This is a genomic window from Legionella steelei, assembly GCF_001468005.1.
GTDB lineage: Bacteria > Pseudomonadota > Gammaproteobacteria > Legionellales > Legionellaceae > Legionella > Legionella steelei.
Genome location: NZ_LNYY01000021.1, coordinates 173,651 through 231,321 on the forward strand (window position 1 = coordinate 173,651; position 57,671 = coordinate 231,321).

Here is a 57,671-nt window from a genome sequence, read left to right on the forward strand (position 1 = left end):
CAAGCAGGTATCTTAGATGCAGAGCATTATAAAAAAGTGTGCCAGCATAATCCGATACTGAATAAACCTGAAGTCATCGAATCTTTAAGTAATCTTCCTCTATTCGTTGCATTTGAGAAAGGCGAGTTAGAACAAATGTTGATTTTAATAACTAAAGAACCTGGTTCTGATACCGATTGCAATGAATTGATCGAAATGATCCAAAAGCATGTTTTAACAATTACACCCCATTTGTAACCCATGCAAAATTGCTTTAATACACTCATTTGTGTTATATTTATGCCCTTAGAGATCAATTAAGGGACAGTTATGACTGTGACAGACAGTAGTACAAATAGAATGATTACCAGCTTAAAACCTGGTACCGCCACAGCAATAACTAATTCACCTGGTGCTTCCTTTGTGGAACGTTTGAGAAAATTAAATCTAGGAAATGATCCACAAATGATAGCTCTTCTTGAAGCAAACCCTGATTATGGTAACCGTTTGATTTCTTTATTTAAGGTCCTTAAAGAGCTCAAAATTGACTTGACTGATGGACTTGCTCGACTCATTGCAAATAATATTTCTCAAATTGGTAGAGTGGTCAATTTGCTGGAATTGATAAAAAAAGAAGTAAATATTGATCCCAGAACTCTTTCAATGCCGCTTTTATTTAATGCGGCTCCATTTGATGAAGCTGTTGCTCAAAGCGTACGTGATTTAACACAGGGAGATTTGCTTGATCCTGATATTTTTAAATTATTGCTTGCTTATCCTGCACAAGCACACAAGATTTCGCAATTGTTGATTAATCTTCAAGAACGCGCCTATGAGAGCTCCGCTTTAGTAGAGAAACTTAATGCTGTCTCAATTACGGCAGAGCGTATGGATACGGTTATTAATTTGCTTGATTTAGTATTGGAAAACAACCTCTTTTACCCTGAGATGGTAGATATTCTTCTAAGACAAGAAGCATATATCGATAGAATTTATGAAGGAGCTACAAAGCTTATTGCAGAACACTCGCTATTCCCTGACTATTTTGCGATGCTCGAAGCAAATCCGAAAAATGCTAATATCTTCGCTAAAAATATTTTGTTATTACGTGATGCACAATTTATTAATTTCTCTAATCCTGAATGTTTAGCCATAGTAAGTCAATTAGGTATTGGTGCATTTCACTTTATGAAAATTTTGCATCGTGCGGATCAGTTAAATGAAGAAAATTTTGAAATAGTTTGTCAAAAAGATAATATATTAAATCGTGAAGAAGTCATTGACGAATTAAGCCGACTTCCTTTGCTTACTGAGTTCGATGAGGATGAATTGGAAATGATGTTGTGCTTAGTGGCTCAAACAGAATTGTCTGATGCAGATGTTGAAGGGTTCAATAGCATAATACGTTACCATCATATTTTTGAAAATCAATGCGCTGCATCTGTAAGTCTCTCTTAATCCGCAAGCAGTGTTTCTGTTTGCATCCTAATTTATCTTAATGATTGCAGCTGCCTCTATTTATCGAGGTAGTGCCATTATATTCATTTGTTGTTGAATTGCTTGCTGTTGTGCGGCCGCGTTTTGCTGTTGTGTAATGGCAATAGAGTCATTCATGGCGTTAATCGCATTTTCCTGTTGGACAATCGCATTGCTATCTATTGAGGTGTTGGCATCTAAGGGGACATCGGGATAAGCTGCTTGTGGGGGATTATATCCACGAGTAAATGTGTAGTTGGCTGGTGGATTTGAGGTTCCAACAACATAAGCGGTTGGAGCGCATCCGTTTAAAATAAGCATTGTTCCTAAGAGACACATAGAGCAGGTAGTCTTTATCATAAAAATCGCCCTTAAGGCATACAATAATTGTATTACCAATTCCATCTTAATTGTATAATTATAGATCAAATTATTCATTATTTGATCGATTATTGGGCGGTAAAGAGAAGATATTGTAATCAGGACCCAGTAGAATGGGACTTGATAGGTAGACACTAACTTACTAATTTCTTGTGATACAATAAATTTTTACAGCGCTCTCTATGTATCGCGCTTTCTAGCCTGGGTAGAGGCGAAGCCGTAACCCGAGGATTCGAATAAGAATCATGCTTTCATAACCCGGGTTTTCGCTATGCTTCACCCAGGCTACAAAACATCATCATTATAATGGCGCTAAGAAATTACCCATATTAGGTTTTTGACCCAGACGATATTGGTACACTACATAAAAAGCCATAATATTTTTTAGGTAATTCCGTGTTTCTTGCCAAGGTAGGGTTTCTATCCATACATCAATTTCTTTAGGTGGGTGCGTCCTTAACCAATAAACGACTTGTTTGGGCCCTGCATTGTATGCTGCAGCAATGAGGATCGGGTGATTGTCGAATCGTTTTTTAAGTTGTTTTAAATACGCCACGCCAATATTGATGTTCTTTTGGGACAGAAATAACTGCTTTTGATCATTATATGGAATTTTATCTGCTTTGGAGACCACCCTGGCAGTATAAGGCATGACTTGCATTAAACCGCGAGCGCCTACTGAAGATGTTGCGTCATCTCTAAAGCCACTTTCCTGACGAATAATGGCGTAAATAAACTCTGGAGCAACAGCATATTTTTTAGAGTAGAGGGAAATGCTGTCTTTATAAGCCAAAGGAAATCTTAACGACAGTTGATTATTTAGGGTCTCGTTATTACTTAAGTAAACAGATTTCCCATGCCATTGCAGCTTCTGATCAATCCAATAAACCAGAGCGCTTGCCTCATCTTTAGGCAGCTCACTAATAAAATCATTAAGTAAGCGCGATGCTTGTAGCGTTTGTTTGTTCAAGTAGAGTGTCTGAATTTGATCAATAAATGCTTGGTAGGGCTTCAATACATCCAGATTTGTTGTTGGATTTTCATTGGTAAAACTGGGCGTTTTATTGAGGCGAAGACTGGCAAGAAAGCCATAATATTGTCTGTTTTTCGCTAAAGGCTCATAAATTGCTTTTGCTTCTGCTTTTTTTCCTTGTTCTTCTAAAGAACGTGCTAGCCAATATTGCCAACACGGTTCATCTTTATGTTTTGAATCATTAATTAATGCGGTAACTTGTGCCCAGTTTTTGCGTTTTAATGCAAAACGTATTTGCCAGTCCAGTAAAACATCATTGTAATATTGAGGTTTTACTTTGGCGAACCATTGCAAAGCGTCTTCGTGATTGCGCATGGCTCTATAAAGTGCTACATGGGCTAAAAAAGCTTGTTGTTGTGCTTGATTAAGCATTTTTTGCGTTTTACTTTGTTGCCATAGCGTCAGTGCTTTATCCATATTAATAGAGACCATTCGTTTAAGGCCATAAAGGTAGATCTCACTATTTAATCCGCCTGGATTTAGCTTGCTGATGTTTGCTGGGTTTTGATACACAACGTTTAAAGCATTTAACTCAGATGCATGGGGTGTTTTGTATTGCTTTAACAAATATCGGGCGAGTTGGATATTGCGCCTATCTAAAGCCAAGTTAATTCGGTGTGTAATTAAATTTTGATTAAAATTATTATCTTTCAAAAGCAAGTCAAATAAACTATTGCATGAAGGAGGCATTGAATCACCGCTTAACCACAGTGGAATGGACGCTTTTAATGCCTCTTGCTGCTTGCCCGTGTTGTAGTTTGCTATTTGTTCATAACAAGCAAGATTCAAATCATTAGAAGGTTGGTAGTATTGGCTAAAGCTCGTCCAATCCTTGTTTCTGGCTAATTCATACAACCATTTTTCGCGTAGTTTCGTGGATAAAGGAGTGGTTCCTTTAATAAAATCCAAAAATGCGGTACTGGGCGTAGTTGTAGGAAGATTTTGGCTAAAAGACAAATAAGTGTTAAAACGTTCCATGTACGCTTCACCTGAGAGCGCAATGCACGTCTGGGAACTAATAATGCTGCAAAAGAGTAAAATAACTTTTTTCATAACTTATCTTCATTAAGGTCCATTGATATTTGCTACCATGTCATCCCTTGCTGTGCTCATGATGACGTGGGTTTAGATTCGTTTAAAATCACTCCATATTGGCTCAATCTAACCTTTGGTAACAGAGTCCAATTGTTGGCGCATGGAGTCAATTGTTTCTTTATAATTTTTGCTTTTGAATACCGCAGCACCGGCTACAAATTGGTTTGCTCCTGCACGGGCTAAAGTAGCAATATTTTCTATGGTTACTCCACCATCGACACACAGATCAATGTGGGGATAGAGTTTACGAATTTGGGGGATTTTATCGATAATTTCCGTGATAATTTTTTGCCCGCCAAAACCAGGATTTACGGTCATTACCAATACAAAATCGAGTTTATGGGCGCACCATGTCAGCACCTCAATAGGTGTTGCTGGATTTAATACAAGTCCTGCCTCACATCCTAAATCTTTTATCAATTTTAAGCTGCGATCCAAATGTATTGTTGCATCGGGGTGAATACTAATTCGTTTTGCTCCTGCTTTCCCAAATGCCTCAATTAATGTATCTACAGGTTCAGCCATGAGATGGACATCGATGGGAAGTTTAGGGAAACGTTTGAGCAAGGCCTCACAGAAAGCAGGGCCAAATGTTAGATTGGGAACATAATGATTATCCATTACATCAAAATGTATGAAATCAGCTCCTGCATTCATAACGGCTTCTACTTCGTTGCCTAGGCACGTGAGATCAGCAGACAAAATCGAGGGTAAAATATGATAAGTCATAGAGTATTTTTCTAATTTGGGCGAATAGGTATATCATATGCTGTCTTGGAAAAACATTCCATGATGTTAAACTAAAGAGTTTGCATTCAAATCGATTTTTTTAAGATTGTGGTTCTTAATAAGCTCACGTTCAGGTTTTCCAGAATGCTTTGTATCTTGAAAATTTGGTCAAAATATGAGACAATGTGTCTTTATTTCAGCACTTGTAATTTGGAGGTTATCTCAATTATGATAGCCAAATTACAGAAAGCTAATCATGCTTTTTAGGAAGAATAATATGAGTCAAAACTGGCCTACCAGAGACAAAGATTTACAAGCTGCCCGCGTGATTATGGAAGAGTACGCTAGTGAACGTGAAAGTGATTCGTTAGGTCTTTTTGAAATTGTTGTGGATCAAGCGGAGAAAAAAATGGATTTTCGTTTGTCTGGTTGGGTTATCGTTTTAGCAAAGCATTTTAATTCAATGTATGGCGTGAGCCAGGGTGACTTTGTAACTCGGCAAATTATCACGCGTTGTTTGACTCAGGGACAAACATTGCATTAAATTTTCTCGGTCCCTTAGGGGATAATCTACTAAATGCTCTATTCATAAATCTACTTCTAGCCTGGGTGCGGCGCAGCGAAACCCGGGTTTCGGCCTCGTTGGCTTTGCACCCAGGTTATTTTTTAGAATTCAAACAAATACTTATTGTAATTTTGTTTGTATTCATCGGAATTTTGAAATTGGACTAGTGCTTGGTTTAGCTGCGTTAATAAGTCTGCATTAGCAGGATTAATGACTATTCCATAACCATATCCATACATATAGGGCGGTCCCATTAATTGAAACATATCTCCAGAGTTAGATGCCCAATAAATAGCGGTCGCATTGTCCATTAGAATGATGTCTACAGCGCCATTGCTCAAGGCTGCGAGTTGGTCCTCAATACCGGAATATTCCTTAACATTAGGATTATTAACGCCCATTTGCTTTAGTTGTTCTAAAAATACAGTACCGGTTTCTAATCCTATTCTTTTCTTGTTTAAAAGATCCAGGCTAAACGGTTCTTTTGAATTGGATCGTTTTCCTAAAAATCGAGAGTAACTGAGTAGATAGGGTAAGCTGAAATTGACTATTTTTGCACGTTCATTAGTAATCGTGATTGAGCTGACTGCAACATCTAATTTATTGTTAGCCACTGCATCAATTAATTTATCAAAACGCATGACATGAAAGACGCACGTTCTATTCATAATTTTGCATAGATTGTTCATCATATCCACATCAAAGCCATAGGCTTCTTTGTGGGTTCCTTGCATGACGAATGGCGGGTCAAAACTTTCAATCCCTACATTGAGTGGTTCGCCTAGGGCAAACAGTGATGATGTGAAACAAATAAATGCAATGAGAATTAATCGAGTCATTTTTAATATGAAATTATTATTGATTTTTATAGATTATAACGAGAGTATTAATTTTGGGAATGAAAAATATAAAATTTATGCAAATGGAAATCCCTAAGCTATTGGAATCAAAAGCATGGTTCATTGAAAAACATCTGGCGGATTTACAACACCCCCTGCATGACAAGGTCATCGAGCTACTCCTTGTTAGTGATTATGCATGTCGACAGATTCAATTATTAAAAACATTACTCCAAGATGATGAATGTCGTTCTTTGTTGTCTCGAGAGGATTATTTTCACTGTTTGCAGGCCGTGTCATTTAGTTTGCCTCAGGCGGCTTATTTTCGTACATTGCGGCAATTTCGTAACACCCATTTTTTGCGGTTACTTCTTCTTGAACTAGCAGATATTGCCAGTACGGCACAGGTTATGCGTGCATGGTCTGATTGCGCTGATGCGCTTATTTTGCATGCAATCAATTATTGCAAACTGGAATTATCCCGGCGTTATGGTGTTCCACGTGATGAAAAAGGAAATGAGGTCGAATTATTTACTCTAGCCATGGGGAAATTAGGAGGTAGAGAGTTAAATTACTCCTCAGATATTGATCTCATTTTTGCCTATACAGTGGTGGGAGAAACTGATGGTGAGGAGCGCATCGATAATCAGCACTATTTTAGTCGCTTAGTACAACAGTTCGTGCAGACGTTACAAAATGTAACTCCTGATGGCTTTGTTTTTCGAGTCGATATACGCTTACGCCCCAATGGAGACAGTGGCCCACTGGTTTCTAGCTTGGCTGCAATGGAAACTTATTACCAAGAGCAGGGTCGTGATTGGGAACGCTATGCTATGGTGAAGGCACGGGTTATTACTGAAACAGCGGATGAGGTGCTCCCCTGGTTTGAGCGTTTGATTGTACCATTTGTTTACAGACGCTATGTGGATTTTAGTGTGATTGAATCATTACGTAGTATGAAGGCTATGATTGAGCGGGAAGTGCAATTAAATCCACGATTAGATGATATAAAGCGTGGCAAAGGCGGGATCAGGGAAGTCGAGTTTGTTATTCAAAATTTTCAGTTAATTCGTGGTGGCCGTTTACCGCAATTACAAGTACAAAATGCTCTGCTCGCACTTACTGTTTTAAAGCGAGAACAACTATTACCGCACACCGATGCTTTAAAACAAGCTTATTTGTTTTTACGTAAACTCGAAAATACACTTCAGAGTTTAAATGATCAGCAAACCCACTCTTTACCCGAAGATCTGGTGAAACAAGAACAAATTATTTTGGCTATGGGCTATTTGTCTTGGGAGGATTTGCTTAATAAATTGCATAAATATCAACGCATTATTAGTTATGCGTTTCATTCAGTGCTTGGTAAGGTCAAAGATTATGAAGATGAGAAAAGATTATTAGCAAATCAATTAGCTAGCCTTTGGCAAGGGCATGTCGAAACCAGTATGGCAATTAATTTGCTTACTAGTTTAGGTTTCGCAAATGCGTCACATTGCTATCAAATGATTCATTCTTTCCGTCACAGCCCTCGCTGCCGACGTCTTACGCAAGGCGCGCGTATGCGTTTGGACCGATTTATGGTGATGTTGCTTGCGGAACTGACGCATGTTGAAAAAACGGATGAAGTGTTATTGCAGGTGATGCATTTGCTCGAAAATATAGTAGGTCGCAGCGCTTATCTTGCTTTGTTAACGGAGAATCCTCAGGTTTTAACTGAATTATTATTTTGGTTTGCGCAAAGTCCATTTATTACCTCTTTATTAGTGAACCAACCTTTTTTGTTGGAAGTCCTGTTGGATCAGGACGAAGAATGGCGCCCGCAATCATTGCATCAGTTACAAGGACTATTAGTTGAAAGATTAACCCATCATCATGATGTTGAAGTACAAGAAGAAATACTGCGTCAATTTAAGTTAACTAATTGGTTAATGGCAGCACGAGCAGAACTTTATGGCTTTTGCAATGCCGTACGCATTGGTCAATTTTTGTCTGATGTGGCTCAAGTCATTGTCAACCAGGTATTAATCATTGCCAGTGAGCAATTGTGTATGCGATATCCGGAAATGCAGCAGGTAAAAACCCACTTTGCAATTATTGCTTATGGAAAATTAGGTAGTCGTGAAATGAATTATGCTTCTGATTTGGATTTGGTGTTTTTGCATTCGGCACCACTGTCTGAGGAGGCATTGATTACTCGTTTAACGCAAAAAATTTTACATATGCTAACTACTCGCTCTCAGTCTGGGGTTTTGTATACGGTAGATACGCGTCTTAGGCCTTCTGGAGCAGCCGGGTTATTGGTAAGTCATGTTGATGCCTTTGTCGAATACCAAAAAAATCAAGCATGGACATGGGAACATCAGGCCTTATTAAAAGCACGCATTCTCAGCGGACATAGTCGGATTAGACATACCTTTATACAGTTAAAAAAATCAGTTTTGTTGTTGGCGCGTGACAAACCGACACTACTGCAAGATGTATTGGCGATGCGATCCAAAATGGAGCAATACCAAGATAGGAATCCTATTTCTGAAGGGTTACTGGATTTGGAATTTTTAGTACAGTTTTTAATCCTACATTTGGGTGATCCTTCTTTAGCTCGTTATACACATACATTAAGCCAACTCCAGCATTTGTTATTAGCAGGCGTTCTAAGCAAAGAACACTATAGCCTTTTAAAGAAAGCATATAAGAAACACCATAAATTATTGCATCAGAATTTACTGCGTCCAGGAGTGATGAGCCAAAAAAATATGCAGGATGAGATATTGAGCGTGTGTAAAGAACTTTTTAATCAATTGCAGTAAATCGATATAAAGAACCCGGGTTACGGCTTCGCTTGCACCCAGGCTACAATAATAAATGTAGCCTGGATATATCGCAGCGAAACCCAGGTATCAAGTTAACTGGCTATATTTGTGAATTCTGCATAGAGATCATAATCATCACTATCGGTAATAACGACCTCAGCAAAAGAGCCCACTTTAATGCCAGGAGTTGGTGGCAGAATAACGAGACCATCGATTTCTGGTGCGTCGCTTTTACTGCGTGCAATAATTTGCTCTGAATTGACCTCATCAATTAATACGGTTTGCACACCGCCAATTTTATTCTCTAATTTATCACGGCTAATTTCTGCTTGTAATTGCATGAAGCGATGGTAGCGCTCTTCTTTAACTTCCTCTGGCACTGGGTCGCTTAACTCATTCGCTTTCGCGCCTTCAACAGGAGAGTATTTGAAACATCCCACGCGATCTAATTGAGCTTCCTCAAGAAAGTCGAGTAATTCCTCAAACTCTGCTTCTGTTTCTCCAGGAAAGCCGACAATAAAGGTCGAACGTAATGTAATATCCGGGCAAATTTCTCGCCAGGAAGCGATACGCAGCAAAGTATTTTCACTACTTGCAGGTCGCTTCATTGCTTTAAGCACTCGTGAATTAGCGTGTTGTAATGGGATATCTAAATATGGAAGAATCAGCCCATCTCGCATTAAAGGGATAATCTCATCTACATGTGGGTAAGGGTATACATAATGCAGACGGATCCAAATACCTAATTCCCCTAATTGTTCGCATAAATCGTAAAAACGTGTGTCAACGTCTTTTCCTTTCCAGTTTATAGGTTGATAACGGGTATCCACACCATAAGCGCTTGTATCTTGGGAAATCACTAAAATTTCATTAACACCTGCATCTTTTAATTTTTGAGCTTCAGTTAATACTTGTGCCATTGGGTAACTTTGCAATTTTCCACGCATGGTAGGAATAATGCAAAACGTACATTTTTGATTGCAGCCTTCAGATATTTTTAAGTAGGCATAATGGCGTGGCGTTAATTTAATGCCCTGTGGTGGAATCAGTTGCGTAAAAGGATCTGCAGGGGGAGGCAGGTGCTGATGAACTGCATTAACGACTTCTTCATAGGCATGTGTGCCGCTAATATGCAGCACATCAGGGCACGCCTCTTTGATGATCTCGGCTTTGGCACCTAGACAACCCGTAACAATAACACGTCCGTTTTCGGCCATTGCTTCTTTAATAGTATCCAGAGACTCTTTAACGGCGCTATCAATAAACCCACAGGTATTAATTACTACAACACCTGCATCTTGATAACTGGACACTAATTCATATCCCTGTGCACGCAACTGGGTAATAATGCGTTCGGAATCTACCAGCGCTTTGGGACAACCCAGGCTAACAAAACCTACTTTATGATTCATAAAACTCTAACTGTAAAAAAAGTGAACGAATTATACCTCTTATTGAGTATTTTTGTCGACAGGATTAGGGATAAAATTATTGGAGTATCATTTTTTTACGTGAACATATGCCTGACTGTAAGCATGCTCGAAGAATAACGGTAGAAGAGGCCCTGGTTGCAAGCAATCAGGCTAGGGGGGATTGATAAATAATATGGACGTGTACACAATGGCAAACAGCCAATATTTTGGAGGCAGCCCGAAAATGGAGGCTCTGTTTCATCAAGATAAAGAACCTAAATTGCATAGCAATTAGAGGGTACAAAGTAATAGTGCTAGACCATGGATGGATTCCCTGCCTGCGTGGGGCATGACAGCGGAGCCAGGGCGTTTTAGCTGTTTCATTTCAGTCTATTTGTTTTAGCGTTTTTAAAAATTTATTTGCAGATACTTCTCCAACCAACTTGAGATTATTCAGTTCTTTGCCTTGCGCATCAAAAAATATAAACGTTGGCGGTGCCACAACATCAAAGTACTTGAGTAGGGCTTTATTTTCCGTTGTGTTTGTTGTGACATCTACTTTAATGACTGTAAAACGAGCTAAAGCTTTTTGTACACGAGGGTCTTTAAACGTTGTTGCTTCCATAACTTTGCAGGATGTACACCAGTCAGCATAAAAATCAAGCATCACCGGTGTGCCTTCAGCATCAGCTAAAGCTTCTTTTATGATGCTTAGATTCTGTTTTTGTTGTGTTTTAACAGGAGCGTTAACTGGTACTGCATTTGCTGATTGTGCCGTGGTTAAAGGTTGTAACGGATTGCTTGCCCCCATACTGGCGCCAACCAAAATCAAGAAACCATAGACTAGTAGAATGAGCCCCATTCCTTGATTGAACTTTTCGCGATGTGTTGCTGAATAAGTGAGCGCACCGCAGTAAATTCCTGAAAAAATAAGCAAACTGGCCCATAAGATCATTCGGACTAAGGGGGGCGCAATTCGCGAAATGAGCTCAATGGCAACAGCAATAAAAATAATACCAAACAGCGCTTTGATGGTATTCATCCAACTGCCTGTTTCAGGCAACCAACGACCAGCAGAAGTACCAATGAGAAGTAAGGGGGTTCCCATTCCCAGGCCTAAAACAAATAAGGTCAGACAGCCTAAAAGAATATTTCCGGTTTGGGCAATGTAAGTTAATACCCCAATTAATGGTGCTGTAACACAAGGTGAAAGGATTAGGGTAGATAAACAGCCCATGATTGCGGCCCCAACATAGTGGCCACCTCTTTGGTTGCTGGAACCATGTATTTTTGCTTGCCAGGAATGCGGTAACTTGAATTCATAAAATCCAAACATGGATAACGCCAATAGCAAAAAAATCAGGCTAAATACACCTATAGCCCATGGTGATTGCATGCTAATTTGCAGATTGGCGCCCAGTAAAGCAACTACAGCACCAATGATTGCATAGGTAATTGACATGCTGAGCACATAGCTTAATGAAAGGAAAAAAGCTTTTCTCGTCGTAATGGTCTTACCATGACCAACAATAATTCCAGATAAAACTGGAACCATAGGTAAGATACATGGCGTAAACGATAACAGCAAACCAAAACCATAAAAAGTAATCAAAATGAGGAGCCAGTTGTTGCTTGAGAAGACTTTTGTGATTCCATCGTTTTGAGGTTCTTCGGTGACAGCTGGCTGAGTATTGCTTGGTTGCTCCAGGCTCGCTTGTGTTAAAGCCAAACTGTCATCAATAGTTAGCTGAATCGTTTTGATTTCCGGTGCATAACAAAAGCCATCATCTGAGCATCCTTGATAGTGTAAATCAACTAAAGCTTTTCCAGGTTTATTTCCTAAAATACCTACAGGAATGGTGATTTGATTGCGATAGACGGTATACACATGTCCTTGCTTATCTACTTTTTTCTCTGTATGAGGAAGCCGAAGAGTACCTAATTGAATTGCACTGTTGGGTTTGGTACTTAATTTAATACGTTCACTATAAAGAAAATAATTGGGTTTTATCTGAAAATTGATGGCGAACGTATTAGGATCCACCGTAGTGACATTGACATGAAATACTTCTGCAGCAGGAAGCGGGTTTGCATGCAGAGCAAATGTGGTTATAAAACAAAGCAACAATAAAAACCATTTTCTCATTATGAAACCTTTATAATAAATGTAGTCTGGGTGCAGGAGGCTTAATATATATTGTAACTATATCAGAACATTGTATGGTGTGAAAAAAATTAAAGCTAAAATTTTTTTTATTTTTACCCTTGAAACTCCTTTCCTAGCCCCCATATGTCAGTCAGTAACATTGCAAATTGACTTTAAAGATTAATTAATCAGGAGATAGAAGCATGAAAATTCGTCCTTTACACGATCGAGTTGTTGTTCGTCGTATGGAAGAAGAACGTACTACAGCAGGTGGTATTGTTATTCCAGATAGCGCTACTGAAAAACCAATGCGTGGTGAAATCGTTGCTGTTGGTGCTGGTAAGATATTAGACAACGGTGATGTTCGCGCTTTAGCAGTAAAAGTGGGTGATGTTGTTCTGTTTGGCAAATACTCAGGTACTGAAGTGAAAATCGACGGGAAAGAACTGGTTGTGATGCGTGAAGACGACATCATGGGTGTAATTGAGAAGTAAATTGTTTCATTAGGAGAGAAAGAGAATGGCTAAAGAATTACGTTTTGGGGATGATGCCCGTTTACAAATGTTAGCTGGTGTTAATGCATTGGCTGATGCGGTACAAGTGACTATGGGCCCACGTGGTCGTAATGTGGTATTAGAGAAAGCTTACGGCGCGCCTACTGTAACTAAAGACGGTGTATCTGTTGCAAAAGAAATCGAATTTGACCAACGCTTCATGAATATGGGTGCGCAAATGGTTAAAGAAGTTGCATCTAAAACTTCTGACACTGCTGGAGATGGTACTACTACTGCAACTGTATTGGCACGTGCGATTGTTGTTGAAGGGTACAAAGCAATTGCTGCTGGTATGAATCCTATGGATCTGAAGCGCGGTATCGACAAAGCAGTTACTGCAATCACCAAAAAATTACAATCTATGTCTAAGCCTTGCAAAGACAATAAAGCAATTGCTCAAGTAGGTACTATTTCTGCTAACTCTGATGAAGCAATTGGTTCTATTATTGCTAGTGCAATGGATAAAGTAGGTAAAGAAGGTGTTATTACTGTTGAAGACGGTAATGGACTTGAGAATGAATTATCTGTTGTTGAAGGGATGCAGTTTGATCGTGGTTATATTTCTCCATACTTCATCAACAATCAACAAAACATGACTTGCGAGCTTGAGCATCCATTCATCCTGTTGGTTGACAAGAAAATCTCTAGTATTCGTGACATGTTGTCTGTATTGGAAGGCGTTGCAAAATCAGGCCGTCCATTATTGATTATCGCTGAAGATGTTGAAGGCGAAGCTTTAGCAACTCTAGTTGTTAACAACATGCGTGGTATTGTTAAAGTGTGCGCGGTTAAAGCTCCTGGATTTGGTGATCGCCGTAAAGCAATGTTACAAGACATCGCAATTCTGACTCGTGGCGAAGTGATTTCTGAAGAAATTGGTAAGAGCTTAGAAGCTGCTACTTTAGAAGATTTGGGTACTGCAAAACGTATCGTAGTAACCAAAGAAAACACTACAATTATTGATGGTGAAGGTAAAGCTGCTGAAATCAACGCGCGCATTACTCAAATTCGTGCTCAAATTGAAGAAACTACTTCTGATTATGATCGTGAGAAATTACAAGAGCGTGTTGCTAAGCTTTCAGGCGGTGTTGCGGTTATCAAAGTCGGTGCTGCTACTGAAGTCGAAATGAAAGAGAAGAAAGCTCGTGTTGAAGATGCATTACATGCTACTCGTGCTGCTGTAGAAGAAGGTATTGTAGCTGGTGGTGGTGTTGCTTTAATTCGTGCACAAAAAGCTCTGGATTCTTTGAAAGGCGACAATGACGATCAAAACATGGGTATCAACATTCTTCGTCGTGCGATTGAAGCGCCAATGCGTCAGATCGTATCAAACGCTGGTTATGAAGCTTCAGTTATTGTAAACAAAGTATCTGAAAACAAAGATAACTATGGTTTCAATGCTGCGACTGGTGAATTTGGTGACATGGTTGATATGGGTATTTTGGATCCAACTAAAGTAACTCGTATGGCATTACAAAATGCTGCTTCTGTAGCTAGTTTAATGCTGACTACTGAGTGCATGATTGCTGATTTACCAAAGAAAGATGAAGCTGCTGGTGACATGGGCGGCATGGGTGGAATGGGCGGTATGGGAGGCATGGGCGGCATGATGTAAGCCTCTCTCATTCCTATTCCTTTAAAAACCCGCCTTAATTGGCGGGTTTTTTATTTGTAAGGGCTGTATCGACTCATGTCATCCCTACACCTGCCATTTTTGCTAACGAATACCTAACATGTACAGGGATGGCGAGAATTGTAAACAGCGCCTGGAATTTTTGAAACGTATCATCCACAATAAATGAGAACTATAAAGTCAGGAGTTATAATGGGAACAATAATTAAAAAAATGGAAGTAGTTTTGGCCGATACTTATGCTCTATATCTTAAAACGCAAAATTATCACTGGCATGTTAAGGGGGTACACTTTAAAAGCCTGCATGAATTGTTTGAAATGCAATATAAGGAATTGGCAGAAGCTGTGGACGCTGTTGCAGAGCGCATTTTAATCATGGGGCATAAGGCTCCCGCTACATTTACTGCACTGAATCAATTAAAAACGATTAAGGATGGCGATTCCAGTGCTGATGCGAATCGAATGGTAAGTGATTTAGCCCAAGATCATGAGACTTTGGCGAAAGATTTGAATGCAGCAATTAAACTGGCTCAGGAACACGGTGATGAAGGGACAGTTGCTTTGCTTAGTGAACGCATTGCTGCTCATGAAAAAGCACGTTGGATGTTGAACGCCTCTACGATTTAGTGTTCTGTTTGATATGTGTAGCCAGGGTGAAAGTCCGAAGGGCCGAAACCCGGGTTTCACTTCGCTGCACCCAGGCTACTTCTTAATTATTTTATTTTCGATTGCATTATTTTTCATTACCTTATTTTCCGCCCCTGGTTTTAAGACGATAATGCTAATGCGTCGGTTTTCAGGACTAAAGGGATCTTTTGCATTAAGAAGCTGGGTTGATGAAAAACCAGATACCCGTAAGACTCTATCAGGATCCAAGCCTGCTTTAACCAGAGCGCGACGAGCGGCATTGGCTCTTTGAGTGGATAATTCCCAGTTGGTATACTCAAGCTCCTCCGGATTATGGTAGGGATGGGCATCAGTATGTCCTTCAATAGTAATTTTATTGGGCACATTTTTAAGCAGTTTGGCAATCTGGGCAAAAATTAATTCCATTCCTGGATTGAGCTTGTCTGAGCCCACATCAAACATAGGTTTGTTCTGATTGTCGATTAATTGGATGCGAAGTCCATTGTCCACTATTTCCATCAATAATTGACTCTTTAGGCCAGCAAGTGAAGGATCTTGTTGGATGCTTAAATTAATTTGTGATTTTAAATTTTCGAGTTTTTGAGTTTGCTCTTTATTTGATTGAATGACTTGAATGTCTTGAGCTACTTTACTCTGGGCAGATGCTTTATCGGTTGTGGAAACCTGCCCATTGGTGTCTTTGATATTGGGTCCGCCACCTTTAAGGTTTATTTGTTGATTGCCGACGTTTTTACCACCAAAGAAAGTGATTTTCATCGGTTGTTTAAAATATTCAGCAATACCGTCTTTTTGTGCTTTGTTTAGTGACGCAATCAACCACATCAATAAAAAGAATGCCATCATCGCAGTCACAAAATCGGCAAAAGCAATTTTCCATGAGCCGCCATGATGTTTGTGTTGGTTTTTTTTGACTTTTCGAATTATTGGGGCCGAACTCGATTTTACTTTACTGGCGTTTTCACTCATGCGGTAACCTCATTAACTCGGAGTAGGTTCAGCAGCAGAGTTCTCCGAACTTGATGAGGATGCCGCTGGTTTGAAATTTTTAATTTCGTCATTGAGCTGAGAAAAGGTGGGGCGTTGTGCCGAAAACAATACCTTACGTCCAAATTCAACTGAAATAATAGGCGGATTATTGTGCAGACTCGCCAGTATGGTTGCTTTGATACAGTGCAGCATCAACTGAGTTTGATTGGCATGATGTTCCATTGCTGATGCTACGGGACCAATAAATCCATAACCGATTAAAATACCTAAAAAAGTACCCACAAGTGCATGCGCAATCAGTACTCCCAGTTCAGGAGGAGGTAAATTAATCGATTCCATCGTATGAACTACACCAAGAACTGCAGCAACAATACCAAAAGCAGGCATTGCATCAGCAAGTTTCGCTAAGGCATTGGCTGGGATCATTTCTTCTTCATGATGTGATTCAATTTCCATGTCGATTAAGGCTTCAAGTTGGAATGGTTGCAGGTTCGATGAAACGATCAATCTGAGGTAATCACAAATGAACTCAATAACATGATGGTTTTTCATGAGAGAAGGATAGGAGTTGAAAATAGGGCTTTCTTCAGGTGAATCAATATCGGCTTCCAAAGACATTAATCCTTGTTGTCGTGATTTATTCAGCAGGTTGTATAACAGGCCTAATAAATTACTGTTGTTCTCTTTAATTGACTTTTCACCACGAAATACTTTCGGTAAGGCCTTTAACAGGGCTTTTAGTACTGAGGCACTATTCGCGACAATCAGCGAGCCTATGGCTGCTCCTGCGATAATGAGCAGTTCAATGGGTTGAAAAACTGCTGCAAGATGGCCGCCACCAAGAGCAAATCCGCCAAAAACACAGAGTAGTATGACTATATAGCCTATTATAATTAACATGTTTATTCGTTCTCCAAACCTTTATTTAAGATAATCGTGAACAACTCGACCATAAGGTAAAGTGAGATCTGTTAATAAATGCACACCATTTACTATACGTCGTATGGGAAGATTGGCTACTGGGGCTAATGCATGGTGTGATAATTGCAGTTGAGCTGGTCCTTGCCAAGCCCCTTTAATAACAACATCTTCAAGAAAATACTCAACCAACTCACAAATACGCACACTGCCGTCAACATGTGGAATTATCTTAAGTAAATAATTTGGTGCCTTCATGGATTCAGCTACCTTTTTGACATCGAGTGCTTCATATTTATAGCCCATAGTGGCGGTAGCAATGCGACAAGGTCCATATTCCAGGGTGCCTAATAGCGTTTCATGCACAACTTCCAGTTTGGGTTGGGCCAGTTTTTTAGGGAATCCCCAAATTTCACGACCACCTGCTATGGGGGGGAGATCATCCAAAAACATTGCATGGGTATAACTTCCCATTTTGCCTTTATATCGTACCGGTATGACTTGTCCTGATTCTGTATAGTCGCCAAATCCTGTTGAATCAGGCATACGAATGAATTCGAATTTAACTAAAGGCTCTACTACTTCTAATGGCGCTGGAACTACTTCGCGCAGCAAATCCATATCGGTTTCATAGGTAATTGTTAAAAATTCTCTATTAATAAAGCGATACGGGCCACGAGGATAAGATGGGCTGACGAGTGGCATGGCAAATGCTTGTTTTTTTACCTCTGCTTCATTCATTTTCAGACTCCTCTTTTAAATGTTTATTAGGGGACATATCGTAAACAGCAATACCTGTTGTTTGAGATACTTTCTTGTTCCAGGGAGATTTTTTAATTGCTCTTGTTCCATCAAAGTAGCCCCGGTTTATACGCTCTAAAATACTTTTTTGTGAAAACTCGTAATCTTTTGAAGAAAGTTCAGTTTCATCGTGCTCGCATAAAAAACGTACTACGGAGATCGTAGACTGATGCCCTCGTGCAATACAAAGCTGCAGTTCTGGGTTTCCACGCTCTTCTTTGGGAACATAACGAGAAAGTATATGAATGGTGTTTTTTAATGCATGAATCTGTTGATACATTTCAATCGCTTTCGAAAAGCGGCTGGAATACTCTATATCTTTTTTACGCTTCATTACTTCGTCTATTGATGTAGGATACAAGCCATAAGAGTCAAATAAATGAATTGCAAAGCAGAGCAGATTTTTGGGGCATCGATGTACTGATAATACATAAGTTGCTGGCGAGTTGCTGGAAATCCCACCATCCCAATAATATTTTCCCTCAATTTCAACGGCCGGAAAACCAGGAGGTAATGCACCACTGGCCATAATGTGCTCAGGCTCGATTTTTGTATCTTGTGAATCAAAGTACACCATCTCTCCTGAGCATATTTCAACGGCACCGACGCTTATGCGTGTTGCTTTGGAGTTGAGACGATCAAAATCGACAAATCGCTCCAGGGAGGATTTTAAGTGTTGGGTATCGTAAAAACTGATGGTATTGGGTTTGTTATAATATCCCATGAGTAAGGGAGGAAAGCGGGGGGAAAAAAAGCCTGGTTGGCCCCATAATAAGGTGGATTGAGCTGATAGGAAATGCTCTGCCTTTCGACTTCCTTCATCATCGGGAAGTAGCCTGTTATCGATTAGCGATGTGCTGGCAATGGTTTCCCAAAATTGTAACATTTTTTCAACGCGTACCCCTGGTGGATTGCCGGCTGCGATTGCTGCATTGATCGCCCCTATTGAGGTGCCAGCAAACCAATCGGGCTCATAACCGGCTTCATCCAAAGCATGCATAACGCCTACTTGATAGGCGCCTAAAGCCCCACCACCTTGAAAACAGCACGCAACGTGTTGGTGTTGTTTTATTTTACTTTTTTTTGTCCGGGCCATAGGACTTACTCCATGAACCATCCGTGACTTACGATCAGTGATTGACCGGTCAAAGCATTTGATTCAAAAGACGCAAAAAACAGCGCAGTTTGTGCCACGTCATCGGTGGTAGTAAATTCTCCGTCAACGGTATCCTTGAGCATGACATTCTTAATGACTTGCTCTTCAGTGATCCCTAATTCTTTAGCTTGTTCGGGAATTTGTTTGTCAACTAATGGTGTACGTACAAAGCCTGGGCAAATGACGTTCGCTCTAACATTATGAGCTGCGCCTTCTTTGGCAACGACTTTACATAAGCCAATTAAGCCATGCTTTGCAGTCACATAAGGTGCTTTCAGTTTAGACGCTTCTTTGGAATGGACTGAGCCCATATAAATGATACTTCCTCCATTACCAGAGGCATACATATGTTTTAATGCGGCACGAGTTGTTAGAAAAGCGCCATCTAATTGAATGGATATTAATTTTTTCCAATCAGAAAAAGCCAATTGATCTACAGGGCTGATAATTTGAATTCCAGCGTTACTGACCATCACATCAACGCCGCCAAAGTATTTTGCGACATCATCAACGCCTTTGATGACTTCATCTTCATTGGTGACATTCATGGCAACGGCCATGGCTTCTCCACCTTTAGATTTTATTTCTTCAGCAGCACTATTGGCTTGATCGAGATTCATATCAGCAATGGCAACCTTAGCTCCTTCTTTGGCGTATACTAGGGCGATTTCTTTACCTATTCCACTGGCCGCACCAGTAATTATGGCTACTTTATTTTTTAAGCGCATGATTACAATCCTTGTATTATTTTGAGTTAATGATCAATCGGTTAGGATTAATCTGAAAATTCTTCTAAAAAGTATAGCAATGGAAATTTGATATTGCTTTATATTCATTAAGATTTTTTCTTTGTTAAAGAAATTTCATAAAATGTGTTCTCGTTTTTTACATGAAGCCATGCAATTTACTAAATCCAGGCTAACCATGAGAGTAAAGACACCCTTAACTCAAAAAAGTTAAGGGTGTTTAATTTTGTGTATTTTGTATTAGTAGTAATAATAATTGTAGCCAGGACGATAGTAACGATGATGATAGTAATAGCGTCGGTCTTGTTGTTGGCCGATTGAGTTTCCTATTAATGCACCAGCTCCTGCACCAATCACGGTTCCAACGGCACTGCCTCCAGTTACTGCATACCCTAGGCCAGCTCCTGCAGCACCGCCTGCAGCAGTACCCACTTCCGTATTAGTACAACCCCCCAGCATAAAAGCTGATAAACCGACAAGAACTAAGGGAGTAATAATTTTTTTCATAGCGAACTCCTTTTTATAATTTTAGGATTCTTGCAGTGATAGAGCAGATATTCATGACAAGAAGATCCTGTTTCTTCATCTTCACTATGATTTTAGTACAAAAAAAATATTTAATGTCAAATAAATGATCATAATTTGTTTTTTGCAGATTCTTTTTAGAGATCAGATTTTGCTCCAACTCTCATTTTCCAGTAGTATTAGGAATATGAATAATAAGAACAGAGGATCGTATGTTTAAAGGAAGCATTGTCGCTTTATTAACACCTATGAAGAATGGTGAGGTTGATGTACCGCGCTTACGAGAACTGGTTGAATTTCATATTGAAATGGGTAGCCATGGCCTTGTTGCCGCCGGTACTACTGGGGAATCAGGTACTTTATCTCACGAAGAAAAATTATTGGTTATTAAAACCGTAATAGATCAAGCAAAAGAGCGGATTCCTGTTATTGCAGGTACGAGTATGAATGCAACACGAGATTGTATTCAACTGACTCAAGAGGCAATGGAATACGGCGCTCATGCCGCATTAATTATGACTCCTGCCTATATCAGACCTACTCAAGAGGGTTTATATTTGCATTACAGTCAAATAGCTCAGGCAGTTGCTATCCCTATTATTCTTTATAATGTGCCCACAAGAACTGCATGTGATATGTTGCCAGAAACAGTAGCTCGACTTGCTAAGATTTCTAATATTGTGGGAATAAAGGATGCTACAGGGCAGATGACGCGGTTGCAGCAAATTTTACGTCTTTCAGAAGGCAGTATTGATGTATTTAGCGGCGACGATTTTACCGCAGCATCTTGGATGTTGGCTGGAGCTAAGGGAAATATTTCAGCAGCAGCAAATGTGGTTGCTAGATTAATGGCTAAATTGTGTGACTCAGCTTTAGACGGTGACCATGCTGCGAGTTTACGTTTAAATGAACAGCTTGCACCCTTATATGATTTATTGTTTATTGAAACGAATCCAATTGCTATCAAATGGGCAGCAAGCAGATTGGGTTTAATGGATAATGAATTAAGAATGCCATTGACTCGTTTGTCTGAAGAGCATCATGAGCCATTGGAAAAGGTTTTGAAGACGTTGGAGTTAATTTAAGTGAAAAAGTTTTGTTTTATTATTTGTGTTGCGCTCGTATTATCAGGATGTAGTCGTTATGCCAGTAATGGTGAGAATCTTTACTTGAGCAGTCGTAATGGTCCTTCATTAGAAGTTCCATCTCCATTAACGAGAGCAAATATTAGTAGTTTTTATGACTTGCCTCAACAGAACCAAGATGCACGTGTGAGTATTTCACCGCCTGTATCATAGGGGATTTATTATGACGCCATCAGAATCAGCTGAGTTGCTCATTGTACAGGAATTATCGCAGCGTATTGTGGAAGCGCAACGCAAGATCAGGATTCTTGATAGTATCAAATGGGATGAATCCATAAAAAGGGAGTTTTTTAAACATAGAGGTAAAAAACTTCCAACGGTTGATAAAGAATATTACGAAAAGAAACCTTTGCCTTTTGATGTTCATGAAAAACAAGAAGAATTTCGTATTATTTTGCGCGATACCCAGAATCAACTAGGGCAATATTCTACCTTAACTCGTTTAATACGTCGCCAGTGTGAAGAATACAGCCGAGCTACACAAATGCTTGCTGTGCGGGGTACTCCTGCATTTTCTGAGTTGGCGATGGAGTTATATGGCAGCCCCAATGATGTGTTTTATGCTGGTGGGCCGCGTATGTCAGAGATGGGCACATTGCTTTTTGATGTGTTAACTGGTCTTAGTGTTCAATTGCAGTCTGAAGCAGATGTAAAACGTCATACCCCGCAACAGGCTCAGGAAATTTTGCAAACACGTTTAGGACATTTTTTTGATAAGCATCCTGGCAAAGTAACGGTGATGGTCAGTGATGAAATGATTGCAGATGCTTCGGCGGGTGCGGACAGCATTAAATTGAGTCAGCAAGCCATGTTTAGTGACCGCGACCTTCGCTATTTGGAAGTACATGAAGGTTGGGTTCATGTCGGTACAACCTTGAACGGTTCGATGCAGCCCAATTGCTTTTTTCTTTCTAAGGGTTCTCCTTCGAGTAGTGTGATTCAAGAAGGTTTGGCCGTGATTACGGAAGTAGTTACTTTTTCTTCATATCCCAGTCGGATGTTAAAGATTACCAATCGTGTCATTGCGTTGGATATGGTGACACAAGGAGCTGACTTTCTGGATATTTATAATTATTTTATGGATTGTGGTTTAAGCGAAGAGGACAGTTATAATCAAACTGTGCGCGTTTTTCGGGGAAGTACGCCAACGGGTGGTCCGTTTACCAAAGATTTATCTTATGCGAAAGGTTTCGTATTGATTTATAATTACATCCGTTTTGCGATCAGTAAAAAGCATGTTGATTCTATCCCTTTATTATTTACTGGGAAATTGGTTTTGGATGATTTGCCTTTACTCACTGAATTAAAAGAACGCGGAGTTTTAAGCAACCCAGTCTATCTTCCACCTCCATTCCAAGATTTGGCAGCTTTAAGTGCGTGGATGAGTTTTTCTTTATACTTGAATCAGTTTGATTTGAACGAAATTCAAAAGAATTTTCGTTTTTTGATTGTTTAAAAGATGGCGTGGTTTCCAGGGCTATGACATGTACCTTTAGCCGGGCTGCGTCACAAAACACCGTTCATAAAATCCATTGCACATATCATTTTTGTAGCCTGGGTGTAGCGAAGCGTAACCCGGGTTTTCTATTGCAGGTTACGGCATTCACCTTTACCCAGGCTATGTCCTAGGCTTTACATTCTACAGTGTGCATAGGAACCATTGAGTCTTCTTTTGCCCGTGGTGGTGCAAAGAAACGATGAGCAAGTCCATGACTTGAATGAGATTTTGCTTGTTCTTGTACCACTTTAGCTAATTGAGGGTATTCATCCAATAATGATTTAGCTTGTTCTTTAATGTACGAATCATTGGATTTATTTATCATCGTTAAATAATGGGCTGCTTTTTTTAGCTCGCTCACCTCATTAGAGTTCCCCAATACTTGCATCATAACCAGCATTGCATTAGTACATCCTGAATTAGCAGCTTGGCGCATGGTTTGTTTGTACTGAGAAGAAGTCGGTGGATAAATATGAGCTAAATGGTATAACGCCATAGGGTTATCCTGAGCTAAGGCCATCACTTTAGGTAAGTGTTGGATCACGGCTTGTTTTAAACCAGGATGATTTGGTGATCTATGTAATTTATTTACCAGCTCAGCAAATTCATTACTTGAAGTGGCCATATCCTACCCCCTAACTTTGAATACATTCACCTGTAGGATAAAAGATCTAGGTTAAGACAAGATTAAGGGGGGAGTGCTTTACGCTTTTTTTACATTTTCAAATGCTGCCCATCCAATATGGAATAGCATATGTGACAATATCGCAGCCATAAGTCCATACTGCCAAAATAAGTAACCAAATAGTAATGATTGGTACAAACTAAGCATGATAACGGAGTAAATGAAACGACGACTTGAGGTACATCCGGCAGCAAGATAAGCTGGGATTTGGCTTATTGCAAATATTAGGCCACTGATAAAAATTGAAATCCAGATAATCAAGTTGGGATACTGTTTGGTAAAGAGAAATGCAAAAAAAGTAGCAAGATTTAGTAAGCCCCAGCGCGCAATGATCTCCTCAACTACACCTCCATAAAGAACACAGCCATCAACTCCAAGAACAATGCGAATATTAGCTAAGATGTCCATATTTTTTTGATCGATGATGCGTGCAATAAAGCCATAATAGAGCACTAAAAACACCACTAATCCAACAAAAGCATACAGAACTGTAGGTAATAAAATTGGTATCAATGCCTTTATCCCAGTGGTGCCTTGTAACAGTCCCTCAAGTATTGCGTCATCTAAACCAGTCATTGGTGACAATATCGCACCTGCCAGACTTAGGACAAAGACCATGAGTAACGTTTGCAAAATGGCAAAGCGACTTATGCGTTTTTTTAATGCGTCAGAATTATCAGGTAATAAAAAAAAGATTAAACGTTTTATTGCGATTACTACCCCAGGGATGGATAAGCAGAACAAAAGGGTAATTAAAGGCCAGTTGATTGTCATTTTTCATCCTTAAATAATACTGCGTAGAAAAATCCGTCCATACCTTGTTCACCCGGCAAAATTTGTTGGCCATGACCTGTTGCATGTCCCCAAGTCCAAGGTTCTTTTATTATGGTACAGTCTGGATGAGTCGCAACAAAGTTTGCAATTTGTTGTTCATTTTCCACTGACATTACTGAACATGTGGCATAAATCAGTAAGCCACCTTTTGCCAACAAAGGCCATAAGCAATTCAGCATATCATGTTGTATGTTAGTTATAGTAACAATTTCTTCATTGTTCCGTAATAACTTAATGTCTGAATGACGGCGGATAACTCCTGTTGCTGAACAAGGAGCATCTAACAAAATACGATCAAAGAGTTGGCCATCCCACCATGTGGAAGGAGTTAAAGCATCTCCTTGCACTAAAGTTGCCTGTAAGTTAAGGCGATTCAAGTTTTCTTGAACGCGTTTCAACCGTCTAGCATCAACATCTAAGGCAACGCATGCAGCAAGATTGGGCTCTTGTTCTAAAATATGGCAGGTTTTACCTCCAGGAGCACAACAGGCGTCAAGAAGGCGTAAACCGGGTTTTAAAGACAATAATGAAGCGGCCAATTGTGCGGCACCATCTTGAACAGAGACACTTCCTTCTGCAAAACCAGGTAGCTGGCGTACGTCACAGGGTGTGTTTAAAGTAATTCCTGCAGGTGCCACGGGATGGGTTTCGGCAGCAATTCCTTCACGATTTAAAATCTGTACATATTCCGCAAGCGAATTTTTTTGGATATTTACTCTTAGCGTCATAGGCGGATGCGCATCGTTTGCTTGCGCGATTGACTGCCAATCATTCGGCCAGTCAGCTTGCAGGCGCTCCACCAGCCATTGTGGTTGACCATGAAGAAATAAAGGATTTTTGTGCAAACGTGCCAGAATTTCTTTTTGTTGGCGACAGAAATTGCGTAAAACAGCATTAACTAAGCCTTTGGCCCAAGGTTTTTTGATTTTTTCAAGCAATGCAACCGTTTCTTTGACTACTGCATAATCAGGTTGTTGCATGTAATGTAATTGATAAAGGCCTATAAGTAATGCAACCCAAACCTCGAGTTCTTTCGGTTTTTTTTGCAGCAAACACTCGGCAATGGCTTGCAGGCGAAAATAATGTCGGCAAAAGCCAAAGCATATTTCTTTGGTCATTGGCGATACTTCCGCTGCGGCCGATATCTGTTGGGATAAGGATGATTTTTCGGTCAGTAAATTCGTTAAAATTTTTAAGGCATGCAGTCGTTCGTTTTTGTTCATTAAAACACATACCCTACATGCGCTCGTGATTTGGAAGAATTTAACCAATCGGCGATAGAAATCACTTTGCCACCAGGGAACTGGATTTTTTCTATAAGCAAGCCCTGCTTGCCAGTAGCAATGAGCATGCCATTCTTATCAATGTGTACCAGTGTGCCTGGAGCATGTTGCGCGGGCAATGCAACAATTTGCGCTTGGTGAATACGTACAATTTCTTCTTCAAAGGTCGTATAAGCGATTGGCCAAGGATTGAAGGCGCGAATTTTACAGTCAATTTCTATTGCTGGTTGGTGCCAATTGATGCAGGCATCTTCTTTGTTGATTTTGCGAGCATAGGTTGCTAATTCATCATTTTGAATTTCAGGATGAATGGTATGATTGGCTAATTCCTCTAGCGTTTGCAGTAAGGGCTGCGCGGAGATCTGTGCTAACTTGTCATGTAAACTTTGGGCGGTATCTGATGCAGTAATGGAGCAATTAGCTTTACGCAGCATCGCTCCGGTATCCATGCCTACATCCATTTGCATTATAGTTACCCCAGACTCTGTATCACCATGAAGAATTGCCGATTGAATTGGCGAGGCACCGCGCCATCGAGGTAAGAGAGAAGCATGTACATTAATACAGCCTAAGCGTGGAATGTCGAGAACTGCTTTAGGGAGAATTAGACCATAAGCAATAACAATCATGACATCGGGTTTTAATGCAGCAAGTTCAGAAATTGCTTCAGGATTTTTAAAATTTAAGGGTTGATAGACTGGAATTTGATGTGTTAACGCCCATTCCTTTACTGCCGAAGCCTGTAATTTTCGACCACGTCCGGCGGGTCGATCGGGTTGAGTGTAAATAGCTTGAATACGATGTGTTGAATGCAGTAATGCATCAAGACAAGGCAAACCAAATTCTGGGGTTCCAGCAAAAACGATGTTTAATTGATTCATGGTAAGTACTCGAATTCAACCGTTCACTAAGATTTTTTATATCCTATGTGACATTATGACCAAAGAACGTCTGCAAAAGGCATATCTTGAATGAAAACCTATGAAAAATGCAGCAAATTATTTTCGTGCCTGTTGGCGCTTTTTGAATTTTTCTAGTTTTTTACGGGCCATGGCTTTCTTCAACGGAGAAAGTAGATCAACAAACAACTTACCATTCATATGATCAATTTCATGTTGCAAACATTCAGCGAGTAAGCCATCGGCTTGAATTTCAAAGGGGTTTCCATTTCTATCTAAAGCCTTTACGGTTACTTTTTCTGCGCGGATCACAGTATCATAAGCTCCAGGAACAGAAAGGCAGCCTTCTTCAAACTTTTTTTGACCCTCTGAAGCAATAATTTCAGGATTGATAATCACGATTTGATTCTGTTTATCACCCATAATATCAATCACAGACAAACGTAAGCCCACACCTATTTGTGGTGCAGCAAGCCCAACACCATGCGCGTCGTACATGGTCTCAAACATGTCTTCAATTAGAGTTTGCAATTTATCATCAAAATGAACAACAGGTTTTGCAACATCTCTTAGTCGGGCGTCGGGTAAATATAGAATCGTATGAATAGCCATCGTTTATCTGGTTCTCTGCGTAAAAATCATGTTATATTATCCTTTATATATTGTATGGCTGCAAGATAGTATAGGTCACGTGGGATGTAAAAATCTTGGTAAACGGTCGAATTTGCGCTGAATACGGCTGTTTTTTGATACGAGGTGACCCTTTAGGCAAGATATTCCAACAAAGGATTGGCTCTAATGAGATTTATTCTCTTTTTAATCTTTTTTTTCTTTTCTACATTGAATTATGCTCTCAGTTTACGATCAGACGCTCCTGCGCGCTATGTTGTGCAACCAGGGGATTCTTTATGGAGCATAGCCAGCCGTTACCTGCATAATCCCTGGGAGTGGAAAGAGCTTTGGCATGTTAATCCCAATATAAAAGATCCCAACCGTTTGTACCCTGGAGCGGTTCTTGTTTTAGCCTATTATGAGAAGAAACCCTACATTAAAGTACTTTCGAATGGTACTATCAAATTATCACCTAATATCCGTCCTATGCCCTTAGAGGAAGCGGTTCCTCCAATTCCTTTAAGTGAAATCAAACCTTTTTTGAATGAGTCGCTTATTTTGGATCAGGATGTTCTTGGTCGAGCACCTTATATAGTGGCGTTAGTAGGAGAGCACATGATGGGCGGCCAAGGAGATGAGGCGTACGTTCAAGGATTGCACCCATCAAGAGAGTTACCTACTGGAGGTGTCCCTGCTTATTCGATTTTTAGAGGGGGAAAAAATTATGAGCATCCCAAAACTAAAGAACTTCTAGGGTATCGAGCCGATTTGGTCGGATATGCTGAGTTGGTTGCGGGAGGAGAGCCTGCCACCATTTTATTAACCAGTATTAATGAAGGCATTAAAGTTCAAGATAGTGTTTTAATTAATAATAGTCCTGAATTTAATTTGTATTTTGAGCCTAAAGCCCCAAGATTTATTGTAAGGGGATTTATTATTGATATGCCTGATGGTATGCCCAATGGAAATGTCCAGGAGGCTGTGGGCGGGGTAGTCGTCATTAGTTTGGGGGCTCGTGATGGATTGGAAGCAGGGGATGTACTGGGCATTTATAGAGCGTCACATACAGTCAGCGACCCTAGAAATAAATTGCACCCTATTAAATTACCTCCCGAGCGTATTGGCGAAATCATGGTGTTCCGTGTATTTAGTAAAACCAGTTTTGCTTTAATCGTTCGCTCAACTCGCGCTGTTTATTTATCAAATCGTGTGGCTAACCCATGAATAATTTATCCTATTATCTCGCACTAAATCGAATGGAACGGGTTGGTCCACGTACCGTTGCAAAATTGCAAAAACGCTGGCCCGATTTACAACAAATGTTCCAACTCTCAGCAATTGAGCTTGAACAAGCAGGTTTATCAAGCGCGTTGGCACAAACCATAGCTGGTTTTGATTTGAATTTGATTCAAGAAGATCTCAATTGGTTGGCGGCAGCTGATGAGCATCATATCCTGACATGGGATTCGCCTGAGTATCCTGCCTTATTGAAGGAAATTACCGATCCTCCTGTTGTGTTGTATGCAAAAGGACAGCTCGCCTGTTTAAAGCAACCGACATTAGCTGTAGTAGGTAGTCGTAATCCGACGATAAATGGCAGTGAAAATGCGCGACAATTTGCCAAGGCCATCGCATCTCATGGAATTACCATAGTGAGTGGTTTGGCTTTAGGTATTGATGCGGAGGCTCATCAAGGATGTTTGGACGCTAGAGGGCAAACAATCGCGGTTTTAGGTACAGGAATTGATCAAATTTATCCGTATCGACATCGTGGGATTTCGCTACAAATTGCACAAAATGGTCTGTTAATTAGCGAATTCCCACTAAAAAGTCCACCAAGCGCTGGACATTTCCCACGAAGAAATCGTATAATAAGTGGTTTATCATTGTGCACTTTGGTTGTTGAGTCGGCAATAAAGAGTGGTTCTTTAATCACAGCACGAATGGCCCTGGAACAAAACCGAGATGTTTTGGCAATCCCAGGCTCCATTCATAATCCCCTGGCTCGAGGTTGTCATTACTTGTTGCAGCAAGGAGCCAAATTAGTCACTTCAGTTGCTGATGTTCTTGAAGAGTTACGGATTGATTCAGAACAGCAAACAGCTGATAAAGCTATTTTACCTCTTGCCAGCGAGAATAAAAACCTAGTAAAGTTCATTGGCTTTGAAATGACAACTGTTGATCAGATCATTTTACGTAGTGGATGCACCGTTGAGCAAGTCACTAGTGAGCTTGCGAAATTAGAATTAAATGGGGCTGTTGTATCTGTGCCCGGTGGCTATATGAGGTGTTAGTATATGAAAGATAACTTATTTGAAATGTTATTGAGTTTATTTGAAAAAAGTCTTACCCAGCTGCAAAAAAGCCATAAAACCGCTGATCAGGATGCAACGGAACTAAACGAAGAAGAGCAGTCGGCTTCAGAAGAACAAGTTTTGTATTTGAAGTTACAACAACAAACATCAACACGAGTATTTACTTATGATGAACAAATGAAACTGACTAAGGCCAGTTATCAATTTATCATACGCATGAAGTTATGGAAAATTCTTAATGAAGAATCGTTTGAAATGGTGATGAATCAATTACAATTTTCTGAATCTCGTATCGTCACTCTTCAAGAGACTAAATGGACAATCAGAAATACTTTAGCCAGTACTTTAAATGAAGAACAATTGGCTTTTCTTGATTTAGTTCTTTATCAATCAGAAGATCAATTGACATTACATTAAAAGATCATCTATTCCTATACTACTAGAAGTTGTCGATATTTCATTTTCAGCACCAAGCCCCCGTATTTTTCTCAATACGGGTATTTTGGTGACTTAAGGATGAAGTGAAAAGGATAAGGTTAACGTTACTATGAGTAAACATTTGGTGATTGTTGAGTCACCCGCCAAAGCGAAGACAATTCAAAAATATTTGGGCAATGATTACGAGGTTGTTGCATCATATGGGCATGTTCGTGATTTGCCAGCACGCAAAGGTTCGGTCAATCCCGATAAACATTTTGCGATGACTTATGCGCCGATTGAAAAAAACTCAAGGCATATCGAAACGATTGCAAAAATGCTCAAAAAGGCAGACTCGTTATTACTGGCTACCGACCCTGATCGCGAAGGTGAGGCTATTTCTTGGCATATTTATGAATTAATGAAAGAAAAAAATCTAACCAAGGATAAAACCATTCATCGGATTTTTTTCAATGAAATTACCAAATCAGCAATTCAGGATGCAATCAATCATCCACGCACGATTTCTATGGATTTGGTGAATGCCCAACAAGCACGACGTGCATTGGATTATTTGGTGGGTTTTAATTTATCGCCTTTATTATGGAAAAAAGTAAGAAGGGGGCTTTCTGCTGGACGAGTACAAAGCCCTGCATTGCGTCTTATTGTGGAGCGCGAAGAAGAAATCGAACGTTTTGTCGCCCAGGAATATTGGAAGATTTTGGCTCAATGTCTGCATACTAACGTGTCCTTTGAAGCACGTTTAACTTATTTCAAAAATGAGAAATTACAACAATTTACAGTAACTAAGGATGAGCAGGCGCAGCAAATCAAAGAACATTTGATTCGTGAGGCGCAAGGTCATTTAGTCGTTACCCAAATTGAGAAAAAACAACGCAAACGTAAGCCTTCCCCCCCGTTTATTACGTCAACTTTGCAACAAGAAGCGGCACGAAAATTAGGTTTTACCGCGCGAAAATCAATGATGGTTGCCCAACAATTGTATGAAGGGATAGATATTGGGACGGGAACAGTTGGTCTTATTTCCTATATGCGTACCGATTCGGTTAATTTATCGACAGAAGCAATAGAAGAAACCCGACAATTTATTACCGAGCGTTATGGTGCAGACAATTGTCCTGCAAGCCCAAGACTTTATAAAACCAAATCCAAAAATGCTCAAGAAGCACATGAGGCGATTCGCCCCACATCGATTAAACGCACGCCAGAAATGGTGCAATCGGCATTAACTGCAGATCAATATAAACTTTACAGCCTCATCTGGAAACGTACGGTAGCCTGTCAAATGGCTGATGCCATACTCGATACGGTTGCTGTTGACTTAAGTTGTGGTGAAGGGAATATATTCCGTGCGAATGGTTCTACAGTGACTTTCCCCGGGTTCCTTTCTGTGTATGAAGAAGGCCGTGATGATACCAAAGATGATGACAGCGAAGGTTCATTACTGCCGATATTGGCTGTAGGTGAAAAGATTAAAGTGCAAGACATCTTAGCCAATCAACACTTTACTGAGCCACCGCCACGATATTCTGAAGCAACTTTGGTGAAGGCGTTGGAAGAATATGATATCGGCCGTCCTTCAACCTATGCATCTATTATTCATACGCTGCAACAACGTGAATACGTGATCGTGGACAAGAAAAGATTCTTTCCCACTGATGTCGGCCGGATCGTGAATCGCTTTTTGACGGGTTATTTTACACGTTATGTAGACTATAAATTCACTGCTGAGCTTGAAGATACACTGGATGCGGTTGCACGCGGCGAAAAAGAATGGATTCCTGTGTTAGAAGAATTTTGGCAGCCTTTTGTGCAGCAAATTCAAACGACAGATCAACAAGTCCAGCGTAAAGATGTGACCACCGAAATTTTGGATGAACAATGTCCAAAATGCGGAAAACCGCTGTCAATAAGACTAGGTAAGCGTGGACGCTTTATTGGATGTACTGGGTATCCTGAATGTGACTATACGCAAGATATGGCTGGTCAGGATAATGAAAAAAATGAGCCTGAAGTGGTTGAGGGAAGAGTTTGTCCGGCATGTTCTAGTGCATTGCATATAAAAACGGGACGTTATGGTCGTTTTATTGGCTGCAGCAATTATCCTCAATGCAAACACATGGAACCCATAGAAAAACCAGCGGATACGGGAGTAGAGTGTCCTAAGTGTCATGAAGCAAAAATTTTGCAGCGTAAGTCAAGAAAAGGAAAAATTTTCTATTCTTGCGGGAATTATCCTAAATGCGATTATGCATTATGGAATGAACCCATTGACCAACCATGCCCAAAATGTAGCTGGCCTATTTTAACGGTGAAAGAAAGCAAAAAATTTGGCCGACAAATTCTTTGTCCTCAAGATGGATGTGGTTATTCTTCCAAGGAAGAAACTGATTAATTCAGTGGCGCAAGATAATCGTCTGTGCACGTTTACGTAAACTCTGGGTGAGGGCTTTGCCTTCACCCAGGCTATAGTTTTTCAGATTAATAAAAATCAATAGTAGTTGTTGTTACGTCTAGAGGTCCTACAGGATAAGAAAAAACAGTGACAGGTTGCACAACAGGGGTCACCACACGTCGAACTACTGGTTGCATGGTAACAACTGGTCTGTAGGTCACTGTGCGTGCGTAGGTAACTGGTGTGAATGCTGGTGATGTGTAGTATACCGTGTTACAACAGCATCCAGCTGTCAATGCAATACTTCCTAACAGAATAATCCATTTCATTATGAAGACCCCTTAGTGGATTCTTTTACAGAAAGTGTAGATTATTTGAGCAATAATATCCAGAATTGAACAAAATGACAAAAGGCAATTTGGTAATTATCCTATTCTTCCAAACTATTTATTCAACAAAGCCTATTCAGGGGATGAAGTGAAATATTAAGTGATACAAAAATCCCCTCTCCTGTTTCGGGATAGGGGGCAGGAGAGAGGGTAAACTCATTCTTCCTGTTCATTTTGAATCAGTATATACTCATCATCTTATTAGAAAATAACTCAAACAGGATGTAGTGATGTTAGACAGGACCATTGTAGTTGATGAGCAGTTTATAAATCGAATACAACAAGCAGACTTTCCTAAACCCAACAGTACTATGAGTCCGGAAACGGCGGAATTGGATAAGAAAACTGCCATTGAGCTTTTTGACTCGCAAATCAAATCACGTCTTCTTGATTTGATCGCCAGACAGCTTAAGGAAAAAGGGTTGTCTTTTTATACCATAGGCAGTAGTGGACACGAAGGAAATGCTGTTTGGGGACAGGTTTTTCGCCCGGATGATATGGCCTTTTTGCATTATCGTAGTGGCGCCTTTTATTTACAACGGGCTAAGAAAATACAGGGATCCGATGGAGTGAGGGATATTTTGCTGTCTTTGGTTGCCGCAGCAACCGATCCTATTTCAGGAGGACGCCACAAAGTTTTTGGCAGCGTTCCTTTAAATATTCCCCCGCAAACCTCAACCATTGCATCCCATTTACCTAAAGCTCTAGGCGCTGCTTTATCGATTACACGCGCAAAAGAACTCAATACTCATAGCAATTTAAATCCCGATTCGGTGATCATTTGCTCGTTTGGTGATGCATCAACTAACCATGCATCAGCACAAGCCACTTTGAATTCTTGCTCATGGATTTCGCAACAAAATTATCCCTTACCACTAGTGTTTATTTGTGAAGACAATGGCATAGGAATTTCTGTGCCTACACCAGCAGGCTGGATAGAGCGTTCAGTCAGTGCGCGTCCGGGTTTGCATTATATTGCGTGTGATGGTTTGAATATCGCTGATACCTATGCCGCAGCACAGGAAGCAGAATATTTGGCGCGTGTAAAAAAACAACCCGTTTTCTTGCATATGCGCTGCGTGCGTTTATTAGGGCATGCAGGTTCTGATATTGAAGCACAATATAATACACAAGCTGAAATAGAAGCGAGAGAGGCTCAAGATCCTTTACTGCATACGGCAGGTATTCTTTATCGTGAAGGCTGGATGACTGTCCAAGACATGCTAAGTCTTTATCGAAATAATAAAGATTTAATCGAAGCCAAAGCAGTGGAAGCGATAAGACAACCCAAACTTACAAGTGCTGAAGCAGTGATGTCGTCGTTAATCCCTTCTGTACCGAAAAAACAAGCACTTCCACTGCCTAGTGAGGAGCAACGGGCAAAAGTTTTTGCCAATGCGTTCTCGCAACTAGCGCAAAAACGTAATTTATGCCAGCAAATTAATTTTGCTTTGACTGATTTAATGATGCAATACCCTAATATGTTGGTATTTGGTGAAGATGTGGGTAAAAAAGGAGGCGTTTACCGAGTTACCGCTGACTTACAGGTGCGCTTTGGACAACGCCGAGTATTTGATACCCTCTTGGATGAGACGACCATTTTAGGCACTGCAATTGGCATGGCACATAATGGCTTTATTCCGGTTCCAGAAATTCAGTTTTTGGCTTATTTGCATAATGCAGAAGACCAACTGCGTGGAGAGGCATCGACCTTATCCTTTTTTTCCAGTGGCCAATATCAAAATCCTATGGTGCTACGTATCGCGTCATTGGCTTATCAGAAAGGATTTGGCGGGCATTTCCATAATGACAACTCCATTGCCGTACTACGTGATTTACCTGGAGTAATTGTCGCATGCCCTTCAAATGGTCCCGATGCTGCAAAAATGTTACGTACGTGCATGCGCATGGCTTATGAGGAAGGACGGGTCGTTGTCTTTTTAGAGCCGATTGCGTTGTATATGACTAAAGACTTGCACGAACCTGGGGATAATGGCTGGCTTTTTAATTATCCTGCACCAGATGCCGTAATTGCACCAGGAGAGGTAGGTGTTTTTGGTGAGGGCGCAACGGTCATCTTAACCTATGCTAATGGTTATTATTTATCACGACAAGCTGCGAAGGTATTGCAGGATGAACATAATATTCCTGTAAAAATAGTAGATATCCGCTGGCTTAGTCCCTTACCTGTGGACGGGATCTTAAAAGAAATCGCCAAAGCGAAAAACGTATTAATTGTGGATGAAGGCAGACAAAGTGGTTCGGTCAGTGAGGGTTTGATGACTTTGTTGCTAGAAGCCGCATCATCGAGTTTAAAAATCAAACGAATTACCGGTAAAGATTGCTTTATTCCCTTGGGTAATGCTTGGCAGTATTTGTTACCCAGTAAAGAAAGTATTATTGAAGCCGTGATTGCGTTACAGTCAGATAAAAGGGAGAAGGAAAGTGGACGACTTGTTGTTTCTTGATGAGCAATTGAATGGTGATGAACGCATGATACGCGATAGTGTCGCGCGTTTCGTCAGTAATGATGTAATGCCTTTGATGGCTGAATCTTTTGAACATGCTCAATTTCCACGAGAGCTTATTAAAAAATCCGCAGAAATGGGTTTATTGGGTTTGACCTTACCAGCAGAATACGGTGGTTCTGAAGCATCTTATGTCGCTTACGGTTTGGTGTGTCAGGAGTTAGAACGCGGGGATAGTGGTTTACGTAGTTTTGTTTCCGTACAAAGTTCTTTATGTATGTATCCTATCTTTCGTTATGGTTCTGAAGAGCAGCGCGTGCGCTTTTTACCGGGAATGGCTACAGGTGAGATTATTGGTTGTTTTGGTTTGACTGAGCCTGATTTTGGATCAGATCCCGCAGGGATGAGAACTACGGCGAAGAAAGTGAAGGGTGGTTGGAGTTTGAATGGGGCGAAAATGTGGATCACCAACTCGCCAATCGCAGATATCGCCATTGTTTGGGCAAAAACAGAAGAAGGGGTTCGCGGCTTCATTGTCGATACTAAGTCGGAGGGATTACGTCGCCCTGAAATTAAATTAAAGATGTCATTACGTGCTTCGAACACTGGAGAATTGGTGTTTGACGATGTTTTTGTGCCCGATGAAAATTATCTTCCAGGAAGTGATAAAGGTTTGGGGGCTCCTTTAAGCTGCCTAAGCCAGGCGAGATATGGTATTGCCTGGGGCGCTATGGGTGCGGCGATGGCGTGTTTTGATATCACTCGCGATTATTTGCTAGAGCGTAAGCAATTTGATAAACCTTTGGCAGCATTTCAGCTTATTCAAAAAGACTTGGCAGATATGTATACTGAAATTATTAAAGCACAATGCCTTAATTTACAGATAGGACGCATAAAAGATAATCATCGCGAGAATCCCGTGATGATTTCTCTTGCTAAGGGTAATGCCTGTCGTGAGGCATTGAATATTGCGCGAAAATGCAGGAATCTATTAGGAGCAAATGGAATCAGTCTTGAGTATCATGTGATTCGCCACATGCTTAATTTAGAATCAGTCTTTACATACGAGGGTACGGACAATGTCCATACGCTGGTACTAGGAAAACATATTACAGGAATTAATGCTTTTGCTTAAACCAAGCACTTAACGGTTAAGCACCCAAATCAATGACTTATTGTAACCTGGAAATGGGATCCAGGTTACTTTGTCCCACAATGTCATTGACATCGGTAGAGTTTAACAGGAGTTCTTTTCTCAGATTGGAACTCATTCTTCATGCATCAGGATTGTGTGAAGAGAAGCCGGTTTATTCAGCAACTTACAGGAGTATCCTATGTTTAAAATGACTTTAAAACGAGCGTTAATATTAAGTTTACCTGTATTCAGTATGAATGTGCACTCAGGGCCAAGCAAAGAATTTTTAGCAAATCAGTGCTACGAACTGTCGCGAGTGCTTATTTCGTTATCTGACTATCAAGAAAAAAAGGTCTGTATTAATAAGCTACATATGGCTTCCGTGCAAATGAGCACCGCATCCTTTTTAATTATGGAAGACTCTTCTGATTTAGCAAAAGAGATCTTGAATAATGCAGTAGCCGCTTTGCAATACGCAGAGTTATTGAGCTGCAAGCAATACATTCAAATTTCACACTCTAAATTTGAAGCGCAAAAGATTAAAACATTATTATAAAAACAGGCCCTCTCCTTGGGTATTGTTGGGGACTTGAGGAGTTCGTGCCAGGAGTTTGCATTGTGCACAAATATTTAAAAAATAGTTTACTCATCCTAATCATTTTTATAATCGGTATTGCCTTAGGCAGCCATTACAACCTTTTTATTCAGAATTTAATGGAGCACATAGAGGGAGAAATAGATCATGGAGCGGGCAAAGAAAAACTCTACTTTTGTCCTACATCCGCAGAAGTTGTAGCGCATCAATACAGCTCAGAAGCTTTCCAAGTCGGTACCTTATATTGGCAAATGGATTATCAAAAATGGAAGGCGCCGGACAATATAGGTTTTATGCAAGCGCTGATTAACCAAAACAATAATCTGGTTTGCTATTATCACTGGTCCAATCCAGAAGACAAAGGCAATTATCTATGGATGACCATACACCTATCACCCTCAGTGAATCAAATAGCAAAACCGTATGGAACGTACTGGGCAAAAGAAGAAAAGCAAGTTTTATGCACTGCAGGAATTAACGCCTGCGCTTTCATTCTCTCAGAAAGTTCCAAGAGAATCATTCCGCAAAATTAAATGAGGTATAGAGAATTGTAGCCTGGGTGCAGAGAAACCCGGGATTTTGATTTTACCCATGTTCCTATCCCCGGGTTCCGCTACGCTGCACCCAGGCTACAAACGATAAAGACAAGTTCATAACCCCTTGTTATTTCTCCCAGACTTCGCTATCATTCCCCACCTAATCGGGGCGTAGCGCAGCCTGGTAGCGTACTAGCATGGGGTGCTAGTGGTCGAAGGTTCAAATCCTTCCGTCCCGACCAAGCCCAGTAAGGGTTATAAAGAAATTTTTCTTAAAAATAAAATTCTTGGCTACGCTTTATGGCTCTTTCCCATTTAAGGGGGCAGTTATAATCACCCGCAGAGCACCTTAACACGCACCCTGTAATTTTCAAAATTTCTAAAACCATAAGCTCTACACTGAATGAGTTTCATTTTGTGATGGAAGCCTTCTGTTATCCCATTAGATTTACTAAATCGCCACATTCTAGCGACTTCGTCTTTCCCAGACGGTTAGTGTTTGGCCTAATGAGGCCAAAGACTTAAAGCCGCTTTGTTTTAATTCAGCAAGCATATCCAAGAATGTTGGGATTTCTTTACGACATGCACGTTGTGTTAAAGCTCTTTTCATTAAAAGGGAATGAAGCTTTATTATCCAAGTGGTGGAGAGTCGGTCAATGTACACTTAGAGCCGAATCATTTAGGTACGTGTATAATTATTAATGAACTTTCAGTTTGTTGCAGCAACGCATATGGGATATGATTTTTATTGGTATCAAATCGTTTTTGGAGATTCATGGATGGAATAATAATTAAATCATTCTCTTTAGCCATCTCCGAAACAGCTTCAATAATATCACCATTAATTTTAATAAACTGGAAGTCCAAGTCTTTTATTTTTTCAAACTTTGAATTGAGTTTATTATGATAATAGTTTGTAGTCATGATAGTTAATGGTAATCCTAAGGCTTTGCTGATATCTACGACAACATCCAAATATTGCTCATTAAATTTAACGCCAATTGCATGAGCACCAATAACAGTGATAACTCGATTGATTCCTTTGATAGGCATTTTTAATAAAGCTGCGGCAACCGGCACAGTGGAAGTCCACATGACATGATCTATATTTGAACTGAAGATACGTCCTCGTTTGTGCTCCTCTAGAGACCAATTCATAATAATAAAAGATGTTTCACTTTCTATCACTTCATTCAAAATAATTTTAGAGATATTCTTTTCTATTTGATTAATTAACTCAATATCTGTATCTGGATCTTTCATTGGACCTGCTCGTAATCTCTCGCGTTTCTCCTGTATTTCACGTTCATTTTCAGCAATATTCAAAATGAATAATTTTCCATTTCCGTAACGTGCAAGTCTTGCAGAAAAGCTAATTACGTTATCTGGAAAATCATTGCGCTCTACTGGGGTGATAATTCTTTTGAAAAGTGGAATGTCAATTTTGGCCGTTGGCTTTATTTTCGAACCATAAAATTTAACAAGCAGTGGCGAAGTAAATAAAGTAAAAAGAACCATAATAATAATTCCATTAAGGAAGTATTCAGGAAATATGTGTGCATTAATACCAATTAAAATAATCACTAGTGTTGCTGCAGCTTGAGCTTGAGATAATCCCCAAATCACCATCATTTGCGGGCGCGAATACCTAAATAGATAAGAGGTTATCCAGGCAGCAACAAATTTTGTAACATAGACCGCTATGGTTAGAGATAACCCCAAAACTAATGATTTCCAGCTTAAAAAAATAGCCATTGGATTAAGTCTTACGCCAATGGAAACTAAGAAGAGAGGAACAAAAATACTTTCACCCAGAAAAAGAGCTTGTTTTACGGCTCCACTTTCTTTCGAAACAACCCGGTTAATTGCCAGGCCTGCCAGAAATGCACCTATAATCATATTGATACCAATCGCTTTACCAAGAATAACAGCAATTGCCAAGCTTGCTAACATAAATGCAAAATCAGATTGTTTACTATTGGAATAGCGAAAGAATAATTTGGCTATATAGGGAAATGTTAACAAAATAAAAGCAGCATAAAGAATGAGACCCAGCGCTAATAAAGATAAACTTACAAAGGATGTATTGCCTGAGTGTATATGTAATGAAACAATTAACGTTATGAGTGCTGTAATGTCTGTTAACACTACAGCACTTACAGAAATCGCAACTGCCTCATTTTTTAAAACTCCTAGTTCAGTGATAATGGGATAAGCAACCAAAGTATAGGATGCATAAATAGCTCCGAGTAAAATAGAGCCATTGATACCTAATTCAAAAATCCAGCCAATGAGAAGAGCAGACGTTAATGGCAAGAGATAGGTTAATAAATAAAAGATAAAAGTACGTACTCGATTTGATATTAATTGATCCAGATTAATTTCTAGTCCAACGGTAAACATCAAGTAAATAACACCAATGGATGCAAATAATTCAATAGTGGGAGTTAGGGGAAGGAGATTTAATACATGTGGCCCAAAAATGATTCCCCCTATGATTAATCCTATAATGCTGGGAATATAGATTAGGCGTGAAAGCAGCGGCATACAAAAAACAATAAAGAGCATCATTAAAAAAAGAATCGCTGGCTCATGTAAGAAAGTTAATTTCATAACAATTCCTTATAATTGAGCATCTCGGTAGAGGTGGTATCATTTGAGTATTTTTTTGTATCCTCTCTACATCATTCTCAGTTGCTCGACTTTTACTTTCCTCAAGGATTTAATCTGTCGCCTCTTTTCAAGAAATAAATAAACTCAAAAGTAATAACTATGAGATAAGTTAACTATAGCATTCATTTTTCAGAAGGTAATTTTATGGAGATTTAAAAATTCAAACTGAATCTGCTATTGAATCATCCAATGCTATTATCAGTAAAAATCTAATGTCTGAGCTATCTTTTTAGAAAACAGAAAATAATACCTATACTATAGTAACAAATGGTCTAAAATTTAAAGGGAATTTTATGTGCCGTTTTATAGCGTATACAGGGTGTGAGTTATTATTAGCTAATGTCCTTATAAAGCCAGAAGACTCTTTGCTAAGACAAAGTAGACTTGCTAAAGAGTCCACTACATTAACCAATGGTGATGGGTTTGGTGTAGGATGGTATGTTCCCAAAATTAGTCCAAATCCTGCTGTGTTTTTATCCATTTTCCCAGCATGGAATGATGAAAATTTATTACATTTGACTAACAAAATTGAGTCGCATCTCTTTTTTGCTCATGTACGAGCGGCAAGCACAGGTGGTGTTAGTCATCTTAATTGTCATCCTTTCATCCATAAAAATTGGATGTTTATGCACAATGGACAAATACATGATTTTTCATCCATTAAAAGGCACCTAAGAAATTTATTGGGTGATGAAATTTATAACTGGATTAGAGGTGAAACAGATTCAGAGCATATTTTTGCTTTATTTTTAGAGTTGTCAAAAGCGAAAGACCTTAATAAATTGTCTGACGTTGCTCAGATATTATTAGATACTTTTAAGACCATTCAGAACTTAATCAATCAATTTGGCACTCAAGGACCGTCTTATTATAATATTTGCCTTACTGATGGAAAGCGAATCGTGGCAAGTCGTTATTGTACTGAAAAAGTCACAGAGCCAGAATCACTACATTATTTGGAAGGAAAGTATTTTTGGTCTGAACAAGAGTATTTGGAGAAGTTTAAATCAAAACAGAGGCCGAGTGTACTTATTGCTTCTGAGCGGTTAACTCATTTTTCGCATCAATGGCAAACTGTACCCGCGAATCATATGATTTTAGTAGACTCCGATTATTCAGTTCAAATTCAGCCCATTAAATCAATTTAAATAAGGAAATTTACCATATGTGGCAAAAACACTTTTATTTTATTTCAATAGCTCTGCTTCTTATAGTATTTGTTTCCTCTATTTTTTGGGCTTCCAGCCTTTATTTTCTTATACTTGTTATTCCCCTCATTATAATAGGAGTTGCAGATTCATTTTCTAAAAATAATGTTCTTTATAATTATCCATTAATTGGCCATATTCGGTATGTGATGGAATTTATTAGTCCTGAAATCCGCCAATATTTTCTTGAAGATGATAAGAGTGGACGTCCTTATAATCGTCAACAGCGAGAGTTGATAAAAATGAGAGCACATGGAATGCCCGGAACTCACCCTTTTGGTACTGAACAAGATATCAAAAAAGAGGGCTTTGATTTCATACTACATTCGATGGCCGAGAAAAAGGTACCACCCGAGGCCAGTCGAATTATGATTGGTGGGCCTCAGTGCAAACAACCTTATAGCAGTTCTCGCTTAAATATATCGGCGATGAGTTTTGGTGCATTAAGCTCTCAGGCTGTCCTTGCCATGAATAAAGGAGCGAAATTAGGCGGGTTTTTACAAGATACTGGAGAGGGAGGACTCACAGACTATCATCTCCGCTATGAAGCAGACATAGTATGGGAAATTGCCTCAGGCTATTTTGGTTGTCGTACGAAAGAAGGGCGTTTTGATGATGAGGAATTTCGTAAAAAAGCCAATCAAAAGTCCATTAAAATGATTGCTATAAAGTTATCCCAAGGTGCAAAACCAGGAGATGGAGGTCTTCTCCCTGGAAAAAAGGTAACTAAAGAAATTGCCAAGTATCGAGATATTCCTGAAGGAAAAGACTGCCAGTCCCCGGCAATTCATCCTGAGTTTAGTACACCTCGTGGGCTGTTGGAATTTATTGTTCGGTTAAGAACATTATGCGAAGGCAAGCCGGTAGGTTTTAAATTATGCATAGGTCGACGGAGTGATTTTTTAGGCATCTGTAAAGCCATGCTGGAAACAGGCATTCTTCCAGATTTTATTACTATTGATGGAGCTGAAGGTGGTACAGGAGCTGCCCCTAGTGAGTTTTCAGACTATGTAGGACTTGCATTAGATGAGGCAATACCATTTGTTCATTCAAGTTTGGTAGGATGTAATCTCCGTCAACATATTAAAATTCTGGTAAGTGGGAAAATAGTGGATGGATTTGATATGGTAAAAAAAATAGCACTGGGTGCTGATTTTTGTAATGTAGCTCGTCCGATGATGTTTGCTGTAGGTTGTATTCAAGCGCTACGTTGTGATACTGGACATTGCCCTACTGGGGTGACAACCCAAGATCCAAAACGTGCCAAAGCAATTGATATTGACACTAAAGCCGTTCATGTTAAAAACTATCATCATGAAACCATTAAAAGTTTTCTCCAAATAGTTGGAACTTTAGGGGTTGACCACCCTGATAAACTTCATCCCAGCATGATTTGGCATCGATTAGGAAATCAGAGGGCAAAAAACTATACTCAACTCTATGATTACTTACAGCCAGGAGCACTATTAAGTGATTCAATCCCAGATGATTTTGCAAGAGATTGGCACCAGGCCAATGCTAATCATTATTTCAATCCTATACCCGAAAATTCTAAGGCTTAATTGAATATAAAATTATTTTAAAGAAATGAATCCTCCAGAACTCTGGATGAAGCACGCTGAAAAATGAGAGGCATGAATAGTGATTCCTCCCCATTTCCTGGGGGGCTAATCAAGAAATTAAGTAGATTGATCTAACATGGTCTAAAATTCAAAAAGGGATACTTCCTATGGAATACATTAAAACTGAAAGATTTGTTATTTGATTATATTACAATCAAATTATCGGGTCTTCTTCATTTTGGGTTTGAACGTAATTGCCGTAGGATAATGATATATTCCTGTTTGTATTTTAACCAAATAATCAATATGGGATCAGTATGGATAATACAGATATATCAGATGATATGAGGCGGTTCATATTGAATAGTGTTCCCTCCATTCCATATCTTGAAGTGATACTATTAATGCGTCATGAACCTCACCGTGAGTGGAGTTTACATGATGTGGCTCAACGTATTTTTATCAGTGATTCCTCTGCTGAAGAGATCCTAAAACAATTAGTGAATGCAGGTATAATAATTGTTTCCACACAATGGCCACCTTTATACCAATTTTATCCCAAAGATGATTTCTTAAAAAACATGCTTGATCAGTTGGCGGCGACCTATTCACTACATTTGATAGAAGTAACTAATTTAATTCATTCTAATATTGATCAAAAAGCACAGCGATTTGCTAATGCATTCACTTGGAAAAAGGATACCTGACTATGGCAGCCATCATCTACATTCTATGTACCATCACCGCTGGGATTTGTGCTTGGTTGCTTTTAAGCAACTATGCCAAACAAAAATCTACTATCCTGCTTTGGGGGGGGCTGTGCTTTTTAGGCTTAACGATTAACAATCTTCTCCTTGTATTGGATGCCTTTGTTTTTATTGAGACAGATTTATCAACCATAAGATTGCTAACAGGTGTAGTCTCGCTGCTACTCTTACTATTTGGGCTAATATGGGAGGAGAAGTCATGATGATAAATGCAATGCTTGTTGGAGCATTTGTAATGGCTTCTATAATTGTTAGCCTATTTTTTCTTCGTTTCTGGAAAAGTACCCATGATCGTTTTTTTCTCTATTTTGCAATGTCCTTTTTACTGGAAGCTTTAAGTAGAGTCATCATTGGAACAACTAATATACAAAATGAAAATCCACTCATTTATTTAATTAGATTGGTTGCTTATTTTTTGATTATTATTGCCATTTACGAGAAAAATAAAAAACGTAGGTAAAGCGAACAGTATAAATTAAACAAGAACTACTTCTGAAGGTTGTAATGAACCTTCACACTGAGTTGGCTAATTATTGTTTTAGAGCATATACAAAATAAGGCAACAAGATATGATTATAAAAGATAAAGAGCTTATATATTTGGACGGAAGAGAAACAGTGTTAACAAAAATAATCAGTCTATTACAACTACAACTAATAGACTAAATATAAAGTAATAAGATTCGCAAGTTTGAAAGGTAATAAATAAGGATATTAAAATTGCGCATAATTTCAAAAGGTCAATACTTGTATAGGTCAATATTAATATTGATTCTTATTTTGCAAAAGGCACTTGCTAGTGAAATTGATAATGTTAATTTACAAGTTACTCGATATATCGATAAAAGCTGGAGTTTATTAACACGCGACAATTGGGTTCAATCCAGTGAGGATCCAAAATTATTAACTGATGAATTGATAGTATATTTACCCAAAGATGAAAATATAAAGGCGGTTAGGCAAAAAAATATAAAATGCTCTCAAATCAAGTTTAAATATTTACCTAGAGATTACACTCAAATAAAAAAACATGGCCTACTTTTTTTACCATATCCATATATAGTCCCTGGAGGTCGGTTTAATGAAATGTATGCTTGGGACAGCTTTTTTATTGAATTGGGCCTTCTCAATAATAATCGATTTACCCTTGCAAAGGGTATGGTGGATAATTTAATTTATGAAGTATTAAATTATGGGACTATTTTAAATGCTAACCGCACCTATTATTTAGGAAGAACACAGCCACCAGTACTAACTGAAATGATATTGGCTTATTATCAAAAAGATCCTAATAAACTTTGGTTAAAATCTACTTTACCTGCAATTAAAAAATTATATCATTTTTGGACATCTCCGCCTCATGCAATACCAAACATTGGCTTATCTCGATATTACTCAGATGGAGAAGGGCCCACACCTGAAGAGTCACCATTGTATTATGAAAAAGTATTAAATTATTTTAAAACCCATTCTATAACTGATTATGATAAAAAACTGTTTTATGACAACCAACATAATAAATTAACTCGTTTTTTTTATATTGCCGATCGCACAATACGCGAATCTGGTTTTGATATTACCGCAAAATATGGGCCTTTTGGCATTGGAATATTAGATTATGCTCCTGTAGATTTGAATGTTTTGTTGTATAAAATGGAGCGCGATACACAGAAAATCTATGAAATATTAGGAGATTCTAAAGAAGCTATGCTATGGAAAGATCGAGCTAATATTCGAGTTAATAATATAAATCGCTATTTATGGGATGAGTCTACAGGTTATTATTTGGATTATGACTTTAAAAAGAAAAAACGAAAATTTTATCCATTTGTAACTACCTTTTATCCTTTGTGGGCAGGAATCGCCTCAAAAGAACAGGCTGCAGCGGTAGTTAGACATTTACCCGATTTATTAAAGAAAGGGGGAATTGTAACAAGCCTTAATAACTCTGGATTACAATGGGATGCTCCATTTGGATGGGCTCCAATGCAATATTTTGCTGTGCTTGGTCTTGAAAAATATGGCTACAAAAAGTTTGCAATAGAAATAGCTGGCAAATTCATTAATACCGTAAATAGCGGGTTTCAAAAGAATCACGCGATTTTTGAAAAATATGATGTAAATACATTAAGCACTCGTACAGATAACAAAATTAAATACAGTTATGCTACTAATGAAATTGGATTTGGTTGGACGAATGGAGTTTATTTAGTTTTTTCAAAATTCCTTGAACAGTCCACATCTGTGAAGGATTAGCATTTATAATCGGTGTAGAGTCGCTATGTTTAGGCCAAGTAACTTTATTATTAAACTTCAGGATGATGACCTATGCGAGAGAAAACCTTAATACTTTATGTGCTTTCAATTTTATTAGGCATATTAACAGGAACTGTGGGTTCATTATTGCAACTGTCAATCCATTGGTTAAATAATGCTTTAATCAGCTGGTTTAATTTTGCAGAGTCAAAAGGTTTGGATATAGATATCGTTTCTGCGCTCACGACGATGGTCATGGTTTTTATCGCATGGATGTTGGTCAAATGGGTAGCAACTGAGGCCTCAGGAAGTGGTGTTCAGGAAATTGAGGGTACTTTACTTCATGAGCGTCATATTTTTTGGCGCAGATTGCTGCCTGTAAAATTTATCGGTGGTGTTTTGTCAATCGGTTCTAAAATGGTGCTCGGGCGCGAAGGGCCTACGATTCAAATTGGTGGTAACCTTGGTGAGATGTTAGGTGAGTGTTTCTCTTTAACTAGAAAAAGACGTGACTCACTTATAGCAGCCGGAGCAGCAGCCGGGCTTGCAACGGCTTTTAATGCACCTCTTGCTGGAGTCCTTTTTGTACTTGAAGAAATGCGCAGTGAGTTTAATTTCTCCTTTACAAATTTTAAAACGGTTGCCATTTGTTGTGTGTTCGCAACGATCATGTTGCATATCATAATTGGACCGCAACCTGATATTAAAATGGCTGTATTTACCCCGCCCAATCTTCAATCTCTTTGGTTGTTCTTTGCTTTTGGTATAGTTGTAGGTATTGTTGGTCTTGGCTTTAATATGTTTTTGATGAAATTGCTGAACATCCTGGATAAGCTAAAGCCTTGGGTAAAAGATATTTACGTATTAATTATTGGTCTCACAGTAGGGTATTTGGCTTATAAACAGCCTGGTGTTGTTGGAGGCGGGTATCACATAATCGAACAAGCTTTAATAGCTTATCCTGATTTCTTAGTCTTGGTGGTGTTACTTATAATCCGATTTATTATGACCTTATTGTGTTACGGTACAGGTGTTCCTGGTGGGATTTTTGCGCCAATGTTAGCTTTAGGAACCATTTTAGGATTAGCTGCATCACATATTCTTCAGGCAATTTCAAGTGATATAAATATTCATCCGGGTATGTTTGCAGTTGCTGGCATGGGGGCTCTGTTTTCTGCTTCCGTAAGAGCGCCGATTACGGGGATCATTTTGGTTGTTGAAATGACGCAAAATTATTTATTGATATTGCCGTTAATGGTTACCTGTTTGACATCTACTACAGTAGTGCAATTAGCAAGAAACGCCCCTATCTATACCCAATTGTTGCGTAGAACGTTAAAAAAGGAGCAGCTTTATAAATGACAATAGAAATTAAAAAATTTATTAGCAATACGCTTAATGTTCAAAAGAACATTAAGCGTATTGCTAACTCATAGATTCTAAGACATCCAGTCCTCAAAATTGTTCTTGATATGTTATATTTGTCTGCTTAAGAGAAACTTTATCGCAACAATTTAGGCTGACAAACTCTTCAGAGCTATTAGTTATTCCTAGGCTAGATTCAGGCTCTAATTCAAATGAAAAACCATCCTTAAAATTATCGGCGGTAAATAAAACCATTACAGTGCCTTCTGGCATAGTTAAGTTATTAATAATGCTTTTATTTTTTATTGCAATAAAACTTAATAAATTCTCAGCATTCTGTTCTTTGGATTCCAAATTACATACAAATTTTCTTGTAAATTTAAAATTTCCCTGCATAAGAAATTGCTCACCAGGAGGGAGATCAAATAAACAATTTGAGGTACCAGATATGCTATTAGAATAGATCGACCATAATAAGAAATTAACTCCCAAAAATTTGTTACTTATTTCTCTAATTTTCATATTCTACCTTTAAAAACTTAATGATAAAAATTGTACTTATTTATTTATAACTTATGCTGTTGCAACCAATACTCAAGCAAACCAACTTGCCACAGCTTAGAAATACCTGAACGCGTAAAATTCTTTTCTGATTTTGTAAATAAGCTTTGAACTGCTTGTAAATTAAAAATACCTCTTTGCTTTATGTTTTCAGGAGAAAGTACTTCACGCATTAACTCCAAAGTACTTCCCTCTAAATACTTCAACGCTGGAACAGGAAAATATCCTTTGGGGCGATCTACAATTTGTTTAGGAAGCATTTTCCTTCCAAGCTGTTTTAAAATATATTTACCTCCTTGGGGCAATTTATATTTAAGGGGCATAGAAGTTGCAAGTTTGAGCATCTTTTCATCCAAAAAAGGGACTCTTGCTTCTAAACTTGCTGCCATGGTCATATTATCAACTCGGCATAAGGGACCATTTGCTAATGCGAAGGTGCTTTCATATTTAAGTAGATTATCGACTGGGTTTCTAGAGTTATTTTTTTCACAAAGCTTCATTAAAAAATCCGAAGCATGAAATGGTGTTTGGAGGTCTGGCATTACAAGTTGCTGGTATTCTTTAAAAGAACGATCAGCTACTTTGTTAAAAATGATTTGTGCTGATTGTGATGGTAAAGCTGGATTTACATGTATATTTTGAAACCAATGATAACCTGCAAAAATCTCATCTGCGCCTTGACCTGAAAGAACTACTTTAACATGTTTGGATACCTCGTGAGAAAGAAGATAAAAACCGATATTGTCATGACTCAACATAGGTTCTGACATTGCAGAAATACAATTTCCTAATGAATAGGCTAACTGCTTATTTGAAATAAACATTTGCTGATGCTGTGTATTAAATTTTGAAGCAATAAGATTCGAATATAAGAATTCATCACCTTGCTCTCCATGTGTACTATCAAACCCAATAGAGAATGTTTGAATTTCTTGTTGTCCAAGTTTGGAAGCCATGGCCACAAGTAATGAAGAATCTAATCCTCCAGAAAGTAAGATGCCCACAGGAACGTCTGCAGCTAATTGGCGATGAGTTGCAGATTTTAATACTTCGTAAGTTTCTTTTATCCAATAATTTTCATCACGATAATGCTCTGCTTTTGTATTCTCGAATTTTAAATCCCAGTAGCTCTCCTCTTCAATTTTACCATCAGGGTGAACGGTCATTAGGCAACCTGGAGAGAGTTTTTTTACACCAGATAAAATCGTACGCGGTTCAGGAACCGCATGAAAGGTTAGGTAATAATGAAGTGCGATTCTATCAATTGATGTATCGACATCACCAAATTCAATTAAAGCAGGTAACGTGGATGCAAATTTGAATCCATAATTTGCATCAGCAGAATAATAAAGTGGTTTAATGCCTAATCGATCGCGGGCAAGTATCAATTTACCTGTATTTTGTTCCCAGATAGCAAAAGCAAACATACCATCGATACGATGTACACAATCTTTTCCCCAAGCATGGTATGCCTTAAGAAGTACCTCCGTGTCACTATTGGAATTAAAAGAGTATCCTTTAGATTTTAGGATTTCGCGTAACTCAGTAAAATTATAAATTGCTCCATTAAAAACTAATGCCAAACCTAAATCTGAATCAACCATAGGTTGCATCCCCAGATTTGATAAATCAAAAATTTTCAGTCTTCTGTGTCCAAGCGCCAAACTTTTCGTGAGGTATATATGACCATCATCAGGTCCTCGGTTAAACTGCCTGAGTAAAACCTTTTGTAGATTAAGAAGAGGAACATTTTTTTTATTGAATTGAAATTCACCGGCGATACCACACATAGTCTATCTTCCTTTTATAATTTAGAAGTTAAATCCATAGGTACATTCACTAATGCATCAGTTGTTTTCAAAGGTTTAAAAAATAATAGGCGTGGTTTGTCGCCGAACTTAGTAAACTCTTCTTGCTCTTGATGTTTCAATGTTTTCTGTAAGATCCTTTTTGAACCTTCATTTGAGGGGTGAACTGTGGCAACGATTTCTTTAATGTTCTTTTCTAAGGTTCCACTTTCACTTTCAGAAATAATGTGCTTTATAAATTTTTTCCCTAAGATTGCAATTTCAGTTCCATAACCTTTTCCCCAAAAAGCTTGATCAATAATATAAGCTATTTCACCGACATTTTGATGGCCGACTCCCACATGAGAGAAATCATCTAAAGAATGTTTTATGTGGAGATAACCAACAAATTCTTGAGTAGTTGAATGGTAAATTGAAAGCACCGAGAATTTGTTACCAGAATTCCAACGTTTCGTTTCATCCTGTATGAACTCTTTTACGGCAGAGGGTTCCCAGGTCTTTCCTTCACCAAACATCTTTATATTTTCAGAGCTCTCTAAAAGAGTAGTATATTTATCAATTAAAAAGCTCTCTTCATCTTGATTGAGAGATCTGGCCACCAACCTATTCGAATAAATTGTGTAATGATTTAATTCGCTTTTAATCGTTACATTACCCAATTTTTTTGATGTATAAGTTACTTGTTTCATTATTATATTCCTCGATTGCTTTTAAAACAGCAGTTCCCATCAAGGGGTTGTAATGACAGATTCGCGTCTGTATAGAGGGGTTTGAAGTAAGAACTCACTGACGTTGTGCTTCACAATATCTTTAAGGCAATGATTGTGAGTAAATACTTTGCGTTGTCGTTCAGAACTTGTCCCTGAATCCATAATCACTTTAAGAGTAGAAAAATAAGTTTGATAGTCCAATTTTTTGATATAGGGCTTTAATTTTTCAAACCATTCATGGAGGTCTTCGCGCATCAATTTGGTTTTACCTTCAGTATTCATTACTAGCTCAGCATCTAAACCGTAACGAATGGCTCTCCATTTGTTTTCTCGAGAAAGCCAATAAGGGGGATAGGCGACTGATTCAAGCCAACTTCCATTATCAGCAAACCAATGGGCAAGTGTATGAATCAAGGCAACTAAAGCAAGCGTCTCTGATAAAGTGGCAGCACCATCACAAACACGAATTTCTAATGTTCCAAATCCAGGACTTGGTCTTAAATCCCACCATAAATCTTTAAGAGATTTAATCGAACCGCATAATTTTAATGACTTATATAAATGCTCAAAATCTTGCCATGTTCGGACATGATAGGGTTGTCCTGCAGTTGGTAACGCTTCATAAGTAGTTGGTCTACAAGAGGCAAGCCCTGTATCTATTCCTTGCCAGAACGGAGAGCTTGAAGAAAGCGCTAATAAATGAGGTAAAAAATACATGAAAAAGTTGTTAAATCGAATACAATCTTCACCACTGGACATGCCAATGTGAACATGTAAGCCATAGACACTCATACGTCGGGTAAGCCATTGATTACGATCAATTAGCTCTTGATAACGAGTCGTAGGAGAGACTACCCAATCGGAGTATTTAGAGAAAGGGTGAGATCCGGTTGTGGAAAATAAAATCCCTAAATCCTTTGTTGCTAGTTGTAAAGAAGCGAGTGTTTTATAAAGATCATCTTCAACTTCCTGAGCAGTGATGCATTTATCTGTATTCACTTCTATAGTACTTAAATAAAACTCTTGTTTAATTTTTTCGAGATGGGCTGTAGCATTAAGTACATCAGTTGCTCTTGAGCATAAATTAAAGTTTTTAGAGTCAATGAGCTGGAGCTCAATTTCTACTCCTAACGTTAATACTCCATTACTATTAAAATAAATTTCTTCCTCTGTAGGAGTGCAGGTCAATTGCGATGCATCCCTGGTTGATCTTAAGAGTTGGTTAATTTGATTATCCATTCGATAATCCTCCCTTTGTTGATGATACTTGAGAATTACTAAAGTGACTGGTGTATTGAAAATTAATTTCAATATTATTTTTGAGGATACTTCTATAGTTATATTGAATACTTGGATACAATAGCTAATGCCCTTAAAAATCTATATCTGTTGATATTATTTGTACACAAAGTATTTATCATGGTACTGGGTAAATTAGTTCATTGCAACCGTTAATAGGTAAAGAATCATCCATGAGTGATATCGAGAAAAAATCGCTAGACGACAAAATAACCGCTGCTCAACAGTCAGAACAGCGTTCCAAAAGCATCATTCTTGCCTTACGAAAAATTATGCAGCAGATGGATTATCATTCCAGAAGATTAAACAAATGCTATGGCTTAACTGTCCCTCAAATAGTCTGTTTGTATGAAATTTATGAAAATGGAAGAATGACCATATCTGCTCTTTCAAAAAAAATATATTTATCAATGAGCACTATTGTAGGGGTAATTGACCGACTAGAAGAAAAACAATTTGTTAATCGAACACGTGATATTCAGGACCGCCGTATTATTTATATTGATATTACAGAAAAAGGAAAAGAGTTTGTTTCTGCTGCCCCTTATCTTCTACATAATAGATTGAACGATAACCTTCAGGTTTTAACTGTAGAGGAGCAAATAGCGCTTGCTAATTCAATCAATTTATTAGTTGATCTTTTAAGAGATATATAAAGTTATTTTCTTAAATAAGAAAAATGGCTGCAATATTATCTATGAAAATCTTTCTTTCAATGATTGCGTGCATACAGTTTTTTCACTAAGGGACCGATAGTCAGTCCTTGAATCAAGATTGAAAAAACAACCACGATATAGGTCATCATTAAGATAGCTTCAAAGATAAATTCACTTTCTTTTCCAACTATATTGCGCAGGGAAAGAGCCAATGCCACCGAAATCCCTCCACGTAAGCCGCCCCAGGTGAGAATCTTGATACTATGCGGAGTGAATTTTAGTTGACGACGCATTAAAGTTAATGGCACAGCCACTGAGATCCAGCGAGCTAGTAGTACCACTGGAATCGCAATTATCCCAATCAACAGATATTGATTATTGATAGTTAGTACGAGCACTTCTAGGCCGATTAAAACGAAGAGTACGGCATTTAATATTTCATCGAGCAATTCCCAGAAGGTATCCAGATGTTTGCGGGTTTTATCGGACATTGCAAACTGTCGTCCGTGATTACCAATAAGCAATCCAGCCACTACCATGGCAATGGGGGCTGAGATATGAATCCGCTCTCCTAGCGCATATCCACCCATCACAAGGGCAAGCGAGATAAGAATTTCAACCTGATAATTGTCGATGGATTTTAACATTTGGTAGGCGATATAGCCGATTACCAATCCAAACAAGGCACCTCCAATAGCCTCTGTAATAAACAATATTAATAAATGTGAGATACTGAGTTCATGTGGGCTTGAGACAACTTCAAGAATACCCAGAAAAAGTACAACACCTATTCCATCATTAAAGAGCGATTCTCCAGCGATTTTCATTTCTAAATTCTTAGGAGTGCCTAGAGTTTTTAAAATGCCCATCACCGCAATCGGATCAGTAGGTGAAATAAGAGCGCCAAAGAGTAAACAATAAATAAAAGAAATTTGAATATTGATTAAAATGAGTAGCCAATATATTAGCAGACCTACAATGGCAGTGGAGATTAGTGTGCCAATGAGGGCCAGCACCGTGATAACGATTTTTTGTTCAGCAAGTTGACTAATATTAATATGAAGCGCACCAGCAAACAGCAGAAAAGAAAGCATTCCATGGAGTAAAGTATCATTAAAATTGATCTGCTCCAAAAAAATTCTGGAACCTGAAATAATTTCAGGCCAGATGGTTCCAGATACATTCAAGCACAAAGAAAGTGCTAGAGCGATGGCCATCAATCCGATTGTTGGAGGAAGCTTGAACAATTTAAAATTAACGTAACTAAATAGAGCTGAGAGAGTGATTAGAGTTGCAATAATTTCAAAAAACGACATATACACTCCTGTTATAAACTACAAATATAGATTAAGAGATATGTTTACTTATTATGTCGGACCCCAAAAAAAGGAATGCTCAAAAAATCTAACTTATTTCATTTTTTTGAGCATTTCTATGCCATTAGTTTTCCAGAATCGATATAATAAAATGGCTCCAACTCCTGCAAATATTATATTGAGAATAGTTGTATAGTTAAGCTTTAATCGATTCAATTGCATGATAAATGGATATAAACATTATTTTCTTCCTGATTAGCATACATCAATTGTAGTAGTATCAGAAAATTTACTCTTCTTGCTGTGAGGCTTAAATTCTTTTTCCGCTTAATATTGCTGTATCAAGATCACAATACATAGCAGTTATTATGTACTCTCCGGATAGTCAAAATAGAAACCTAGGATCAATTATATACAACTACTGTCCAACTTAGCCGAGATGTTGATTTACCCAGCGAACGATATCTTGTGCTCCCATGACCCCAGAGCTTCTTGCGACCTCCTTTCCATGAAGAAAAAGCATCAGGGTTGGAATGCTTTGAATGGTATAATGGGTGGCTAAAGTTCGTTCGACTTCCGTATTAACTTTTGCTAATCGAACTTTAGGCTCAAGTAGGCTTGCAGCAGACTCGAAATGGGGAGCCATCATTTTGCATGGCCCACACCACTGCGCCCAGAAATCGACCAATACAGGGATATCATTTCGGTTGATATGTTGTTCAAAAAAACTCTGGTTCAATTGGACTGGTTTTCCATCAAAGAGCGCCTTTTGGCATTTTCCACAATTGGGATGTTCATTCAATCGTGTTTCAGGTAGTCGATTGATGGTATGGCAGTGGGGACAAACAATATGCATTGCATCGCTCATAATCTCAACTCTCACTTGCTTGTTCATTTTTTTATAAGTACTCTTCTTTATCTATAAAATGAGTACTAATCTATTTCACTTCCCGATTTAAGATTACGAACATTATGTCAAATCAAATCGATCTGAGTTCATCACCTTCACCCAAGCGTCAACAAAGTCCTGTATGAATTTTTCTTTATTATCATCCTGAGCATACACTTCCGAGTAGGAACGAAGAATCGAATTCGAACCGAACACAAGATCTACTCGGGTAGCTGTCCACTTAAGAGCACCAGTTTGGCGATCACGAATTTCATACAAATTATTGTCTATTGGATTCCATGTGTTTGCCATGTCAGTAAGATTGACAAAAAAGTCATTGGTTAAAGCACATTCTTGTTTGGTAAAAACACCATGTTTCGTACCGCCGTAATTTGTGCCTAACATTCGCATGCCTCCAACGAGGACGGTCATCTCAGGAGCTGTGAGTCCCATGAGTTGCGTGCGATCGAGCATGAGTTCTTCTGCACTGACAGCGTAGTCTTCCTTAAGCCAGTTACGATAACCATCATAAAGAGGTTCTAGCACAGCAAAGGAAGCAGCATCAGTCATCTCATCAGTTGCATCACCACGTCCAGGAACGAAGGGAACCTTAATGTCAAAGCCAGCTGCTTTGGCAGCTTTTTCGATACCCACATTTCCGGCAAGTACAATCACATCAGCGACACTTACGCCTGACTCCGCGGCGATTTCCTCAAGAACTTTCAAGACTTTTGCAAGTCGTTTTGGCTCATTACCTGCCCAGTCTTTTTGCGGCATGAGTCGTATACGTGCTCCATTTGCACCGCCTCGCATATCTGAACCACGGAAGGTTCGCGCACTGTCCCATGCAGTTGAAACCATTTCATTGATACTGAGAGCACTAGCAGCTATCTTCTTTTTGACCGCAGTGACATCATAATCTTTGTTACCTACAGGTACTGGATCTTGCCAAATCAAATCTTCTTTCGGGGCATCAGGCCCAATGTAACGTGATTTTGGTCCCATATCACGATGCGTGAGTTTGAACCAGGCTCGAGCAAACACTTCAGCAAAATAATCAGGATCTTTGTAAAAGCGCTCGGCGATCTTACAATATATTGGATCCATTTTCATGGCCATGTCCGCATCAGTCATAATGGGATTGTATCGAATGGATGGGTCTTCAACATCAACAGGCTTATCCTCTTCCTTGATATTAATCGGTTCCCATTGGTTGGCACCGGCCGGACTTTTCTTCTGTTCCCAATCGTAATTAAGAAGCATATGGAAATATCCGTTATCCCACTTTGTGGGGTGTGTAGTCCAAGCACCCTCAATACCACTTGAAACCGTATTACGGCCAATGCCTCTAGTGGTTTTGTTAATCCATCCAAGGCCTTGATCTTCAAGATTTGCCGCTTCAGGGGCCGGCCCCAAAAGTTTTGCATCACCATTACCATGACATTTGCCAACAGTATGGCCACCTGCAGTCAGAGCGACAGTTTCCTCATCATTCATTGCCATGCGCGCAAAGGTTATGCGGACATCTTGAGCAGTTCGTAGCGGGTCAGGCTGACCATTGACACCCTCAGGGTTCACATAGATTAAACCCATCTGCACAGCTGCCAGAGGATTTTCCAGTGATTCACGACTTTGGTTATCATAACGGCTAGCGCCTAACCATTCCTTTTCTGAACCCCAGTAAGTGTCTTTTTCTGGATGCCAAATATCCTCGCGGCCGAAACCAAAACCAAAAGTTTTAAGCCCCATTGATTCATAAGCGATGGTACCAGCTAAAGCGATCAAATCAGCCCAACTAATCTTGTTGCCATATTTTTTCTTGATAGGCCATAACAACCTACGAGCTTTATCTAAGTTCACATTGTCAGGCCAAGAATTTAAAGGTGCAAACCTTTGGTTACCAGTTCCCGCACCTCCACGACCATCTGCCACACGATATGACCCAGCAGCATGCCAGGACATACGAATCATCAAACCACCATAGTGTCCCCAATCAGCAGGCCACCATTCTTGACTATCAGTCATCAAAGTATGTAAATCGTTCTTAAGCGCTTTAAAATCCAGTTTCTTGACTTCTTCACGGTAACTGAAGTCCTTTCCCATTGGATTAGTCTTGGTATCATGCTGATGCAATATATCGAGGTTCAAGGCATTGGGCCACCAGTCCATATTCGATATGCTTGTGGAAGTAACTCCACCGTGCATTACCGGACATTTACTAGTTGTATTTATATTGTTCCCATCCATAACCCTCTCCATCAATAGTTTGTCAAATAAAATTTTAACTATAATTCAAGAGGATAGTCTAAGCAATCAACGCCATTCATATTCACTAAGATTAAGAGTAAGCTCCAAGAAAAAACATGAGTTTTCCACCAAACTCCACTGAAAAATAATCATTGATAAAAAGGTCACGAGCAAAAGCATCATAATCTAAATAACAGATGATATTATCTGGTAATTGATGGGCGTAACACTCATCAAATAACTGCTCGGCAAAATCAACCTCTGAATCATAATAACTTTGGTAATTATCCTCCAACATGGTTTTTGCATCATCATAGAATAGTTACAGCGAATGGCTAAGCCCAGCTCTCCATGTTCTTGGATAAATGAGGCGTATTCTTCAGCATCCTGTTCAGTACTGTTATCCAGCATTTCCCAGATTTCTTCCATGATGTCATCTTCGCTTTGTGTCGCATCTATCCAAACACCATGTAGGATGGCATTACTGTATGAAGCTAAACAAGCGACATAAATTGAAGGGGGGGGCATGGGATTATCTCCTTTTGTGAAGGGAACAATCCCAAACGGGAGCTTGCTCCCGTTGTCGGGGGTGATTAAAACGGTGCTTATGAATCGGGTTGCAACAGCTCTCGTATTTGCGCCATATGGTGCTCTGCGGTGTTGTCGCTGGATTCATCAGCTAATTTGGGTGA

Annotated in this window: 52 protein-coding genes, 1 tRNA gene and 2 pseudogenes (1 of these 55 cut by a window edge); 27 read left to right on the forward strand and 28 right to left on the reverse strand. The window is 39.1% G+C overall.

Features of this window, described 5'->3' with window-relative positions; all coding sequences use genetic code 11:
• Together Lste_RS15475 and Lste_RS15480 are read left to right on the forward strand one after the other, a co-directional pair.
• Window positions 1-237 carry the end of a hypothetical protein gene (locus Lste_RS15475; RefSeq protein WP_058511898.1) on the forward strand. 819 nt of this gene lie to the left of the window's left edge, so the window shows 237 of its 1,056 coding nt (coding positions 820-1,056); its start codon lies off the left edge, out of view; it ends in the stop codon at window positions 235-237.
• 72 nt (window positions 238-309) lie between these two features.
• Window positions 310-1,437 (forward strand): hypothetical protein, encoded by a 1,128-nt coding sequence (locus Lste_RS15480; RefSeq protein ID WP_058511899.1) that lies wholly within the window; start codon window positions 310-312, stop codon window positions 1,435-1,437.
• A 60-nt stretch (window positions 1,438-1,497) separates the two neighbouring features.
• Here Lste_RS15480 and Lste_RS15485 read toward each other — a convergent pair whose 3' ends face one another.
• The 3 genes from Lste_RS15485 to rpe all read right to left on the reverse strand — a co-directional run bounded on the left by Lste_RS15485 (window position 1,498) and on the right by rpe (window position 4,693).
• Window positions 1,498-1,815 carry a hypothetical protein gene (locus tag Lste_RS15485; RefSeq protein WP_058512457.1) on the reverse strand — a complete coding sequence of 106 codons (318 nt, stop codon included), beginning with the start codon at window positions 1,813-1,815 and terminating at the stop codon, window positions 1,498-1,500.
• 322 nt (window positions 1,816-2,137) lie between these two features.
• Entirely contained in the window at window positions 2,138-3,922 is a 1,785-nt protein-coding gene (locus tag Lste_RS15490; RefSeq protein ID WP_058511900.1) for a transglycosylase SLT domain-containing protein, read from the reverse strand.
• Between the two features lie 108 nt (window positions 3,923-4,030).
• Entirely contained in the window at window positions 4,031-4,693 is a 663-nt protein-coding gene (rpe, locus tag Lste_RS15495; RefSeq protein WP_058511901.1) for a ribulose-phosphate 3-epimerase, read from the reverse strand.
• Window positions 4,694-4,970: 277 nt separating this feature from the next.
• On the opposite strand from rpe, the gene Lste_RS15500 reads away from it, so the two are divergent.
• Window positions 4,971-5,237 (forward strand): hypothetical protein, encoded by a 267-nt coding sequence (locus tag Lste_RS15500; protein WP_058511902.1) that lies wholly within the window; start codon window positions 4,971-4,973, stop codon window positions 5,235-5,237.
• Between the two features lie 122 nt (window positions 5,238-5,359).
• Here the strand turns inward: Lste_RS15500 and Lste_RS15505 are convergent, their stop codons facing one another.
• A complete protein-coding gene (locus tag Lste_RS15505) occupies window positions 5,360-6,097 on the reverse strand; it encodes a transporter substrate-binding domain-containing protein (protein ID WP_058511903.1) in 738 nt (245 codons plus the stop codon).
• A gap of 59 nt (window positions 6,098-6,156) precedes the next feature.
• On the opposite strand from Lste_RS15505, the gene glnE reads away from it, so the two are divergent.
• On the forward strand, window positions 6,157-8,907 hold the full coding sequence (gene glnE, locus Lste_RS15510; protein ID WP_058511904.1) for a bifunctional [glutamate--ammonia ligase]-adenylyl-L-tyrosine phosphorylase/[glutamate--ammonia-ligase] adenylyltransferase: 2,751 nt from the start codon (window positions 6,157-6,159) through the stop codon (window positions 8,905-8,907).
• Between the two features lie 95 nt (window positions 8,908-9,002).
• Here the strand turns inward: glnE and rimO are convergent, their stop codons facing one another.
• Window positions 9,003-10,322 (reverse strand): 30S ribosomal protein S12 methylthiotransferase RimO, encoded by a 1,320-nt coding sequence (gene rimO / locus Lste_RS15515; RefSeq protein WP_058511905.1) that lies wholly within the window; start codon window positions 10,320-10,322, stop codon window positions 9,003-9,005.
• A gap of 385 nt (window positions 10,323-10,707) precedes the next feature.
• On the reverse strand, window positions 10,708-12,468 hold the full coding sequence (dsbD, locus tag Lste_RS15520; protein ID WP_058511906.1) for a protein-disulfide reductase DsbD: 1,761 nt from the start codon (window positions 12,466-12,468) through the stop codon (window positions 10,708-10,710).
• Between the two features lie 203 nt (window positions 12,469-12,671).
• On the opposite strand from dsbD, the gene groES reads away from it, so the two are divergent.
• The 3 genes from groES to Lste_RS15535 all read left to right on the forward strand — a co-directional run bounded on the left by groES (window position 12,672) and on the right by Lste_RS15535 (window position 15,282).
• Window positions 12,672-12,962 (forward strand): co-chaperone GroES, encoded by a 291-nt coding sequence (gene groES, locus Lste_RS15525; RefSeq protein ID WP_058511907.1) that lies wholly within the window; start codon window positions 12,672-12,674, stop codon window positions 12,960-12,962.
• A gap of 25 nt (window positions 12,963-12,987) precedes the next feature.
• The gene (gene groL, locus Lste_RS15530; RefSeq protein WP_058511908.1) at window positions 12,988-14,637 is read left to right on the forward strand and encodes a chaperonin GroEL; all 1,650 of its coding nucleotides are present in this window, start codon (window positions 12,988-12,990) and stop codon (window positions 14,635-14,637) included.
• Between the two features lie 210 nt (window positions 14,638-14,847).
• Window positions 14,848-15,282, forward strand: coding sequence for a Dps family protein (locus tag Lste_RS15535; protein WP_058511909.1), 435 nt, complete (start codon window positions 14,848-14,850; stop codon window positions 15,280-15,282).
• A 75-nt stretch (window positions 15,283-15,357) separates the two neighbouring features.
• Here Lste_RS15535 and motB read toward each other — a convergent pair whose 3' ends face one another.
• From motB to Lste_RS15565, 6 genes are all read right to left on the reverse strand, one after another.
• On the reverse strand, window positions 15,358-16,269 hold the full coding sequence (gene motB, locus Lste_RS15540; protein WP_058511910.1) for a flagellar motor protein MotB: 912 nt from the start codon (window positions 16,267-16,269) through the stop codon (window positions 15,358-15,360).
• 12 nt (window positions 16,270-16,281) lie between these two features.
• On the reverse strand, window positions 16,282-17,190 hold the full coding sequence (motA, locus tag Lste_RS15545; protein ID WP_058511911.1) for a flagellar motor stator protein MotA: 909 nt from the start codon (window positions 17,188-17,190) through the stop codon (window positions 16,282-16,284).
• A 21-nt stretch (window positions 17,191-17,211) separates the two neighbouring features.
• Entirely contained in the window at window positions 17,212-17,949 is a 738-nt protein-coding gene (locus tag Lste_RS15550) for an acetoacetate decarboxylase (RefSeq protein WP_058511912.1), read from the reverse strand.
• Entirely contained in the window at window positions 17,942-19,105 is a 1,164-nt protein-coding gene (locus Lste_RS15555; RefSeq protein WP_058511913.1) for a patatin-like phospholipase family protein, read from the reverse strand. Before Lste_RS15555 ends, Lste_RS15550 begins: the two co-directional genes overlap by 8 nt.
• 5 nt (window positions 19,106-19,110) lie before the next feature.
• Window positions 19,111-19,893, reverse strand: a complete 783-nt coding sequence (locus Lste_RS15560) for a 3-hydroxybutyrate dehydrogenase (RefSeq protein ID WP_058511914.1) — start codon at window positions 19,891-19,893, stop codon at window positions 19,111-19,113.
• Window positions 19,894-20,151: 258 nt separating this feature from the next.
• On the reverse strand, window positions 20,152-20,418 hold the full coding sequence (locus tag Lste_RS15565; protein ID WP_058511915.1) for a glycine zipper domain-containing protein: 267 nt from the start codon (window positions 20,416-20,418) through the stop codon (window positions 20,152-20,154).
• 230 nt (window positions 20,419-20,648) lie between these two features.
• Here Lste_RS15565 and dapA point away from each other — a divergent pair, with 230 nt between their 5' ends.
• The 3 genes from dapA to Lste_RS15580 are packed head-to-tail and all read left to right on the forward strand — an operon-like array spanning window position 20,649 to window position 23,037.
• Entirely contained in the window at window positions 20,649-21,521 is an 873-nt protein-coding gene (dapA, locus tag Lste_RS15570) for a 4-hydroxy-tetrahydrodipicolinate synthase (RefSeq protein WP_058511916.1), read from the forward strand.
• Complete coding sequence (locus Lste_RS15575; RefSeq protein WP_058511917.1) at window positions 21,522-21,734, forward strand: hypothetical protein; 213 nt, start codon at window positions 21,522-21,524, stop codon at window positions 21,732-21,734. It begins immediately after the preceding gene.
• 10 nt (window positions 21,735-21,744) lie between these two features.
• Entirely contained in the window at window positions 21,745-23,037 is a 1,293-nt protein-coding gene (locus Lste_RS15580) for a flavohemoglobin expression-modulating QEGLA motif protein (RefSeq protein WP_058511918.1), read from the forward strand.
• A 169-nt stretch (window positions 23,038-23,206) separates the two neighbouring features.
• Here Lste_RS15580 and Lste_RS15585 read toward each other — a convergent pair whose 3' ends face one another.
• The 5 genes from Lste_RS15585 to def all read right to left on the reverse strand — a co-directional run bounded on the left by Lste_RS15585 (window position 23,207) and on the right by def (window position 27,392).
• Entirely contained in the window at window positions 23,207-23,704 is a 498-nt protein-coding gene (locus Lste_RS15585) for a hypothetical protein (protein WP_058511919.1), read from the reverse strand.
• A gap of 78 nt (window positions 23,705-23,782) precedes the next feature.
• Window positions 23,783-24,538 (reverse strand): CPBP family intramembrane metalloprotease, encoded by a 756-nt coding sequence (locus Lste_RS15590; protein ID WP_058511920.1) that lies wholly within the window; start codon window positions 24,536-24,538, stop codon window positions 23,783-23,785.
• Window positions 24,535-25,821 (reverse strand): 16S rRNA (cytosine(967)-C(5))-methyltransferase RsmB, encoded by a 1,287-nt coding sequence (gene rsmB / locus Lste_RS15595; protein ID WP_058511921.1) that lies wholly within the window; start codon window positions 25,819-25,821, stop codon window positions 24,535-24,537. Before rsmB ends, Lste_RS15590 begins: the two co-directional genes overlap by 4 nt.
• On the reverse strand, window positions 25,821-26,762 hold the full coding sequence (gene fmt, locus Lste_RS15600; protein WP_058511922.1) for a methionyl-tRNA formyltransferase: 942 nt from the start codon (window positions 26,760-26,762) through the stop codon (window positions 25,821-25,823). Before fmt ends, rsmB begins: the two co-directional genes overlap by 1 nt.
• A gap of 117 nt (window positions 26,763-26,879) precedes the next feature.
• Complete coding sequence (def, locus tag Lste_RS15605) at window positions 26,880-27,392, reverse strand: peptide deformylase (RefSeq protein ID WP_058511923.1); 513 nt, start codon at window positions 27,390-27,392, stop codon at window positions 26,880-26,882.
• A 186-nt stretch (window positions 27,393-27,578) separates the two neighbouring features.
• On the opposite strand from def, the gene Lste_RS15610 reads away from it, so the two are divergent.
• The 4 genes from Lste_RS15610 (at window position 27,579) to topA (ending at window position 32,540) form a co-directional block, all read left to right on the forward strand.
• Window positions 27,579-28,616, forward strand: coding sequence for a LysM peptidoglycan-binding domain-containing protein (locus Lste_RS15610; protein ID WP_058511924.1), 1,038 nt, complete (start codon window positions 27,579-27,581; stop codon window positions 28,614-28,616).
• Window positions 28,613-29,686: a DNA-processing protein DprA gene (gene dprA / locus Lste_RS15615; protein ID WP_058511925.1), complete on the forward strand. Its 1,074-nt coding sequence runs from the start codon at window positions 28,613-28,615 to the stop codon at window positions 29,684-29,686. The genes Lste_RS15610 and dprA overlap by 4 nt, the downstream gene beginning before the upstream one ends.
• A gap of 3 nt (window positions 29,687-29,689) precedes the next feature.
• The gene (locus tag Lste_RS15620) at window positions 29,690-30,124 is read left to right on the forward strand and encodes a DUF494 family protein (RefSeq protein WP_058511926.1); all 435 of its coding nucleotides are present in this window, start codon (window positions 29,690-29,692) and stop codon (window positions 30,122-30,124) included.
• A 130-nt stretch (window positions 30,125-30,254) separates the two neighbouring features.
• The gene (gene topA / locus Lste_RS15625; protein ID WP_058511927.1) at window positions 30,255-32,540 is read left to right on the forward strand and encodes a type I DNA topoisomerase; all 2,286 of its coding nucleotides are present in this window, start codon (window positions 30,255-30,257) and stop codon (window positions 32,538-32,540) included.
• Window positions 32,541-32,626: 86 nt separating this feature from the next.
• Here topA and Lste_RS15630 read toward each other — a convergent pair whose 3' ends face one another.
• Window positions 32,627-32,869: a hypothetical protein gene (locus Lste_RS15630; protein ID WP_058511928.1), complete on the reverse strand. Its 243-nt coding sequence runs from the start codon at window positions 32,867-32,869 to the stop codon at window positions 32,627-32,629.
• 290 nt (window positions 32,870-33,159) lie between these two features.
• Between Lste_RS15630 and Lste_RS15635 the strand changes: the two genes are divergently transcribed.
• The 5 genes from Lste_RS15635 to Lste_RS15655 all read left to right on the forward strand — a co-directional run bounded on the left by Lste_RS15635 (window position 33,160) and on the right by Lste_RS15655 (window position 37,905).
• Window positions 33,160-35,397 (forward strand): dehydrogenase E1 component subunit alpha/beta, encoded by a 2,238-nt coding sequence (locus Lste_RS15635; RefSeq protein WP_058511929.1) that lies wholly within the window; start codon window positions 33,160-33,162, stop codon window positions 35,395-35,397.
• Window positions 35,375-36,532, forward strand: coding sequence for an acyl-CoA dehydrogenase family protein (locus tag Lste_RS15640; protein ID WP_058511930.1), 1,158 nt, complete (start codon window positions 35,375-35,377; stop codon window positions 36,530-36,532). Before Lste_RS15635 ends, Lste_RS15640 begins: the two co-directional genes overlap by 23 nt.
• A gap of 199 nt (window positions 36,533-36,731) precedes the next feature.
• The gene (locus Lste_RS15645; protein ID WP_058511931.1) at window positions 36,732-37,088 is read left to right on the forward strand and encodes a hypothetical protein; all 357 of its coding nucleotides are present in this window, start codon (window positions 36,732-36,734) and stop codon (window positions 37,086-37,088) included.
• Between the two features lie 62 nt (window positions 37,089-37,150).
• Complete coding sequence (locus Lste_RS15650) at window positions 37,151-37,660, forward strand: hypothetical protein (protein ID WP_058511932.1); 510 nt, start codon at window positions 37,151-37,153, stop codon at window positions 37,658-37,660.
• Window positions 37,661-37,828: 168 nt separating this feature from the next.
• Window positions 37,829-37,905 (forward strand) — tRNA-Pro (locus Lste_RS15655).
• Window positions 37,906-37,996: 91 nt separating this feature from the next.
• Here Lste_RS15655 and Lste_RS18950 read toward each other — a convergent pair.
• Both Lste_RS18950 and Lste_RS15660 read right to left on the reverse strand, forming a co-directional pair.
• Window positions 37,997-38,291: pseudogene (locus Lste_RS18950) on the reverse strand (transposase); the annotation flags it as partial.
• Window positions 38,292-38,338: 47 nt separating this feature from the next.
• The gene (locus Lste_RS15660) at window positions 38,339-40,276 is read right to left on the reverse strand and encodes a cation:proton antiporter (RefSeq protein ID WP_058511933.1); all 1,938 of its coding nucleotides are present in this window, start codon (window positions 40,274-40,276) and stop codon (window positions 38,339-38,341) included.
• A gap of 353 nt (window positions 40,277-40,629) precedes the next feature.
• Here Lste_RS15660 and Lste_RS15665 point away from each other — a divergent pair, with 353 nt between their 5' ends.
• The 7 genes from Lste_RS15665 (at window position 40,630) to clcA (ending at window position 47,490) form a co-directional block, all read left to right on the forward strand.
• The gene (locus Lste_RS15665; RefSeq protein ID WP_058511934.1) at window positions 40,630-41,484 is read left to right on the forward strand and encodes a class II glutamine amidotransferase; all 855 of its coding nucleotides are present in this window, start codon (window positions 40,630-40,632) and stop codon (window positions 41,482-41,484) included.
• 17 nt (window positions 41,485-41,501) lie between these two features.
• The gene (locus Lste_RS15670) at window positions 41,502-43,106 is read left to right on the forward strand and encodes an FMN-binding glutamate synthase family protein (RefSeq protein WP_058511935.1); all 1,605 of its coding nucleotides are present in this window, start codon (window positions 41,502-41,504) and stop codon (window positions 43,104-43,106) included.
• A 317-nt stretch (window positions 43,107-43,423) separates the two neighbouring features.
• A complete protein-coding gene (locus Lste_RS15675; RefSeq protein ID WP_058511936.1) occupies window positions 43,424-43,813 on the forward strand; it encodes a hypothetical protein in 390 nt (129 codons plus the stop codon).
• 2 nt (window positions 43,814-43,815) lie between these two features.
• Window positions 43,816-44,076, forward strand: a complete 261-nt coding sequence (locus Lste_RS15680) for a DUF5985 family protein (RefSeq protein WP_058511937.1) — start codon at window positions 43,816-43,818, stop codon at window positions 44,074-44,076.
• Entirely contained in the window at window positions 44,073-44,333 is a 261-nt protein-coding gene (locus Lste_RS15685; protein ID WP_202814175.1) for a DUF5985 family protein, read from the forward strand. The genes Lste_RS15680 and Lste_RS15685 overlap by 4 nt, the downstream gene beginning before the upstream one ends.
• Window positions 44,334-44,652: 319 nt before the next feature.
• On the forward strand, window positions 44,653-46,128 hold the full coding sequence (locus Lste_RS15690; protein ID WP_420324194.1) for a trehalase family glycosidase: 1,476 nt from the start codon (window positions 44,653-44,655) through the stop codon (window positions 46,126-46,128).
• 72 nt (window positions 46,129-46,200) lie between these two features.
• Entirely contained in the window at window positions 46,201-47,490 is a 1,290-nt protein-coding gene (clcA, locus tag Lste_RS15695; RefSeq protein WP_058511939.1) for a H(+)/Cl(-) exchange transporter ClcA, read from the forward strand.
• Window positions 47,491-47,583: 93 nt separating this feature from the next.
• Here the strand turns inward: clcA and Lste_RS15700 are convergent, their stop codons facing one another.
• Genes Lste_RS15700 through Lste_RS15715 form a run of 4 tightly spaced genes read right to left on the reverse strand, consistent with a single transcriptional unit; the run spans window position 47,584 to window position 51,811 of the window.
• Window positions 47,584-48,015: a hypothetical protein gene (locus tag Lste_RS15700; protein WP_058511940.1), complete on the reverse strand. Its 432-nt coding sequence runs from the start codon at window positions 48,013-48,015 to the stop codon at window positions 47,584-47,586.
• Between the two features lie 44 nt (window positions 48,016-48,059).
• Window positions 48,060-49,844: an N-acetylglutaminylglutamine amidotransferase gene (locus tag Lste_RS15705; RefSeq protein WP_058511941.1), complete on the reverse strand. Its 1,785-nt coding sequence runs from the start codon at window positions 49,842-49,844 to the stop codon at window positions 48,060-48,062.
• Window positions 49,845-49,858: 14 nt separating this feature from the next.
• Window positions 49,859-50,551: a GNAT family N-acetyltransferase gene (locus Lste_RS15710; protein WP_058511942.1), complete on the reverse strand. Its 693-nt coding sequence runs from the start codon at window positions 50,549-50,551 to the stop codon at window positions 49,859-49,861.
• A 39-nt stretch (window positions 50,552-50,590) separates the two neighbouring features.
• Window positions 50,591-51,811, reverse strand: coding sequence for a carboxylate-amine ligase (locus tag Lste_RS15715; RefSeq protein WP_058511943.1), 1,221 nt, complete (start codon window positions 51,809-51,811; stop codon window positions 50,591-50,593).
• Window positions 51,812-52,044: 233 nt separating this feature from the next.
• On the opposite strand from Lste_RS15715, the gene Lste_RS15720 reads away from it, so the two are divergent.
• Window positions 52,045-52,527 carry a MarR family winged helix-turn-helix transcriptional regulator gene (locus Lste_RS15720; protein WP_058511944.1) on the forward strand — a complete coding sequence of 161 codons (483 nt, stop codon included), beginning with the start codon at window positions 52,045-52,047 and terminating at the stop codon, window positions 52,525-52,527.
• A 56-nt stretch (window positions 52,528-52,583) separates the two neighbouring features.
• Here the strand turns inward: Lste_RS15720 and Lste_RS15725 are convergent, their stop codons facing one another.
• The 4 genes and pseudogenes from Lste_RS15725 to Lste_RS15740 form a co-directional block, all read right to left on the reverse strand.
• Window positions 52,584-53,843 (reverse strand): cation:proton antiporter, encoded by a 1,260-nt coding sequence (locus tag Lste_RS15725; protein ID WP_058511945.1) that lies wholly within the window; start codon window positions 53,841-53,843, stop codon window positions 52,584-52,586.
• A 430-nt stretch (window positions 53,844-54,273) separates the two neighbouring features.
• Window positions 54,274-54,711, reverse strand: a complete 438-nt coding sequence (gene trxC / locus Lste_RS15730; protein ID WP_058512459.1) for a thioredoxin TrxC — start codon at window positions 54,709-54,711, stop codon at window positions 54,274-54,276.
• 102 nt (window positions 54,712-54,813) lie between these two features.
• Complete coding sequence (gene katG, locus Lste_RS15735; RefSeq protein ID WP_058511946.1) at window positions 54,814-56,979, reverse strand: catalase/peroxidase HPI; 2,166 nt, start codon at window positions 56,977-56,979, stop codon at window positions 54,814-54,816.
• Window positions 56,980-57,070: 91 nt separating this feature from the next.
• Window positions 57,071-57,507: pseudogene (locus tag Lste_RS15740) on the reverse strand (antirestriction protein ArdA).
• Window positions 57,508-57,671 lie beyond the last annotated feature (164 nt).

Bases quoted from the DNA above. Each gene is read 5' to 3' on its own strand.
- Lste_RS15490 (WP_058511900.1), bottom strand. From the start codon at position 3,922: ATGAAAAAAGTTATTTTACTCTTTTGCAGCATTATTAGTTCCCAGACG.
- Lste_RS15620 (WP_058511926.1), top strand. From the start codon at position 29,690: ATGAAAGATAACTTATTTGAAATGTTATTGAGTTTATTTGAAAAAAGT.
- Lste_RS15705 (WP_058511941.1), bottom strand. From the start codon at position 49,844: ATGTGTGGTATCGCCGGTGAATTTCAATTCAATAAAAAAAATGTTCCT.
- Lste_RS15535 (WP_058511909.1), top strand. From the start codon at position 14,848: ATGGGAACAATAATTAAAAAAATGGAAGTAGTTTTGGCCGATACTTAT.
- trxC (WP_058512459.1), bottom strand. From the start codon at position 54,711: ATGAGCGATGCAATGCATATTGTTTGTCCCCACTGCCATACCATCAAT.
- Lste_RS15500 (WP_058511902.1), top strand. From the start codon at position 4,971: ATGAGTCAAAACTGGCCTACCAGAGACAAAGATTTACAAGCTGCCCGC.
- glnE (WP_058511904.1), top strand. From the start codon at position 6,157: ATGAAAAATATAAAATTTATGCAAATGGAAATCCCTAAGCTATTGGAA.
- Lste_RS15680 (WP_058511937.1), top strand. From the start codon at position 43,816: ATGGCAGCCATCATCTACATTCTATGTACCATCACCGCTGGGATTTGT.
- Lste_RS15560 (WP_058511914.1), bottom strand. From the start codon at position 19,893: ATGCGCTTAAAAAATAAAGTAGCCATAATTACTGGTGCGGCCAGTGGA.
- Lste_RS15590 (WP_058511920.1), bottom strand. From the start codon at position 24,538: ATGACAATCAACTGGCCTTTAATTACCCTTTTGTTCTGCTTATCCATC.
- rpe (WP_058511901.1), bottom strand. From the start codon at position 4,693: ATGACTTATCATATTTTACCCTCGATTTTGTCTGCTGATCTCACGTGC.
- Lste_RS15710 (WP_058511942.1), bottom strand. From the start codon at position 50,551: ATGAAACAAGTAACTTATACATCAAAAAAATTGGGTAATGTAACGATT.
- Lste_RS15665 (WP_058511934.1), top strand. From the start codon at position 40,630: ATGTGCCGTTTTATAGCGTATACAGGGTGTGAGTTATTATTAGCTAAT.
- Lste_RS15670 (WP_058511935.1), top strand. From the start codon at position 41,502: ATGTGGCAAAAACACTTTTATTTTATTTCAATAGCTCTGCTTCTTATA.
- Lste_RS15565 (WP_058511915.1), bottom strand. From the start codon at position 20,418: ATGAAAAAAATTATTACTCCCTTAGTTCTTGTCGGTTTATCAGCTTTT.
- rsmB (WP_058511921.1), bottom strand. From the start codon at position 25,821: ATGAACAAAAACGAACGACTGCATGCCTTAAAAATTTTAACGAATTTA.
- dsbD (WP_058511906.1), bottom strand. From the start codon at position 12,468: ATGAGAAAATGGTTTTTATTGTTGCTTTGTTTTATAACCACATTTGCT.
- Lste_RS15505 (WP_058511903.1), bottom strand. From the start codon at position 6,097: ATGACTCGATTAATTCTCATTGCATTTATTTGTTTCACATCATCACTG.
- Lste_RS15660 (WP_058511933.1), bottom strand. From the start codon at position 40,276: ATGAAATTAACTTTCTTACATGAGCCAGCGATTCTTTTTTTAATGATG.
- Lste_RS15480 (WP_058511899.1), top strand. From the start codon at position 310: ATGACTGTGACAGACAGTAGTACAAATAGAATGATTACCAGCTTAAAA.
- fmt (WP_058511922.1), bottom strand. From the start codon at position 26,762: ATGAATCAATTAAACATCGTTTTTGCTGGAACCCCAGAATTTGGTTTG.
- Lste_RS15630 (WP_058511928.1), bottom strand. From the start codon at position 32,869: ATGAAATGGATTATTCTGTTAGGAAGTATTGCATTGACAGCTGGATGC.
- topA (WP_058511927.1), top strand. From the start codon at position 30,255: ATGAGTAAACATTTGGTGATTGTTGAGTCACCCGCCAAAGCGAAGACA.
- Lste_RS15550 (WP_058511912.1), bottom strand. From the start codon at position 17,949: ATGAATGAAGCAGAGGTAAAAAAACAAGCATTTGCCATGCCACTCGTC.
- Lste_RS15715 (WP_058511943.1), bottom strand. From the start codon at position 51,811: ATGGATAATCAAATTAACCAACTCTTAAGATCAACCAGGGATGCATCG.
- Lste_RS15645 (WP_058511931.1), top strand. From the start codon at position 36,732: ATGTTTAAAATGACTTTAAAACGAGCGTTAATATTAAGTTTACCTGTA.
- Lste_RS15555 (WP_058511913.1), bottom strand. From the start codon at position 19,105: ATGGCCCGGACAAAAAAAAGTAAAATAAAACAACACCAACACGTTGCG.
- Lste_RS15610 (WP_058511924.1), top strand. From the start codon at position 27,579: ATGAGATTTATTCTCTTTTTAATCTTTTTTTTCTTTTCTACATTGAAT.
- Lste_RS15580 (WP_058511918.1), top strand. From the start codon at position 21,745: ATGACGCCATCAGAATCAGCTGAGTTGCTCATTGTACAGGAATTATCG.
- motB (WP_058511910.1), bottom strand. From the start codon at position 16,269: ATGAGTGAAAACGCCAGTAAAGTAAAATCGAGTTCGGCCCCAATAATT.
- clcA (WP_058511939.1), top strand. From the start codon at position 46,201: ATGCGAGAGAAAACCTTAATACTTTATGTGCTTTCAATTTTATTAGGC.
- def (WP_058511923.1), bottom strand. From the start codon at position 27,392: ATGGCTATTCATACGATTCTATATTTACCCGACGCCCGACTAAGAGAT.
- motA (WP_058511911.1), bottom strand. From the start codon at position 17,190: ATGTTAATTATAATAGGCTATATAGTCATACTACTCTGTGTTTTTGGC.
- Lste_RS15485 (WP_058512457.1), bottom strand. From the start codon at position 1,815: ATGATAAAGACTACCTGCTCTATGTGTCTCTTAGGAACAATGCTTATT.
- Lste_RS15635 (WP_058511929.1), top strand. From the start codon at position 33,160: ATGTTAGACAGGACCATTGTAGTTGATGAGCAGTTTATAAATCGAATA.
- Lste_RS15725 (WP_058511945.1), bottom strand. From the start codon at position 53,843: ATGTCGTTTTTTGAAATTATTGCAACTCTAATCACTCTCTCAGCTCTA.
- Lste_RS15685 (WP_202814175.1), top strand. From the start codon at position 44,073: ATGATGATAAATGCAATGCTTGTTGGAGCATTTGTAATGGCTTCTATA.
- Lste_RS15700 (WP_058511940.1), bottom strand. From the start codon at position 48,015: ATGAAAATTAGAGAAATAAGTAACAAATTTTTGGGAGTTAATTTCTTA.
- groL (WP_058511908.1), top strand. From the start codon at position 12,988: ATGGCTAAAGAATTACGTTTTGGGGATGATGCCCGTTTACAAATGTTA.
- rimO (WP_058511905.1), bottom strand. From the start codon at position 10,322: ATGAATCATAAAGTAGGTTTTGTTAGCCTGGGTTGTCCCAAAGCGCTG.
- Lste_RS15675 (WP_058511936.1), top strand. From the start codon at position 43,424: ATGGATAATACAGATATATCAGATGATATGAGGCGGTTCATATTGAAT.
- dapA (WP_058511916.1), top strand. From the start codon at position 20,649: ATGTTTAAAGGAAGCATTGTCGCTTTATTAACACCTATGAAGAATGGT.
- groES (WP_058511907.1), top strand. From the start codon at position 12,672: ATGAAAATTCGTCCTTTACACGATCGAGTTGTTGTTCGTCGTATGGAA.
- dprA (WP_058511925.1), top strand. From the start codon at position 28,613: ATGAATAATTTATCCTATTATCTCGCACTAAATCGAATGGAACGGGTT.
- Lste_RS15720 (WP_058511944.1), top strand. From the start codon at position 52,045: ATGAGTGATATCGAGAAAAAATCGCTAGACGACAAAATAACCGCTGCT.
- Lste_RS15585 (WP_058511919.1), bottom strand. From the start codon at position 23,704: ATGGCCACTTCAAGTAATGAATTTGCTGAGCTGGTAAATAAATTACAT.
- katG (WP_058511946.1), bottom strand. From the start codon at position 56,979: ATGGATGGGAACAATATAAATACAACTAGTAAATGTCCGGTAATGCAC.